This window comes from Planotetraspora thailandica (genome assembly GCF_016863335.1).
In the GTDB taxonomy this organism is placed as follows: Bacteria; Actinomycetota; Actinomycetes; order Streptosporangiales; family Streptosporangiaceae; genus Planotetraspora; species Planotetraspora thailandica.
In genome coordinates this window covers 1-55,604 of the sequence record NZ_BOOR01000054.1, presented here as the reverse complement: position 1 = coordinate 55,604, position 55,604 = coordinate 1, and the positions used below count along the sequence as shown (strand labels likewise).

At 69.3% G+C, this 55,604-nt stretch carries 55 protein-coding genes and 2 riboswitches (1 of these 57 running past the window's edge); of the genes, 32 read left to right on the top strand and 23 right to left on the bottom strand.

All coding sequences use genetic code 11. The features are described from left to right. The 3 genes in view from Pth03_RS29890 to Pth03_RS29880 are tightly spaced (at most 46 nt apart) and all read left to right on the top strand, a layout consistent with a single transcriptional unit that may run on beyond the window. Positions 1–846: the 3' portion of a phosphoglycerate dehydrogenase gene (locus Pth03_RS29890; protein ID WP_203947761.1), read on the top strand. Its footprint begins 102 nt before the window's first position; only the last 846 of its 948 coding nucleotides appear in the window; its start codon lies beyond the left edge, outside the window; the stop codon is at positions 844–846. A 43-nt stretch (positions 847–889) separates the two neighbouring features. After that, positions 890–1,054 carry a hypothetical protein gene (locus Pth03_RS29885; protein WP_203947760.1) on the top strand — a complete coding sequence of 55 codons (165 nt, stop codon included), beginning with the start codon at positions 890–892 and terminating at the stop codon, positions 1,052–1,054. A 46-nt stretch (positions 1,055–1,100) separates the two neighbouring features. Beyond that, on the top strand, positions 1,101–1,739 hold the full coding sequence (locus Pth03_RS29880; protein ID WP_203947759.1) for a DsbA family oxidoreductase: 639 nt from the start codon (positions 1,101–1,103) through the stop codon (positions 1,737–1,739). A gap of 409 nt (positions 1,740–2,148) precedes the next feature. Here Pth03_RS29880 and Pth03_RS29875 read toward each other — a convergent pair whose 3' ends face one another. The 4 genes from Pth03_RS29875 to Pth03_RS29860 form a co-directional block, all read right to left on the bottom strand. Continuing rightward, a complete protein-coding gene (locus Pth03_RS29875; protein ID WP_444544179.1) occupies positions 2,149–3,498 on the bottom strand; it encodes an RNA polymerase sigma factor in 1,350 nt (449 codons plus the stop codon). Further along, a complete protein-coding gene (locus Pth03_RS29870; RefSeq protein WP_239119471.1) occupies positions 3,414–3,821 on the bottom strand; it encodes a YciI family protein in 408 nt (135 codons plus the stop codon). Before Pth03_RS29870 ends, Pth03_RS29875 begins: the two co-directional genes overlap by 85 nt. A gap of 121 nt (positions 3,822–3,942) precedes the next feature. Next, positions 3,943–4,368: a nucleoside deaminase gene (locus tag Pth03_RS29865; protein WP_203947757.1), complete on the bottom strand. Its 426-nt coding sequence runs from the start codon at positions 4,366–4,368 to the stop codon at positions 3,943–3,945. Continuing rightward, the gene (locus tag Pth03_RS29860) at positions 4,365–5,249 is read right to left on the bottom strand and encodes an LLM class flavin-dependent oxidoreductase (RefSeq protein ID WP_203947756.1); all 885 of its coding nucleotides are present in this window, start codon (positions 5,247–5,249) and stop codon (positions 4,365–4,367) included. The genes Pth03_RS29865 and Pth03_RS29860 overlap by 4 nt, the downstream gene beginning before the upstream one ends. Positions 5,250–5,342: 93 nt before the next feature. On the opposite strand from Pth03_RS29860, the gene Pth03_RS29855 reads away from it, so the two are divergent. From Pth03_RS29855 to frdD, 7 genes are all read left to right on the top strand, one after another. Continuing rightward, positions 5,343–5,798, top strand: coding sequence for an Lrp/AsnC family transcriptional regulator (locus tag Pth03_RS29855; protein ID WP_203947755.1), 456 nt, complete (start codon positions 5,343–5,345; stop codon positions 5,796–5,798). A gap of 41 nt (positions 5,799–5,839) precedes the next feature. Then, the gene (locus tag Pth03_RS29850; RefSeq protein WP_203947754.1) at positions 5,840–6,391 is read left to right on the top strand and encodes a DUF4240 domain-containing protein; all 552 of its coding nucleotides are present in this window, start codon (positions 5,840–5,842) and stop codon (positions 6,389–6,391) included. Positions 6,392–6,746: 355 nt separating this feature from the next. Beyond that, the gene (locus tag Pth03_RS29845) at positions 6,747–6,926 is read left to right on the top strand and encodes a hypothetical protein (protein WP_203947753.1); all 180 of its coding nucleotides are present in this window, start codon (positions 6,747–6,749) and stop codon (positions 6,924–6,926) included. A gap of 64 nt (positions 6,927–6,990) precedes the next feature. Beyond that, positions 6,991–8,742 (top strand): fumarate reductase (quinol) flavoprotein subunit, encoded by a 1,752-nt coding sequence (frdA, locus tag Pth03_RS29840; RefSeq protein ID WP_203947752.1) that lies wholly within the window; start codon positions 6,991–6,993, stop codon positions 8,740–8,742. Between the two features lie 5 nt (positions 8,743–8,747). Further along, entirely contained in the window at positions 8,748–9,491 is a 744-nt protein-coding gene (locus Pth03_RS29835) for a succinate dehydrogenase/fumarate reductase iron-sulfur subunit (RefSeq protein ID WP_203947751.1), read from the top strand. Next, on the top strand, positions 9,488–9,898 hold the full coding sequence (locus tag Pth03_RS29830; protein ID WP_203947750.1) for a succinate dehydrogenase/fumarate reductase transmembrane subunit: 411 nt from the start codon (positions 9,488–9,490) through the stop codon (positions 9,896–9,898). Before Pth03_RS29835 ends, Pth03_RS29830 begins: the two co-directional genes overlap by 4 nt. 3 nt (positions 9,899–9,901) lie before the next feature. Next, positions 9,902–10,246: a fumarate reductase subunit FrdD gene (gene frdD / locus Pth03_RS29825; RefSeq protein ID WP_203947749.1), complete on the top strand. Its 345-nt coding sequence runs from the start codon at positions 9,902–9,904 to the stop codon at positions 10,244–10,246. A gap of 17 nt (positions 10,247–10,263) precedes the next feature. On the opposite strand, the gene Pth03_RS42225 is transcribed toward frdD, so the two are convergent. Next, complete coding sequence (locus Pth03_RS42225) at positions 10,264–10,398, bottom strand: hypothetical protein (protein WP_275413249.1); 135 nt, start codon at positions 10,396–10,398, stop codon at positions 10,264–10,266. 6 nt (positions 10,399–10,404) lie between these two features. Here Pth03_RS42225 and Pth03_RS29820 point away from each other — a divergent pair, with 6 nt between their 5' ends. After that, positions 10,405–10,767 carry a type 1 glutamine amidotransferase family protein gene (locus tag Pth03_RS29820; RefSeq protein ID WP_203947748.1) on the top strand — a complete coding sequence of 121 codons (363 nt, stop codon included), beginning with the start codon at positions 10,405–10,407 and terminating at the stop codon, positions 10,765–10,767. Positions 10,768–10,783: 16 nt separating this feature from the next. On the opposite strand, the gene Pth03_RS29815 is transcribed toward Pth03_RS29820, so the two are convergent. Genes Pth03_RS29815 through Pth03_RS29800 form a run of 4 tightly spaced genes read right to left on the bottom strand, consistent with a single transcriptional unit; the run spans position 10,784 to position 14,580 of the window. Continuing rightward, on the bottom strand, positions 10,784–11,851 hold the full coding sequence (locus Pth03_RS29815; RefSeq protein WP_203947747.1) for an ABC transporter ATP-binding protein: 1,068 nt from the start codon (positions 11,849–11,851) through the stop codon (positions 10,784–10,786). Further along, positions 11,848–12,639: an ABC transporter permease gene (locus tag Pth03_RS29810; RefSeq protein ID WP_203947746.1), complete on the bottom strand. Its 792-nt coding sequence runs from the start codon at positions 12,637–12,639 to the stop codon at positions 11,848–11,850. Before Pth03_RS29810 ends, Pth03_RS29815 begins: the two co-directional genes overlap by 4 nt. Then, positions 12,632–13,489, bottom strand: a complete 858-nt coding sequence (locus tag Pth03_RS29805) for an ABC transporter permease (RefSeq protein WP_203947745.1) — start codon at positions 13,487–13,489, stop codon at positions 12,632–12,634. The genes Pth03_RS29810 and Pth03_RS29805 overlap by 8 nt, the downstream gene beginning before the upstream one ends. Then, on the bottom strand, positions 13,486–14,580 hold the full coding sequence (locus tag Pth03_RS29800) for a polyamine ABC transporter substrate-binding protein (RefSeq protein WP_203947744.1): 1,095 nt from the start codon (positions 14,578–14,580) through the stop codon (positions 13,486–13,488). Before Pth03_RS29800 ends, Pth03_RS29805 begins: the two co-directional genes overlap by 4 nt. Positions 14,581–14,704: 124 nt before the next feature. Here Pth03_RS29800 and Pth03_RS29795 point away from each other — a divergent pair, with 124 nt between their 5' ends. The 5 genes from Pth03_RS29795 to Pth03_RS29775 all read left to right on the top strand — a co-directional run bounded on the left by Pth03_RS29795 (position 14,705) and on the right by Pth03_RS29775 (position 18,776). Beyond that, a complete protein-coding gene (locus Pth03_RS29795) occupies positions 14,705–15,607 on the top strand; it encodes a LysR family transcriptional regulator (protein WP_203947743.1) in 903 nt (300 codons plus the stop codon). Between the two features lie 153 nt (positions 15,608–15,760). Further along, positions 15,761–16,507: an SDR family NAD(P)-dependent oxidoreductase gene (locus Pth03_RS29790; protein ID WP_203947742.1), complete on the top strand. Its 747-nt coding sequence runs from the start codon at positions 15,761–15,763 to the stop codon at positions 16,505–16,507. A gap of 128 nt (positions 16,508–16,635) precedes the next feature. Continuing rightward, positions 16,636–17,430 (top strand): class I SAM-dependent methyltransferase, encoded by a 795-nt coding sequence (locus Pth03_RS29785; protein WP_203947741.1) that lies wholly within the window; start codon positions 16,636–16,638, stop codon positions 17,428–17,430. Positions 17,431–17,459: 29 nt separating this feature from the next. Continuing rightward, positions 17,460–17,571: riboswitch (TPP riboswitch) on the top strand. Beyond that, positions 17,569–18,264, top strand: coding sequence for a thiaminase II (gene tenA / locus Pth03_RS29780; RefSeq protein WP_203947740.1), 696 nt, complete (start codon positions 17,569–17,571; stop codon positions 18,262–18,264). (Overlaps the previous riboswitch by 3 nt.) Positions 18,265–18,539: 275 nt before the next feature. Then, a complete protein-coding gene (locus tag Pth03_RS29775) occupies positions 18,540–18,776 on the top strand; it encodes a DUF6289 family protein (protein ID WP_203947739.1) in 237 nt (78 codons plus the stop codon). A 451-nt stretch (positions 18,777–19,227) separates the two neighbouring features. Here the strand turns inward: Pth03_RS29775 and Pth03_RS29770 are convergent, their stop codons facing one another. From Pth03_RS29770 to Pth03_RS29750, 5 genes are all read right to left on the bottom strand, one after another. Next, entirely contained in the window at positions 19,228–22,218 is a 2,991-nt protein-coding gene (locus Pth03_RS29770; RefSeq protein WP_203947738.1) for an FtsX-like permease family protein, read from the bottom strand. After that, positions 22,215–23,021, bottom strand: coding sequence for an ABC transporter ATP-binding protein (locus tag Pth03_RS29765; protein ID WP_203947737.1), 807 nt, complete (start codon positions 23,019–23,021; stop codon positions 22,215–22,217). Before Pth03_RS29765 ends, Pth03_RS29770 begins: the two co-directional genes overlap by 4 nt. Beyond that, complete coding sequence (locus Pth03_RS29760; RefSeq protein ID WP_203947736.1) at positions 23,018–23,656, bottom strand: ATP-binding cassette domain-containing protein; 639 nt, start codon at positions 23,654–23,656, stop codon at positions 23,018–23,020. Before Pth03_RS29760 ends, Pth03_RS29765 begins: the two co-directional genes overlap by 4 nt. Before the next feature lie 279 nt (positions 23,657–23,935). Continuing rightward, entirely contained in the window at positions 23,936–26,389 is a 2,454-nt protein-coding gene (aceE, locus tag Pth03_RS29755; RefSeq protein WP_239119466.1) for a pyruvate dehydrogenase (acetyl-transferring), homodimeric type, read from the bottom strand. Positions 26,390–26,497: 108 nt separating this feature from the next. After that, positions 26,498–27,859 (bottom strand): NAD(P)/FAD-dependent oxidoreductase, encoded by a 1,362-nt coding sequence (locus tag Pth03_RS29750; protein ID WP_203947734.1) that lies wholly within the window; start codon positions 27,857–27,859, stop codon positions 26,498–26,500. A 420-nt stretch (positions 27,860–28,279) separates the two neighbouring features. Between Pth03_RS29750 and Pth03_RS29745 the strand changes: the two genes are divergently transcribed. The 3 genes from Pth03_RS29745 to Pth03_RS29735 are packed head-to-tail and all read left to right on the top strand — an operon-like array spanning position 28,280 to position 31,088. Then, positions 28,280–28,489 carry a ferredoxin gene (locus Pth03_RS29745; RefSeq protein WP_203947733.1) on the top strand — a complete coding sequence of 70 codons (210 nt, stop codon included), beginning with the start codon at positions 28,280–28,282 and terminating at the stop codon, positions 28,487–28,489. Beyond that, the gene (locus Pth03_RS29740; RefSeq protein WP_203947732.1) at positions 28,479–29,849 is read left to right on the top strand and encodes an NAD(P)/FAD-dependent oxidoreductase; all 1,371 of its coding nucleotides are present in this window, start codon (positions 28,479–28,481) and stop codon (positions 29,847–29,849) included. Before Pth03_RS29745 ends, Pth03_RS29740 begins: the two co-directional genes overlap by 11 nt. A gap of 36 nt (positions 29,850–29,885) precedes the next feature. Then, positions 29,886–31,088, top strand: coding sequence for a cytochrome P450 (locus tag Pth03_RS29735; protein ID WP_203947731.1), 1,203 nt, complete (start codon positions 29,886–29,888; stop codon positions 31,086–31,088). 155 nt (positions 31,089–31,243) lie between these two features. Here Pth03_RS29735 and Pth03_RS29730 read toward each other — a convergent pair whose 3' ends face one another. The 4 genes from Pth03_RS29730 to Pth03_RS29715 all read right to left on the bottom strand — a co-directional run bounded on the left by Pth03_RS29730 (position 31,244) and on the right by Pth03_RS29715 (position 35,860). Further along, the gene (locus tag Pth03_RS29730; protein WP_203947730.1) at positions 31,244–32,854 is read right to left on the bottom strand and encodes a GMC family oxidoreductase; all 1,611 of its coding nucleotides are present in this window, start codon (positions 32,852–32,854) and stop codon (positions 31,244–31,246) included. A 428-nt stretch (positions 32,855–33,282) separates the two neighbouring features. Next, complete coding sequence (locus tag Pth03_RS29725; protein WP_203947729.1) at positions 33,283–33,744, bottom strand: hypothetical protein; 462 nt, start codon at positions 33,742–33,744, stop codon at positions 33,283–33,285. Between the two features lie 11 nt (positions 33,745–33,755). Continuing rightward, complete coding sequence (locus Pth03_RS29720; RefSeq protein WP_203947728.1) at positions 33,756–34,577, bottom strand: phosphoenolpyruvate hydrolase family protein; 822 nt, start codon at positions 34,575–34,577, stop codon at positions 33,756–33,758. A 53-nt stretch (positions 34,578–34,630) separates the two neighbouring features. After that, entirely contained in the window at positions 34,631–35,860 is a 1,230-nt protein-coding gene (locus tag Pth03_RS29715) for a Tm-1-like ATP-binding domain-containing protein (RefSeq protein WP_203947727.1), read from the bottom strand. Positions 35,861–35,992: 132 nt separating this feature from the next. On the opposite strand from Pth03_RS29715, the gene Pth03_RS29710 reads away from it, so the two are divergent. The 5 genes from Pth03_RS29710 (at position 35,993) to Pth03_RS29690 (ending at position 41,901) form a co-directional block, all read left to right on the top strand. Further along, entirely contained in the window at positions 35,993–36,550 is a 558-nt protein-coding gene (locus tag Pth03_RS29710; protein ID WP_203947726.1) for a (2Fe-2S)-binding protein, read from the top strand. Further along, on the top strand, positions 36,547–38,868 hold the full coding sequence (locus Pth03_RS29705) for a xanthine dehydrogenase family protein molybdopterin-binding subunit (RefSeq protein WP_203947725.1): 2,322 nt from the start codon (positions 36,547–36,549) through the stop codon (positions 38,866–38,868). The genes Pth03_RS29710 and Pth03_RS29705 overlap by 4 nt, the downstream gene beginning before the upstream one ends. Before the next feature lie 147 nt (positions 38,869–39,015). Next, on the top strand, positions 39,016–39,846 hold the full coding sequence (locus tag Pth03_RS29700; RefSeq protein WP_203947724.1) for a DUF4253 domain-containing protein: 831 nt from the start codon (positions 39,016–39,018) through the stop codon (positions 39,844–39,846). 87 nt (positions 39,847–39,933) lie between these two features. Further along, positions 39,934–40,572 (top strand): maleylpyruvate isomerase N-terminal domain-containing protein, encoded by a 639-nt coding sequence (locus tag Pth03_RS29695; RefSeq protein ID WP_203947723.1) that lies wholly within the window; start codon positions 39,934–39,936, stop codon positions 40,570–40,572. A gap of 111 nt (positions 40,573–40,683) precedes the next feature. Then, positions 40,684–41,901, top strand: coding sequence for a threonine synthase (locus Pth03_RS29690; RefSeq protein WP_203947722.1), 1,218 nt, complete (start codon positions 40,684–40,686; stop codon positions 41,899–41,901). 100 nt (positions 41,902–42,001) lie between these two features. Here Pth03_RS29690 and Pth03_RS29685 read toward each other — a convergent pair whose 3' ends face one another. Beyond that, complete coding sequence (locus tag Pth03_RS29685; RefSeq protein WP_203947721.1) at positions 42,002–42,874, bottom strand: LysR family transcriptional regulator; 873 nt, start codon at positions 42,872–42,874, stop codon at positions 42,002–42,004. A gap of 260 nt (positions 42,875–43,134) precedes the next feature. On the opposite strand from Pth03_RS29685, the gene Pth03_RS29680 reads away from it, so the two are divergent. The 3 genes from Pth03_RS29680 to Pth03_RS29670 are packed head-to-tail and all read left to right on the top strand — an operon-like array spanning position 43,135 to position 45,693. After that, the gene (locus Pth03_RS29680) at positions 43,135–44,001 is read left to right on the top strand and encodes an NAD-dependent epimerase/dehydratase family protein (protein ID WP_203947720.1); all 867 of its coding nucleotides are present in this window, start codon (positions 43,135–43,137) and stop codon (positions 43,999–44,001) included. 31 nt (positions 44,002–44,032) lie between these two features. Continuing rightward, positions 44,033–44,806, top strand: a complete 774-nt coding sequence (locus tag Pth03_RS29675; RefSeq protein ID WP_203947719.1) for a hypothetical protein — start codon at positions 44,033–44,035, stop codon at positions 44,804–44,806. Between the two features lie 59 nt (positions 44,807–44,865). Further along, the gene (locus tag Pth03_RS29670) at positions 44,866–45,693 is read left to right on the top strand and encodes a methionyl-tRNA formyltransferase (protein ID WP_203947718.1); all 828 of its coding nucleotides are present in this window, start codon (positions 44,866–44,868) and stop codon (positions 45,691–45,693) included. 23 nt (positions 45,694–45,716) lie between these two features. Here the strand turns inward: Pth03_RS29670 and Pth03_RS29665 are convergent, their stop codons facing one another. Continuing rightward, positions 45,717–46,199: a hypothetical protein gene (locus Pth03_RS29665; RefSeq protein ID WP_203947717.1), complete on the bottom strand. Its 483-nt coding sequence runs from the start codon at positions 46,197–46,199 to the stop codon at positions 45,717–45,719. Positions 46,200–46,309: 110 nt separating this feature from the next. Further along, a riboswitch (TPP riboswitch) is annotated at positions 46,310–46,425 on the top strand. On the opposite strand from Pth03_RS29665, the gene thiC reads away from it, so the two are divergent. The 3 genes from thiC (at position 46,417) to Pth03_RS29650 (ending at position 50,538) form a co-directional block, all read left to right on the top strand. Beyond that, entirely contained in the window at positions 46,417–48,114 is a 1,698-nt protein-coding gene (thiC, locus tag Pth03_RS29660) for a phosphomethylpyrimidine synthase ThiC (RefSeq protein WP_203947716.1), read from the top strand. It overlaps the preceding riboswitch by 9 nt. Before the next feature lie 194 nt (positions 48,115–48,308). After that, positions 48,309–49,037 carry an FHA domain-containing protein gene (locus Pth03_RS29655; protein ID WP_203947715.1) on the top strand — a complete coding sequence of 243 codons (729 nt, stop codon included), beginning with the start codon at positions 48,309–48,311 and terminating at the stop codon, positions 49,035–49,037. A gap of 61 nt (positions 49,038–49,098) precedes the next feature. After that, positions 49,099–50,538, top strand: coding sequence for a serine/threonine-protein kinase (locus Pth03_RS29650; protein WP_203947714.1), 1,440 nt, complete (start codon positions 49,099–49,101; stop codon positions 50,536–50,538). 327 nt (positions 50,539–50,865) lie between these two features. Here Pth03_RS29650 and Pth03_RS29645 read toward each other — a convergent pair whose 3' ends face one another. Further along, on the bottom strand, positions 50,866–51,282 hold the full coding sequence (locus Pth03_RS29645; protein WP_203947713.1) for a hypothetical protein: 417 nt from the start codon (positions 51,280–51,282) through the stop codon (positions 50,866–50,868). Between the two features lie 41 nt (positions 51,283–51,323). On the opposite strand from Pth03_RS29645, the gene Pth03_RS29640 reads away from it, so the two are divergent. Both Pth03_RS29640 and ykgO read left to right on the top strand, forming a co-directional pair. Next, on the top strand, positions 51,324–51,962 hold the full coding sequence (locus Pth03_RS29640) for a CGNR zinc finger domain-containing protein (protein WP_203947712.1): 639 nt from the start codon (positions 51,324–51,326) through the stop codon (positions 51,960–51,962). 87 nt (positions 51,963–52,049) lie between these two features. After that, positions 52,050–52,172: a type B 50S ribosomal protein L36 gene (gene ykgO, locus Pth03_RS29635; RefSeq protein ID WP_203947711.1), complete on the top strand. Its 123-nt coding sequence runs from the start codon at positions 52,050–52,052 to the stop codon at positions 52,170–52,172. 117 nt (positions 52,173–52,289) lie between these two features. On the opposite strand, the gene Pth03_RS29630 is transcribed toward ykgO, so the two are convergent. Further along, a complete protein-coding gene (locus Pth03_RS29630) occupies positions 52,290–54,608 on the bottom strand; it encodes a hypothetical protein (protein ID WP_203947710.1) in 2,319 nt (772 codons plus the stop codon). A gap of 18 nt (positions 54,609–54,626) precedes the next feature. Further along, positions 54,627–55,211 carry a ricin-type beta-trefoil lectin domain protein gene (locus tag Pth03_RS29625; RefSeq protein WP_203947709.1) on the bottom strand — a complete coding sequence of 195 codons (585 nt, stop codon included), beginning with the start codon at positions 55,209–55,211 and terminating at the stop codon, positions 54,627–54,629. Between the last annotated feature and the right edge of the window lie 393 nt (positions 55,212–55,604).

Sequence of the window (55,604 nt, the reverse complement as noted above, 5' to 3'; positions counted from 1 at the left end):
CACGCCACGGACGCCGACATCCTCGTGACCTGGGGGAACCCGACGGACCAGCTGGCGGACGCGGCGAAGAGGCTCACCGCGGTGCGCTGGGTGCAGTCGCTGGCCGCAGGCCCCGACCAAGTGGTGGCGGCCGGGTTCGCGCCCGATGTCGTCATCACCTCGGGACGCTCGCTCCACGACCGCCCGGTCGCCGAGCACACGCTCGCGCTCGTGCTGGCCGCCGCACGCCGGCTGCACCGCCTGACCCGGGCCCAGATCGGCCGTCGCTGGGCGGGCGAGTTCGGCGGCGTGCAGCCGATCACCACGGCTGGGGAGTTCCGCACGCTCCGGGACGCCGAGGTGCTGATCTGGGGATTCGGCTCGATCGCCGGTGAACTCGCGCCGCTGCTGACCGCGCTCGGCGCCCGGGTCACCGGGGTGGCCCGCACCGCGGGGACGCGTGAGGGCTACCCGGTGATCACCGAGGAAGAGCTACCCGCCGCGCTGCCTGCGGCCGATCTGCTGATCATGATCCTGCCTGCGACGAGCGACACCCGCCACGCGCTCGACGCCCGGCTGCTCGCGCTGCTGCCGCCCCACGCCTGGCTGGTCAACGTGGGACGTGGTGCCACCGTCGACGCCGACGCCCTGGTGTCCGCCATCAGGAGCGGCCGGTTGGCCGGGGCCGCGCTCGATGTCTTCGAGACCGAGCCGCTGCCCGCCGACTCCCCTTTGTGGGACGAACCCGACGTCATCATCAGCCCGCACGCGGCGGGAGGACGACCGCTCGGGGCCGACGAGCTCATCGCGGAGAACGTCCGGGCGTTCCTCGCGGGCACCCCCATGCGGAATGTCGTCAGCCGCTGACCCCAATCGGGATTTATTGCGATACGGCGGGTGTTACGCGCACATGAGCAACCAGGAGGAGCCGATGGAAACCCTGCAGGAGCCGTCCGCGCAGCAGGATGCCACTCATAGCGTCGCTGCCGCGGAACCGGTGCGGGCGGTCCCCCGTCTGGTGGTGCTGAACACGGAGAACGCCGATACGTGCTCGGTCGACGGGACGTGCATGTAGGCGCGAGACCCGTTTCTTTGAGCAATCTCTGAGCAAGGGGAAGTCAGTGCAGGTCGAAGTGTGGTCCGACGTCGTGTGCCCGTGGTGCTACATCGGCAAGCGGCGGCTGGAGAAGGCCCTCGCCGGGTTCGAGCACGCCGACGAGGTCGAGTTGGTGTGGCGCAGCTTCCAGCTGGACCCGAGCTATCCCAAGGGCGTCAGCCAGCCCGTTTTCGAGGCTTTGTCAGAGAAGTTCGGAGGGTCGACCTCGCAGGTGCGCGCGATGACCGACCGCGTGAAGGCGCTGGCCGCCGAGGAGGGCCTCGAGTACGACTTCGAGAAGTCCGTCATGGTCAACACGTTCGACGCGCACCGGCTGACCCATCTCGCCAAGGCGCACGGCCTCGGCCCGCAGATGCACGAGCGGCTCATGCGCGCCCAGCTCATCGAAGGCGAGACGCTCAACGACACCGAAACCCTCGTACGGCTGAGCGGTGAGGTCGGCGTCCCCGCCGACGAGGCGCGGCGGGTGCTGGCAGGCGACGACTACACCAAGGACGTCGAGGCCGACATCCGCGAGGCGGCGACGCTCGGGGCGACGGGCGTGCCGTTCTTCGTGCTCGACCGCGCCTACGGCGTCTCGGGCGCCCAGCCCGTCGAACTCTTCCTGTCCGCCCTCCAAACCGCCCACGCCAACACCCCCTGACCCCTTGTTGATGTCTTTGGGCGCGCGTGTGTCTTTGGGCGTGATCATGCAGAAGTTCGAGAGAGGCCCGGTTGACCTGCGCACACCCGCCCCGTGATCATGCAGAAGTTCGCCGAAACGCCCTCTGACATGCGCGTTCCCCATCCGTGATCATGCAGATCTTCGCTGAAACGCCCTCTGACGTGCGCAGACAAGTTTCGTGATCATGCAGTGACGACCCCGTCACACAATCGGCGAAGGGCGTTGCATGATCACGAAATGCGTTTCCGCAGGCAGACAAGGCTTCGCGCGAACTTCTGCATGATCACGATGAACGAAAGCCCAGGTCACACGGCATACCACCGAACTTCTGCATGATCACGGCCAGAGGGGGCCCGGTCAGCCCGGGTCCTGCCGAACTTCTGCATGATCACGGGTAAAGGGTGGGGGTGACGGTCAGGCGGGTGGCTTTGGCGTGGAGATAGCGCTGCTGGGGGAGGTTGGTCGTCCTCCTGGCCGCCTCCTGATAAGCCGCGTACGCCCCCGCGAGGTCACCCGCCATCTCCAGCAGATGCGCCCGGACGGCGTGGAGCCGATGGTCCTCGGCCAACCTGGTGTCCGACTCGAGCTCGCCGATCAGGTCGAGACCCGCGCGCGGGCCGTCCGCCATGGCGACCGCGACGGCGTGGTTCAACGCCACCATGGGATTGCCCGCGATGCCCATGAGCAGTTCGTACAACGCCTTGATCTGCGGCCAGTCGGTCTGCTCCGCGCTCGGCGCCTCGTCGTGGACGGCGGCGATCGCCGCCTGCAACTGGTACGGCCCGGGCCTGCCCCGGGGAAGCGCGTCGGTGACGAGTGCGACTCCCTCGGCGATCTGCTCGGCGTTCCAGAGACTGCGGTCCTGTTCGGCCATCGGGATGAGCCCGCCGTCCGGACCGGTGCGCGCGGGCCGGCGGGCGTCGGTGAGCAACATGAGCGCGAGCAGTCCGGCCACCTCGCCGGCACCGGGCATGAGCCGGTGAACGATCCGGGTCAGCCGGATCGCCTCGGCCGACAGTTCGGGGCGATGCAGGTTCGACCCCGACGTGCTGGCATAACCCTCATTGAAGATCAGATAGAGCACGTGCAGCACCGCGCGGAGCCGTTCGTCCCGTTGCCGCCCCTGCGGCATTCCGAACGGGATGCCGCTGTCCTTGACGGTCTTCTTGGCCCGGGTGATGCGCCGGGTCATGGTCGCCTCGGGCACGAGGAACGCCCTGGCGATCTCCGCCGTGGTCAGGCCGCCGACCACGCGCAGGGTGAGCGCGATCTGGGACGCGGGCGACAGGGCCGGATGGCAGCACATGAACAGCAGGATGAGCGTGTCGTCGGCATCGGAGACCGGGCTGTCGGCGGCGGGCGCGAGCCACTGCTCGGCCGGCGTCCACCGGGCGACGACGTCCTCCCTGCGTTCCCGGGCCTGCCTGCTGCGCAGCAGGTCGGTCAGCCTGCGGGACGCGACGGTGATCAGCCAGCCCAGAGGGTTGCCCGGCACTCCGTCCTGCGGCCATTGAACGGCCGCCGCGAGCAGGGCCTCCTGCACCGCGTCCTCCGCCGTGTCGAAGTGCCCGTATCGCCGCACCACCGCACCGAGGACCTGCGGCGCCGTCTCGCGCAGCAGGTCCTCGATCGTGGTCTCGGGCTCGGGCTCGATCAGAACTCCAGGTCGGACCGCGACTCGGCGAGAGGCCGCACGTCCGCGTAGGCCCGCGCGGCGACCTGCGGCGGAGCGGGGCACTCCCCCAGCCGGGCGGCGATCTGGGTCGCCCGGTCGAAGCTGTCGCACTCCACGATCCAGTAGCCGGCGAGCACCTCCTGGGTCTCCGCGTACGGACCGTCCGTCACGACGATGACGCCGTCCTGCGACCCGACCCTCCGGGTGTGGACGGGCGCGACGAGGCCCCGCGTCTCGACGAGCTCGCCGGACTCCTCCAGGCTCTTGTTGAACTCCTCCATGAACGCGCCCATCGCCGCGAAATCCTCCGGCGACCAGGCGGGCGTGCCGGACGGCTGCCCGGCCATGTTGTCGTAGTCCTGCTGCGAGGCGTAGCTCAGGATCATGTATTTCACGGTCTTCTCCTGTCCGCCGGCACCGCCGTGGCGCCGTGCACCGGAGACGTCGGGGCCGCTCTGCCGTACCGGACATGGGCCGGCCACGACCGAGCCTACGGACGTGCCCGCGTCACCGGTAGTAGCCCTCGACGGGAACCCGCGCCTCTTCCAGCAGGGCGGGGCCGTCCTGCCGTACGCCGGCCGAAGAGGCGTGCGGTTTGAGGTCGGCGAGTTGTTCGGCGGACAGCGCGAAGACGACGCGGCCCAGGCCGGACCTTTCGATGGCGCCGGCGCACATTCCGCAGGGCTGGCAACTGGTGTACATCGTGGTCGCGGCGGCGGTGGCGGGATCCAGCTCCCTGGCCGCCCATCGGGCCAGTTTCAGCTCCGGGTGTGCCGAGATGTCCCCGTCGCTGAGGACCGTGTTGTGGTCCTCAGCCAAAACGGTGCCGTCCGGGCCCACCAGGAGGGAACCGAACGGCGCGTCTCCTGCCGCCCGTGAATCGGCCGCGAGCCGGATCGCCCGGCGGAGAAACTTCTCGTCGTCATGCGTCATGGTCGTTCCGCTCCTGTGGGGTCTGTGCCGAGGTTCCCGTGCTTGGAGTTCCAGTGCCCGGCCACGGTCGTGAGCGCGCTCCACGCCTCTTCCGGACGGCGCGTCTCGTCGGGATCGCCGTTGAACGGGTCGAGGAGCACCGTCTCGGCGCCGAGCACGCGCACGTCTTCCAGGTCGCCGAGAATCTGGTCGATCGTGCCCTCTCCCATCAGCCGGCCGGGGGCGGTGACCGGGGAGCCGGCCAGCCGCAGCGCGATGCGCGGGGCCAAGGCGGGCGGCGGGCGTCGTTCCTCGTCCGCGATGGTCGCCAGCCTGTCCAGCGCGCCGCGCAACCAGCCGGGCGTGAACCGGAGCGGATGCCAGGCGTCGCCGAGGCGGACCGCCCGGCGCAGCGCGGCGTCGCTGTTGCCGCCCACCCAGATCGGAATCGGCCCGGTTTGGTAGTCGTCGGTGTTCCGCCAGGCGGCGAGTACGGCACGCAGGTGCTCGTCGGTCAACTGCCCGCGCCGTTCGAACGGGACGCCGAGCGCCTCGAACTCCTGCCGCGCCCAGCCGACGCCCACGCCGAGGACAAGCCGCCCTCCGGAGATCCGGTCGATGCCGGCGGCCATGCGCGCGACGAGCAGCGGATGCCGGTACGGCATGATCAGCACCGTCGTACCGAGACGCACCCGGCTCGTGATGCCGGCCAGCCACGCGAGTGTGGTGAAGGGCTCGTAGAAGGGCGCCGGATACTGCTCTGCGACGTCGGGCGTCACGGCGACGTGGTCGGAGACCATGAGCAGGTCGTAGCCCAGGTCCTCCACGGTCTGCGCCCAGGCGCGCAGGACGCCGGGGTCGGTGCCAGGCCCGAAGTTCGGGACGTTCACTCCTATTCGCACCAGCACAAGATTAGTTTTCGGAGTATTTCTAATGAAGGGATAGTCCACGGCCTATGCGCCGATCAGCCGGGAATATCACGGTATTCTGACCAAATGGCCGAGAGTCTTGACGCGACCGACTGGGCGATCCTCGTGGAGCTCCAGCGTGACGGGCGGCTGCCGCTCACCGAGCTCGCGCGGCGGGTGAACCTCGGCGCCTCGGCGACGACCGAGCGGGTCAGGCGCCTGGAGACGGCGGGCGTCATCACCGGTTACCACGCCGAGGTCGATCTGGACAAGGCCGGCTTCGCCGTACTGGCCGTCGTACGGCTCAAATATCCCGGCAGCCGGCACCAGCCGCTGCACCAACTGCTCGGGGAACGCCAGGAGATCCTGGAATGCCTGCGGACCACGGGAGACGACTGCTACACGCTGAAGGTGGCCGCGGCGTCCATGGCCCATCTCGAAAAGCTCGTCGACGAGCTGGCGCAGTTCGGCAGCACGACCACCAACCTCGTCTACAGCCGCACGCTGCCCTATCGCGGCCCCCAGGGACCCGCCGAATTCTGACGGCCGAATTCTGACGGGGGCGCCGCGTACAGTCTGCGGTCATGAACACCGACGACGTGTGGCGCCTGGTGGAACAGGCCCGCGCCGCCCTCGACGACGTGACCCGCGACGACGCCGACGAGGTCGCCGAACAGATGACCGCCCTGCTCTCGCGGCGCGACCCCGCGGAGATCATCGCCTTCGACCAGCCACTGTGGGACCTGCTCACGGCCTCCTATCGGGCGGACCTGTGGGCGGCGGCCTATCTGATCAACGGCGGAGCGTCCGACGACGGGTTCGACTACTTCCGCGGCTGGCTCATCGCCCAGGGTGAGACCGTGTACGGCCAGGCGCTCGCCGACCCCGACAGCCTCGCGGACCTGCCCGTGGTCGCCGACGCGTGCGCCCGAGGCGACGACCTCGAGGGCGACGCCGTCTTAAGCGCCGTCTGGAACGCCTATCAGGCGGTGACCGGTGAGGAGCCGCCGGAGGGCACCTTCACGATCAGGCATCCGCCGCTCGACCCGGCGTGGGATTTCGACTTCGACGACCGTGAGGAGATGCGCCGCCGGCTGCCCCGCTTGACCGCCCTCTGCCACCCGACGGTGAGCTGACCCAGTCTCCCGCACGAATCAGACAGATCATCCACGGAGCCATCGCCGCCCAGCCCGCACCGACGGGCCGGCAGGCCTAGAACGGGCACCAGTGCCACCATCGGCATCAGATGTCACTCCGGAGCCTGCGCCGTCCGCCTCGGGGATCTTGATCGCGGGTCTTTCCCCAGCGTCTCCTGGGTGAGAGGCTGGAAAAAGGACACCGAACGCGTTCGTGGTGTGGCCCCGGGCTCACCGCGGCGCGTGGAGCCGGGATTTGCCGGCTGTCCGGGGCGTCCAGCCGTCTACAGGGGGGCGGACGATGATTGGCACGAGAACCCGTTTCACCGGTGAGAAGGCGCCGTGCGGAAAGACCGTGGACGGCGAGCACTACCTGGACGATGACGGAGATGGCCTGGTCATCCGGGAAGAGTACTTTTCCTGCGGCTGCCGCAGGAGCCGTCACGAATATCACGATGGCAGCATCGAGATGACAGCCGTCCGGCACGACGGGAAGGTCGTCCGGGACGAGGTCGGCGCGAACCATGGATTGTGACGGCTCTGACCCCAGCCGGCACACCTAGCTGAAGGCAACATCGCTCCGAGTTGATGGCGTGGCCATGACGCTTTCGCATGATGTTCTGATCGTGGGCGGCGGTGGCGCGGGGTTGCGCGCGGCGATCGCCGTCACGGATGACGATCCGCGTCTGAGCGTGGCGATCGTCTCCAAGGTGTATCCGATGCGCAGCCACACGGTCTCGGCCGAGGGCGGCGCCGCAGCCGTCATCCGACCTGATGACAGCCTCGACGAGCACGCCTACGACACGATCTCAGGCGGAGATTGGTTGTGCGCTCAGGACGCCGTCGAGATATTCGTCAAGGAAGCGCCCGAGGAACTGCTCAGGCTGGAGCATTGGGGCTGCCCCTGGAGCCGCGATCCCGACGGACGCGTGGCCGTACGGCCGTTCGGCGGAATGAGGAAGATGCGCACGTGGTTCGCCGCCGACAAGACAGGCTTCCACCTGCTTCACACGCTGTTCCAGACCTCCCTCCAGTGCGATCGCATCGCTCGTTACGACGAGTGGTACGTGACGAAGTTGCTCGTCGACGACGGCCGCGTGGCCGGTGTGGTCGCTGTGGAGCTGATTTCCGGCAGGATCGAGGCCATCACCGCCAAGGCGGTCATCCTGTGCACGGGCGGGTGCGGGCAGATCTATCCGTTCACCACCAATGCCGCCATAAAGACCGGCGACGGCATGGGCCTGGCCTACCGGGCGGGTGCCCCGCTCAAGGACATGGAGTTCGTTCAGTATCACCCGACCGGCCTGCCGTTCACGGGCATCCTCATCACGGAGGCGGCTCGGGCCGAGGGCGGCTGGCTGATCAACAAGGACGGCTACCGCTATCTGCAGGACTATGACCTCGGCACGCCCTCACCCACGCCCGTGCTGCGCAGCATGGAACTCGGTCCGCGTGATCGTCTGTCGCAGGCGTTCGTCAAGGAGGTCGAGAAGGGCCGGACCGTCGACACGCCCTACGGGCCCGTCGTGCACCTGGACCTGCGCCACCTCGGAGAGACGGTCATCGACGCCAGGCTTCCCTTCGTACGGGAGCTATGCCGCAGTTACGAGGACATCGACCCCGTCCGCGAGCTGATCCGCGTGCGGCCGGTCGTGCACTACATGATGGGCGGGGTTCACACCGACGTCCACGGCGCCACTCCCCTGGAGGGATTGTTCGCCGCCGGCGAGACCGCCTGCGTCACGATCAACGGCGCCAACCGCCTCGGTTCCAACTCGCTGTCCGAACTGCTCGTGTTCGGCGCCCGTGCCGGGCGGGCCGCCGCTTCGTATGCCTCGGGCGTGCGCGGCACAGGCGGCGCCGTACGGCCGGGCGTGTGGGCGCAGGCGGAGGAGGAGCGACGGCGGCTGGAACGCGACCTGCTCGGTCGCGACGACGGGAAGGAACCGATCTCCGTCATCCGGCAGGAGATGCGGGCGACCATGGAGGAAGGCGCGGGAATCTACCGTTCGCGGGATTCACTCGCCAAGGCCGCGGACAAGCTGAGCGCTTTGCAGGCGCGGTTCCGCTGCGCGCGCCTCGATGATCGCAGCCGGACCTTCAACACCCAACTGCTCGCCGCTCTCGAGCTTTCGTTCATGCTCGACGTGGCGGAAAGCATCGTTCACTGTGCGCTGCTGCGCGAGGAGTCGCGCGGAGCGCACCAGCGCGTCGATTTCCCGCTCCGTGACGATCGCAGATTCCTCGCCAACTCGCTTGTCTGTCGCGACGCCGACGGATCACGGCGCGTGGAGTATCTGCCGGTCACGATCACCCGGTGGCCCCCGGGCGAGCGGGTGTACGGGAGGTGACTCTCATGGCGGATCGCATCACCCTGCGGGTGACCCGCTACCGGCCGGAAAGCGATACCGAGCCGACGGCGCAGGAGTACGACATACCGCTGCGCAAGGAGTGGGTGGTCCTCGACGGCCTGAACCACATCAAGGACCACCTGGACGGCACGCTCTCCTACCGCTGGTCCTGCCGGATGGGCGTCTGCGGGAGCTGCGGCATGATCGTCAACGGCGAGCCGAAGCTGACGTGCGCCACCTTCCTGAAGGAATACGCTCCAGGTCCGATTCGCATCGAGCCGCTGTCGAACTTCCCCATCGTGCGCGATCTCGTTGTGGACATCGGCGACTTCATGCGCAAATTGCCGCGGGTCAAGCCCTGGCTCATCCGCTCCGAGCAGGAACGACCGGCAAAAGAAGAGCATCTCCAGCTGCCGGCGGAGCGCGAAGAGTACGAGCAGTTCAGCATGTGCATCAACTGCATGCTCTGCTATTCGGCCTGCCCCGTTTACGCGCTCGACCAGGACTTCCTCGGCCCCGCCGCCATCGCTCTCGCCCAGCGCTACAACCTCGACTCGCGTGACCAGGGCTCCGCGGAGCGGATGGACGTCCTCTCGTCGGCCGACGGCATCTGGGCCTGCACGTTCGTGGGCGAGTGCAGCGCGGTGTGCCCGAAGGACGTCGACCCGGCCGGCGCCATCCAGCGCTACAAGTTCACGGCGGCCATGGACGCCCTCAAGACCCTTCTGCTCCCACGGGGGGCACGATGAAGGTCGAGTACACGCCCTTCCACCCCCGGTGGCACCGGCCTCGCGTCCCGGTCTTCTGGTGGCTGCGCCGCCGCTCCTACCTGCTGTTCGTGCTCCGCGAGCTGAGCAGCGTCTTCGTGGCGTGGTTCGTGGTGTTCCTCTTGCTGCTGGTGAACGCGGTCGCTCAGGGGCCGGAGGACTACCGGAGGTTCGTGGACTGGAGCGCCACGCCGGGGCTGCTCCTGCTGAACGTGGTCGCGCTGTGCTTCATCCTGCTCCACGCCGTCACCTGGCTGTTCACGCTCTCGCCGCACGCGATGGTCGTACGGCTGCGCGGCAGGCGCCTGCCGCCTGCCGTGATCGGCGTGGGCGACCTCGTGGCCTGGATGCTCGCATCGGCGCTCGTGATCTTTCTGATACTGGGGTGAACGATGGCCAGGCGTCCGATGGAACCGTTCCTGTGGCTGCTGTTCAGTGCCGGCGGTGTGGTGTCGGCCCTGTTGGTCCCGGCCCTGCTGTTCCTCTTCGGGCTCGCGCTCCCGCTGGGCTGGGTGACGCCCGACTACACGCACCTGTCCGCCGTGCTGGGCCACCCGGCGACCCGCGTCGTTCTTCTCGGCCTCTGCGTCCTGGCGCTCTTCCACTGGGCTCACCGGTTCCGCTACGCGCTGTATGACGGGCTGCAGCTCAAGCACCTCGACAGGGTGATCAACCTGCTCTGCTACGGCGGAGCCTTGGCCGGGTCGGCGGCAGCGGGCCTTCTGCTTCTGACTTGACCGAGATGAAAAGGTGGTCACATCTGGATGAGAACCTTGATCGCCTGGCGGTCGGCCATGGCGCGGTAGCCACCGGGGACCTCCTCGAGGCGAATGGTGTGGGTGAAGACCTTGCCTGGCTCGATCTTGCCCTCAAGGACATCCGCGGACACGGCCCCATGGAGGACCTCGCGTCCGACGACGACTCGGGCAGGCTGCTGGTCGAGGCTCTCGGCTCGGGAAAGCCGCTTGCTGTGGTCTGCCACGCGACGGCGGCGCTGCTGGCCGCCAAGCAGGACGACGGCAGCTCGCCGTTCGCCGGCTACCGCGTCACCGGCTTCACCAACGAAGAGGAGGAAGCGGTCGACCTGGCCTCGAAGGCTCCCTGGCTGGTGGAGACCGAGGTGGTGAAGCTGGGCCTGAAGTTCGACAAGGGCCAGCCCTTCCAGCCCCACACCGTGACCGACCGTAACCTCTACAGCGGCCAGAACCCCGCCTCCGCCGGACCGCTGGCCGCAGAGATCCTCAAGGTCATCAAGTGAGCTGACGGGAAGCCGGTCAAACGGGTGCGCCGTTCTCGACGGCCGCGTCATCGGCGGCGATGACAACGCCGTCGGCGGCATCCCAGCCCAGCTCGATCTCCGTACCGGTCTCGACCCTCGCAGGCCCCTGGGTGGCCACGAGGACGTGACCGCCGTGGCCGGGCACGCTCAGCGCCACATGCGAGACGCCACCGTAGAAGCTGACGTCCACCACCGTGCCTGTCAGCGTTCCCTGGCCGAGCCGTACGCGCTCGGGACGGACGGCGAGCAGCGCCTGGGCGCCCTCCGGGAGGCCGGCCGTCGGAGCCGGCAGGACGCCGAGGCCGCTCACCTCCAGACCCCCGCCGGACACGGTGCCCGCGAACAGGTTGTTGGCCCCGATGAAGTCGGCGACGAACGGCGTGCGCGGCCGGTCGTAAAGGGCGACCGGAGCATCGATCTGCTCGACCCGGCCGCCCTGCATGACGGCGATGCGGTCGGCGAGCGACATGGCCTCCTCCTGGTCGTGGGTGACCACGACGAAGGTGATGCCGACGTCGTGCTGGAGCCGTTTGAGCTCCAGCTGCATCTCCGCCCGCACCTTCTTGTCCAGCGCGGACAGCGGCTCGTCCAGCAGCAACAGCCGGGGCCGCTTGACGATCGCCCGGGCGAGGGCGACCCGCTGGCGCTGCCCGCCTGAGAGCTGGTGCGGCCTGCGCCGCGCGTGAGCGGCCAGGCCCACCGTCTCCAGCACCTCGGAGACCCGCCTGCGGATCTCCTGCCGGGGCAGCTTCTCCCGCTCCAGGCCGTAAGCCACGTTCTTCTCCACGCTCATGTGGGGGAACAGCGCATACGACTGGAACATGAGGTTGACCGGACGGCGATGGGCCGGGACGGCGAGCAGATCGGCGCCGTCGAGCCGCACCGAGCCGGCATCGGGCTCCTCGAACCCGGCGAGGATGCGCAGCAGGGTCGTCTTGCCGCAGCCGGACGGCCCGAGCAGCGCGAAGAACTCGCCCTGCCGGATGTCCAGGCTGACCGAGTCGAGCGCCGTCACGTCGCCGAATCGGCGGCTGACGCCCTCGATCGAGATGAGTGTGTTCACAGTGCCTCGGTCAGCTTCGTCAGGCGCTGGGCGACGATCACGACGGTGAAGCTCACCGCCAGCAGCAGCGTCGCCAGCGCGTTGATCTCTGGAGTGACGCCGAACCGCACCATCGAGTAGATGACGATCGGCAGGGTCGGCTGGGACGGGGCGTGGGTGAAGAAGGCGATCACGAACTCGTCGAGCGACAGCGTGAAGGCGAGCAGCGCGCCCGCCACAATGCCGGGCGCGAGCGTCGGCAGCGTCACCTTGATGAAGGTCGTGTACGGCGTGGCCCCGAGGTCCTGGGAGGCCTCCTCCAAGGATGTGTCGGCGTGGCCGAGCCGCGCCCGGACGACCGCCGTGACGAAGGCCATGCCGAACACGGTGTGCGCGACCAGCACCGAGTGCAGCCCCAGCGTCATCTTGATCGCTGAGTAGAACACCAGCAGCCCGATGGCGAGGACGAGGTCGGGCAGGATCGCGGGCAGCGTCGACAGCGCGTCCAGGACCCTCGACCGGGTGTGGCGGGCCAGCCCGACCGCGAGCAGCGTGCCCAGCACCGTGGACAGCGCGGTCGAGCCGAGGGCGACGATCAGCGTGTTGACCAGGCCGGTGCGGAGCGAGGAGTTCTCCGCGAGCCTGCCGTACCAGTCGAGGGAGAAGCCGCCCCATGAGTAGGGCGTCTTGTTCCGGTTGAACGACATGACGACGAGCACGGCGATCGGCGCGTAGAGGAACAGGTAGGTGAGCCAGAAGGGCAGCCGCAGCCAGCCGTTCCCCCGCAAGGCCGGTTCTCTTCTAGCCATTGCGCCCCGCCCTCCGGCCGGCCCAGGCCTGGGCGAACAGCAGCAGCACGAGCACGGCGATCACGGCCAGGGCGAGGACCGACCCGAAGGGCCAGTCCCTGGCCTTGAGGAACTGGTCGCGGATGAGGTTGCCGACCATGATCCGGCGGCCTCCGCCCAGCAACTCGGGGATGACGAAGTTGCCCAGGCTGGGCACGAACACGAACACGCAGCCCGTCAGCACGCCGGGCAGCGAGAGCGGCAGCGTTACCGACCAGAAGGTACGGGCGGGCCGCGCGCCGAGGTTGGCCGACGCCTCCCTGAGCTGAGGATCCAGCCGCTCGATGGCCGAGTAGAGCGGGAGGATCATCAGCGGCAGGTACGCGTAGAGCAGCCCTGCCACGATGGCCCCGTCGGTGTAGAGCAACTCGACCGGCCCGAGCCCGAGCGCCTCCAGCCCGGAGTTGACCGGCCCCTGGGAGTTGAGCAGGACGATCCAGGCGTACGTCCGGATCAGGAAGTTCGTCCAGAACGGCAACACCACCGCCACCAGGGCGATCGCCTTCCACCGGCCGGGCAGCCTGGCGATCATGTACGCCGTGGGGTAACCGAGCAACAGCGCCAGCAGCGTCGTGACCGCCGCCAGCCTGACCGACCCGAGCACCACGTCGAGGTAGAGCGGGTCGGCCAGGCGGGCGAAGTTCTCCCCCGTCGGCTCGTAGACGATCCCACCGAACCGGCCTCGGCGGAAAACCGTGTAGCTCAGCACGAGGGCGAGCGGGACCAGCAGGAAGACGGTCAGGAAGGCGAACCCGGGTCCCAGTGTGGCGACCCGGGCGGCCGCCCTTCTGCCTGCGGGAGAAGGCGTCATTGGGCCGCCGCGACCTCGGTGGCCAGGCGCGTGTAGGCGACGGAGGCCTCACCGAGGTCGATCAGACCCTCACCCTTGAGCAGATCGGCGGGGGTCTGCGCCAGCTCCGGGTGGTCCTTGAGCAGGGCCGGGTCGACGCTCTCCATCGCGGTCTTGTTGGGGACCTTGTAGAGGATGTTCGGGGGCACCCAGCCGTGCACCGACGGGTCGAGGACGTGGTTGACGAAGGCGTGCGCCGCCTCCTTGTTCTTCGAGCTCTTGAGGATCACCATCGTGTCCACCCAGAGGTCGCTGCCCTCCTTCGGCACCACGAACTTGATGTTCTCCTGGTCGGTCGGGCACCACCCGTCCCACGCCTCGACCATCGCCGCCTCGCCCGACTTGAGCCGGTCACCGAACGTCGTGTCGTCGTAGGCCAGCAGGTCGGGCTTCACCTTCAGCAGCATCGCCTTGGCCTTGTCGAGCGTGGCCTGGTCGGTGGTGTTGACCGAGGCGCCGAGCATCTTGAGCGCCGGCAGCGCCAGCCACCGCTCGGTCGTCATCATGGTGATCTTCTTCTTCAGCTCGGCAGGCGGGCTGAGCAGGTCGTTCCAGCTCGTCGGCGGCGTCTTGACCAGATCGCTGCGGTAGCACAGCCCCGTGGTCCCCCAGGTGTAGGGAACCGAGAACGTGTTGCCCTTGTCGTAGGGCAGCTGAGCCGCCTCGGGATACAGGTTCGTCAGGTTCGGGACCAGGTCGGCGTGGATCGGTTCCAGCAGGCCCTGCGCGTTGAGCGCCTGCGCGTACTGCCCCGACACGAAAGCCACGTCGATGCCGCTGTCGCCGCCGGCCGTCAGCTTCGCCATCACGGTCTCGTTGGTGTCGTGGATGGCCACCGTGGTGTTGAAGCCGAGCTTCGCCTTGACCGTCTGCGGCAGGTCCTTGGGGCTGTAGCCGTCCCAGATCGAGATCGTGAGGCTCTGCTTGGAGAGATCGGCCTTGGCGTCGAGCGTGGCGGGCGCGGCCTCGCCCGTTGAGGAGGCTCCGCCGCAGGCGGCGAGGGCGAACGCCAGCCCGGCAGAGGCCAGAACGACGGGCACGTGACGCGTCATGGGGGGGCTCCCTTGAAATGAGGACGGCCGTCAGTGTCGCAGGGCGACTCAGCGGAGACAAGATCTTTCCGGCATGCCGCTGACCATGCGCGAAGGCATTTCGGGCATGTGGTGCCATAGATGGATGGAATTGCGGGAACTACGCGCATTCGTCGCAGTGGCCGAAGAGGGCGGCCTGTCGGCCGCGGCCCGTCGGCTGCATATCACCCAGCCCGCTCTGTCGCAGACCATGAGCACGCTGGAGCGCCAGCTCGGAGTCGAACTGCTGGTCCGCAGCAGCACCGGCGTACGGCTCACCGACGCGGGGATGACGCTGCTGACCGAGGCGCGCGCCGTCCTGGCGCGGCACGACAGGGCGCTTCACACGATGGCCGCGTATACGACCGACGGCTGCAGGGTCCTCCGGCTGGGAATCCCCCTGGAGCTGCCGTCCGATCTGCTTGCGGCCTCCCTGGAGCAACTCACCTCGGCATGCCCCGAGACCCGCGTGCAAGCCCGTCACCTCTCCACGGCCGCGCAACTGGCCGCTCTCCAGGCCGGCGAACTCGACGTGGGCCTGCTCCGCGAGCGCCCCGCCGGACAGGAGTTCGACGCGCATCTGGTGGCCAGAGAGAACCTCGGCGTGCTTCTCGCCGCCGAGCAGGCCGCCGAACTGTCCGGCCCGGACGGCGTCCGTCTCGACGCACTCGGCGGGCTGGAGTGGGTCGGCTTCCCCCGCTCCGGAAGCCCCGCCTGGTACGACGAGATCACCGCGATCCTGCGCAGCCACGGGCTCAGCCTCGGCCCCGCCGCACCAGACGACCAAGTCCTCATCGCGGAGGTCAAGCTCGCCGCGGTGAACACCGGCAAGGCGTTCGCGCTGGCACCGCCGAACTGGTCACAGCCGCTCCCCGACACCATCACCTGGTCGGCCTTGGCGGGCCATCCGATCGTGCGGCGCACCTGGGCGGTCTGGTCCGCCGAGTCACACCGCCGCGACCTGGCCAACTTCATCGTCGGCTTCGACGAACATCTCCTAAGGCTCTGATCTGGGAAAACCGCTCAAGGCCGGCCTGATGGCGATCATAAGCCGCCGCTATGAACATTCTGGAAGGTCCCTGAGAGCCCTCGCCTTGAACCCCTTGGAGCCGGTCTCGACCGGCTGGTACACGAATCAAACGATCGATCAGGGGTGAAAGCAATGACCGGAGAGCTGTCGGGAACCGGAGCACTGGTGACCGGGGCCACCAAGGGCATCGGACGGGTAACGGCTCAGGCACTGGCCCGGCTCGGTGCCGCCGTGGTCCTCTCAGGCCGCGACGAGCAGCAGGGCAAGCAGGCGGTCGAGGAGATCCGCACGCTGGGTGGCGAGGCCCACTTCGTGGCGGCGGACCTGCATGACGAGGCGTCCGCGCGTTCGCTCGCCAGAAGCGCGACCGCCCTTGTCGGCAAGGTGGACGTGCTGGTGAACAACGCCGGGATCTACCCGTTCGCGCCCACGACTGAAATGACCGAGAAGGACTTCGACGCGGTCTACGGGGTGAACGTCAAGGCTCCTTACTTCCTGGTGGCCGAGCTCGCTCCGGCCATGGCCGAGCGCGGCCACGGCTCGATCATCAACGTCAGCACGATGGTCGCGGAGTACGGCCACGCCGGCTACAGCCTGTACGGATCGAGCAAGGCCGCGGTCGTGCTGCTGACGAAGTCGTGGGCGGCGGAGTTCGGCCCGCGTGGAGTGCGGGTGAACGCGGTGAGCCCCGGGCCGACGCGCACCGAGGGCACCGCTCCCATGGGCGAGAACCTGGATGCCCTCGCGAAGACCTTCCCCGCCGGGCGTCCCGCGCGGCCGGAGGAGATCGTGGAAGCCATCACGTTCCTCGCCTCGCCGAAGTCGAGCTACATCCATGGAACGACCGTCCACGTCGACGGCGGCCGCTGGGCCATCTGACCCGCGCCGTCCTTCAGCGGCCGGCCGTCTTCAACGACCGGCCGCTGTTCCATATGGTGAGACCATCTCTCTCTTATGGTGAGATATAGGTATGGTTGCCAAGTCGGAGGAGAGACGAAGGAGTTTCGATGGATGCCGTCTACACCCACGGCCACGACGAGCCGGTGCTGCGATCACACAGGTGGCGGACGGCCGAGAACTCGGCCGCGTACCTGCTGCCGCACCTCAAGCCGGACATGAAGGTTCTGGACGTGGGCAGTGGACCCGGCACCATCACCGCCGACCTGGCGGCCAGGGTGGGGCACGTGACGGCGTCCGAAGTGACCACTGAGGCGCTGGAACTGGCTCGGGCCGGGGTGACGGGCAGGGGCGCGCGCAACGTCGATTTCGCCGTCGCGGACGTACACGCGCTCGAGTTCGCCGATGCCACCTTCGGTGTGGCCCACGCCCACCAGGTGCTGCAGCACGTCGGCGACCCGGTGCGGGCGCTGCGCGAGATGCGCCGGGTGACCAAGCCCGGCGGCATCGTGGCGGCACGTGACAGCGACTACTCGGCCTTCGCCTGGTATCCGCGGTTGCCCGCGCTGGACGCGTGGATGGCTCTGTACCAGCGGGTCGCGCGAAGCAACGGCGGCGAGCCGGACGCGGGGCGGCGGCTGCTGTCGTGGGCCCACGCCGCGGGCTTCGCCGCCGCGACCCCCAGCTCCTCGACCTGGTGCTTCGCCACTCCCGAAGATCGGGCATGGTGGGGCGGGATGTGGGCGGACCGCATCCTGCACTCGGCCATGGCCCGGCAGGCGCTCGCCATGGGCGCGGCCACGGACGACGACCTCAGGCGCATTTCCGAAGGGTGGCTCGAGTGGGCCGCGGCGGACGACGGCTGGCTGTCCCTCCTGCACGGCGAGATCCTCTGCCGGGTCTGACCGACCTGGGTTCCGTACGTTAGCCTCGACCACGACACCGCGGGAGTCCGGCGCACCGGGCTGAGAGTGTGGCTGGCGCGGCCGCAGACCGCTCGAACCTGACCGGGTCATACCGGCGTAGGGAGTTGGTCTGAAACGATGTCCGAGCCGACCTTTCCGCACGCGAACCGGCAGCCGTTCAGCGAAGAGCTGTGGGACGCCATCGGCCCGATCTACCAGGCGATCCTCGCCCATCCGTTCATCACCGGCCTGGTCGACGGCGCCTTGCCGCGCGACGCCTTCCGGCACTTCGTGGTGCAGGACTCGCACTACCTGCGCGACTACGCGCGAGCCCTGGCGATATGCGCGGCCAAAGCGCCGGCCGAGGGCGACGTACGAGCCTTCGCCGGCGACGCCGTGGGAGCGATCGCCGCAGAGCAGCAGATGCACGGCGCATTCATGGCCGATCTCGGCGGCTCCGCCGAGCAGGCCGCGACGCTGCCCGTGGGGCCGACCACCCGGGCGTACAGCAGTTACCTGCTGGCGACGGTGTACGGCGGCTCGTTCCTGGACGGCCTCGCGGCCGTGCTTCCCTGCTACTGGATTTACGCCCGTGTCGGCGAGGCCCTGCTCGAACGCTCCTCGCCCGACCCGCTCTACCGCCGCTGGATCGCCACCTACGGGGACGAGGCGTTCCAGAGCGTGGTCCGCCGGGTGGTGGCCCTGGCCGACCGCGCCGGGGACGAAGCAACCGACGCTCAACGCTCCCGAGCCCGGGAGCACTTCATCACCACGTCCCGCTACGAATGGATGTTCTGGAACGCCGCCTGGCAACAGGAGTCGTGGCCGATCTGACACCCGAAAGGAGCGGGCCGGAATCGTCCACGCGATAAAGGCGGAAGGCCATAGTGCCGAGCGTGACGACAGGCAAGCGCTTTGGTGTGGACGATGGGCGCTTGGCGGGTGCATATTTCGGCGAGCAGGCGAATGCACTTGGCGTTCTACAGATCGCATGAATATGAGTAAGTATTGCGTTTCATGTGAACGTGACGGATCATTTCGATCATGGGTTGGGCCGCCGCCCGACGGGTGGCGGAACCACGCCGTTCCGTGCTCAGGAAGGACCTTGCATGATCCGTCGAGCCCTCGTCGCCACGGCCCTGGCCGCAACCGCCCTCGTCGCCCTCCCTGTCGGTCCCGCCCAAGCCAGGGCCTGCCCCCTCGGCTACGCCTGCAAGAGCACGTACTACTCCGACAGCTCCTACACCCAAGTGGTCGGGGTATTCGGGGCGACGTGCGACGGCAGCGCGTACAGCTGGGGCGTGAAAACCGTCCACCAGGACTACGTTGAAACCCCCTGCGAGTGATCGAACGCCTGTAGGGGGCGTTTCCGCTGACCCTGCCGGGTTCCAGCCCATTTTCCCGTGACCAGGAAGGGCGGCTCATGATCCGTCGCGTGCTCGTCGCCACGACCCTCACCTTCAACGCGAGCCGCTGCGGCTGAGCGAAGGCGTTCGTCCGGCGGGGTCGCGCACCAGCGGCCCCGCCGGTTTTGGTCGAGTAAATAGGGCCGCTCCCGCTATATCGCGGCCGCCTGCTGGGTTCTGATGGTGTTGATTCCAGTCCCCGTAGTTGGCTTTCAATGAAAGCCCTTAGGCGGGCACCCATTTCGCCGGCGAACGCTTCTAGCGTCTCAGTTCGCAGCGCTGGATCATCGGAACCGGGCCGCTGCACAAAGCGATTCAGAGTAGCCGAACGAGATATATACGCGAAATGATCAACAATGCCGGGGCGGTAGCCGACGGGCGGCGGGTCGCGTCAGGCGGGCGCCTCGCGAAGCTGGTCGACGCGGACGCCGCGCAGCAGCAGTTCCGACGTGACCGCGGCGGCGATCATGCTCAGGGCGAGCACGGCGCACGCCACGGCGATGACGGGCACGGGCACGAGCGAGTAGTCCAGCGGAGGCGTCACAGGGATATCGGCGAACTCGGGCACGCGCGGCAGTGCGGCCCATGCCGCGACCAGGCCCGCGAGTATCCCGGTCAGCGCTCCCCACGACAACGTGATCGTCTGCTCCAGCAGCAGCGCCGTCCGCAACGGCCGCACGCGGGCGCCCGCCGCCTCAAGGGCCGCCATCTCGTAGGTACGCCGCCGCGCCGCCGCGTGGAGTGCCAGTACGGCCCGGCCGAGCGCGAGCAGGGCGGCGACGCCCGCCGAGATGATGAGCAGAAGCAGCGCGAGGCCGGGTCCCTGACTCGTGTAGGCGGCGACGAGGTCGTCCAGCGTGCGCGTGGCGAGGACGGGGACGCCGTCCCTGCGCAGCGCCTCGCGCACCTCGGCCCCACGGCCGGGAGCCGCCCAGATCTGGAACTCGGTCCGCGAGGAGTAGCCGTAGGCGACCCGGTCGGCCGTCTCCAGGTCCACGACCACCCCGGGGGCGTTCAGGCCGGGAAGGGCCCGTGTCGTGGCGACGGACTTGTAAGCGGAGAAATAGACGTCATCCAGGCCGGGCAGCCTCTGGCCCGCCGCCGTTCCCGACGACAGCCCGGGCATGGGGTCGGGGAAGGTGTCAGGCCTGCTCACGCTGAAGTTCGGGTCGAAGGAAAGGGGAAGCCCGCCGTCCGAGGTCGCGGAGGTCGAGGTCCATCTGTTCGGGTCGTCGAGCCCGGCGTCGACGGTGGTCCACCGGCCGTCGCTCCGCGTCTCGAGTTTCGTGAGGAGCGCACTGCCACTCGGCCGGTCCTCGAAGTTCGTGCCGGTGTCCCCCATCACCTCCAGGCGCAGGCCGCGCAGCTCGCACGGTGCGGTGAGGCAGCCGCGCGGCAGGCCCCACTCGTACAGCGTGGTCCGCGCGTCCGGCCTGGCGAGCGGGATCGCGGCAGGTCTGGTCTCGCCGGCTACCCGGAAATCGGCGTAGAGGTTGGCGCTCCAGCCTTCGGGCAACGGCGACGTGGTGATGTGGGCGCGGATCCGGTCGCCGGACAGCATCACCCTGGGTGCCGCCACACGGGGGGTGAGTTTCGCCACCAGCCGGCTCAGTGGCTGGTCGTTCCCGTACGACGGCCGCCAGAGCGCGACCGAGGCGAAGCGGGCGGGGTCGGTGGCGAGCGTCGTGGGAGGACCGGGTGTCACGATGACCGGGGCCGTGCCCGGAATGGCCGCGGAGATCTTCCCGAGCGTCGCCGTGTCGGTCCTGGGAACGACGAAGACGGTCTCGGCGCCGTTGTGGACGCGCGCGACCTCCTGGTAGTTGCGCGAGGTCACCGACCACGCTGCGACCGCGAAGACCGCGAGCCCTAGACCCGCGGCGAGCACGACCACCGAGCTCGCCGTGGCCGAGCCGCGCGAGATCTGGCGCATGGCGAGGAAGGCGCCGATGTTCCCGCGGGTCCGGGTGAGCCGGAACAGGGCGCGGCAGGCGAGCGGCAGGATCCGTCTGGCGATCATGGCGAGCGCCACCGCGAGCAGGCCCGGCGCGACGAGGGCGCTCGCGCGCTGGCCCGTCGTATCGGTGATGGCTCCTCCCGCGACCAGCTCCGCAAGCCCCACGGCGGTGATCGCGAGCACCACCCCGTCGACGACCCAGCCCCGGCGGTGCGAACGGGGCGTGCGCCGCCACTGCTCGACGACGGGCTGCGTCACCGTCTGCCTGGCCGCCAGCGCCGTGGCCAGCAGGCCGCCGAAGACGGCGGCCACGCCGCACAGGACGGTGAAGCCGTCGACGGTGACCTCCAGATCCTTACTGAGGAGCGTCTCGCTCATCCGCTGGACCACCGCGAAGCTCGCGGCGAGCCCGAGAGGCAGCGCCGCGAGGAGGAGGAAGGCGGGCTCGGACAGGCCGAACGCCCAGATCCGCAGGGTGGGCAGGCCGCGCAGCCTGGCCAGTGCGATCTCCTGCGCACGGGCGGCGACGAGGTCGCGGACGGTGAGGAACATCAGGAGCCAGCCCAGGGCCACGAGCTGGAGCGTCACCAGGGTCGTCGGCACCGACAGAGAGTCGAGGTGCCGGTGGACGGCTGCCAGCATGTCGTCCATGTAGCTGAAAACGGTGGTGGTCTGTCCGCTCCGCCCGAGGCCGCGCAGTTCGGCCTGGATGGACTCCAGCAGCGCGAGGTCGTCGCCGGTGATCTTCTGCGGGTCGATGTAGACGATGGCGCTGCTGACCCACGACTCACCGGGAACGCCGATGACGCCGCCCGTCGCGGTTGCGCGCTTCAGCTGGGTGTCCGGCACGGTGAGGAGGGGGTCGCCGTTGCCCTCGGTGACCCCGGCCGTCTGCGGGAACAGACTCCGCCCGTACCAGAGGGGGTCGGCCGCGTCGGTCTCGTAGACGCCGACCACGTGTAGAGGGGTGAGACGCGGCTCGTCGGAGTCGGGCTCGCGCACCAGGGCCAGCTTGACCGTGCCGCCGACCTTGAAGCCCGAGGCCCCGGTGACCATGATCTCGTCGGCCGCCTCCGGGCACCGGCCCTCGACCAGCGTCACGTGGTCGCACTGGCCGTCGACCCACATCAGAGGGTAGGTCCTGGTGGCCCTGTCGTTGGGGCTGAGCAGTTCCGCCCCCTCGATGGGCGGAAGCAGGAAGGGCGCCTTGACGTGCTCCACCAGCCTGCCCGCGGAGTCCGTCACGGAGGTGACGCGCCAGCCGCGGTGATCGAGGAGCGCGTGGTCGAGCGTCTCACGCATGAGCGTGGTGCGGGCCGCATCGGTGTACATCGGGCCGAGCGACCCGGCGACCACGGGGAGGATCGCGACGACGAGCACGATCAGCGACAACCAGCGGCGGCGCCACAGTCCGCGGAAGATCACGGCTCGGCCCGCCTGAGGACGACGCCGTCCGGCAGCGGCTCCACGCGCACCATCGAGCCGGGAGGCAGCAGTTCGTGATATTCGGGGGGCAACTGGACGGCGCCCTCTCTTCCGACCACCACGAAGTCCTCTCCGCCTCTGCCTTCGGCGCCGATCCGCCCGTCCCTGATCGTGACGGTGCGGCCGGTGGCCTCGCTGACCCTGACGTCGTGCGTCACGACCACGGACGTCGTCCCGAGGTCCCTGATGAGCTCGATCACGGCCTGGCCGGTGACGGCGTCGAGCTGACTCGTCGGCTCGTCGGCCAGCAGCAGTCGCGGCCGGTTGGCCAGTGCGATCGCGACGGCCAGCCTCTGCTGCTCTCCCCCGGACAACCGCCCGGCCGGCTTGTCGCGGACGGCGGTCAGCCCGACCCGGTCGAGCAGGTCGCCCGCCGGCCTCCTGCCACGCCGTCTGACGGCACGCTGCGCGAAGGTCACGTTCTGGACGGCGGTGGCGTACGGGATGAGGTTGCGCGCCGGGTTCTGCAGGACCACTCCGATGTCCGCGGCCCTCAGCCGATCCAGGGCGCGCGGGCCCAGCTTGCCGATCTCGGTGTCGCCCAGCCAGAGCCGTCCGGCGCTCGGCCGCAGCAGCCCCGCGAGCAGCCACAGCAGCGTCGACTTGCCCGCGCCCGAAGGCCCGAGGAAGGCGACGCTCTCCCCCTCCTCGATGACCAGGTCGATGTCGCGCAGGGCCACAACCTCGATCTCCTTGGTCTTGTAGATCTGCACGACGCCGTCGCAGCGCACCGCCGGTGTCATCGGACACCTGCCGTCGACCGCAGTTCCACGACCCGGTCGCAGCGATCGGCCACCTCGGGGTCGTGCGTGGCGATCACGAGTGCGGCGGGCGCCGCCATCAGCGCATCGAGGACCAGCATGCGGTTGACCTTGTCCTGCTCGGCCGTCGGCTCGTCGGCGAGGATGACAGCCGGCGCCAGGGCGAGGGCCCGGGCCACCGCGACACGCTGCTGCTGGCCGCCGGACAACTCCTCGATGAGGTGGTCCGCGTAGGCGGTGAGCCGCATGCGTCCCAGGACGTCCGCCGCCTCGGCTATCGCCTCCCGGGGCGGGCGGCTGGCCGCCCTGAGGGCCACCTCGATGTTCTCGGCGGCGGTCAGCAGCGAGACGAGCCCGTACGACTGGAAGACCAGGGCAAGGTTCCTGCGCAGCGACGGCTGCTCATCGAGGGCCACAGAACCCACGAGGACCCGTCCGGCGGAGGGCGGGATGAGCCCGCCGAGTGTCGTGAGCAGGGTCGTCTTCCCTGAGCCGGAAGGGCCCATGATCGCTACCCGTTCGCCGGGCATGATCTCCAGCGACAGGTCCGACACCACTTCTCTGCCGCCGGCCCGGCAGGCGAGCGACTGGCAGGACAGGGCTGGCTGGGGCAACATCGGCCTCCCCCTGATGCGACACCATCGCGTGGCCCGTTACGCGAAACAATCGGATAGATCACCTTGTGCGCTTCGCCGACCCTAAGCCGGAGAAGATCACAGAGGTGTCACGATCGCCAGACAGATCGAAGGGCCCCATGCTCAGGCGTGACGGCACCAGGCGAGCCGAGAAGTCCGCGCTGAACAGCATGCTCGGTTCCTGCTGACGCACTCACGACGAGCGGTGAAGCGGCCCTCTCCATTGATTGATGGAGAGGGCCGCCGCCGTGCGGGCCGTGGTCAGCCACCGACCGCCTTGAGTACCGCCTCCGCGATCGACTGCGGGTCGACGCCGAAGTGCCTGCGCACGGCCTCCCTAGTGTCCGAGAGCCCGAACCCGTCGGTGCCGAGAGACGTCCACGGGCGGTCGATCCACGGCCGGATCTGGTCGGGCACGGCCCGCATCCAGTCGCTGACCGCGATCACCGGCCCCTCCGTTCCTGCCAGGGCCTGCTGCAGGTACGGTACGCCGGTCGTAGCCATGGCCTCCCTGCGCAGCTCACTCCATGAGGTGACCGACCAGACGTCCACGCCCACGCCGTACTCCTCCTGGAGCAGCCGCTGGGCCTCCAGCGCCCAGTGGATCGCCGTGCCGCTGGCCAGGAGGTGCGCCTGGCCGCCCCCGGCGGAGAACCGGTACATGCCCTTGATGATGCCCTCCGCCACGCCCTCGGGCATCGCGGGCTGGGGCAGCGGCTCGTTGTAGACGGTCATGTAGTAGAACACGTCCTCGGCCGCCGGGCCGTACATCCGCTCGAGCCCGTTGCGCACGATCGTGGCGACCTCGTACGCGAAGGCCGGGTCGTACGCCAGGCAGGCGGGGTTGGCGGAGGCGAGCAACTGCGAATGCCCGTCCGCGTGCTGGAGGCCCTCTCCCGTCATGGTCGTGCGGCCCGCGGTCGCGCCGACGAGGAACCCGCGGCCGAGTTGGTCGGCGAGCGCCCACATCTGGTCGCCGGTCCGCTGCCAGCCGAACATCGCGTAGAAGATGTAGAACGGGATCATCGGCTCGCCGTGCGTGGCATAACTGGACGCCGCCGCGGTGAACGACGCCATCGAGCCCGCCTCGGTGATGCCCTCGATGAGCATCTGGCCGTCGGTCGCCTCCTTGTACGCCAGCATGAGCTCGCGGTCGACGGACTCGTACCGCTGGCCGAGGGGAGAGTAGATCTTAGCCGTGGGGAACAGCGACTCCATGCCGAACGTCCTGGCCTCGTCGGGCACGATCGGCACCCACCGGCGCCCCGTCTCCGGCTCCCGCATCAGGTCCTTGACCAGCCGGACGAACGCCATCGTGGTGGCGATCGGCTGTGCCGAGCCGGCCTCGAGCCGGCTGAAGGGCCGATCGCCGGGCAGCGCGAGCGGGTGGTGGGAGACGGTCCGGCGGGGGATCGGGCCGCCCAGCGCGCGGCGCCGCTCGGCCACGTACCGGGCCTCGGGCGAGTCGGGGCCGGGGTGCAGGAACGGCGGCAGCTCCTCGCTGAGCGCCGCGTCGGAGACCGGCAGGCCGAGGCGGTCGCGCATGGCGCGGAACTCGTCCTGGGTGAGCTTCTTCATCTGGTGGTTGGCGTTGCGCGCCTCGACGCCCGAGCCGAGCGTCCAGCCCTTGACCGTCTGGACCAGGATCACCGTGGGGCCGCCCCGATGGTCACGGGCCTGACGGTAGGCGGCGTACACCTTGCGCGGCTCGTGGCCCGCCCGCGAGCCGGCGACGATGCGCCGCAGGTCCTCGTCGGAGTACGCCCGGGCGATGTCCAGCCCCTCGAACAGATGGCTCCTGATGTAGTCGCCGGTCGAGGCGGCGAAAGTCTGGAACTGGCCGTCCGGCACCTCGCCGAGCCTGGCCACCAGCTCGTCGGAACGGAGAAGATCGTCCCACTCCCAGCCCCACAGCGCCTTGACCACGTTCCAGCCGGAGCCCCTGAAGACCCCTTCCAGTTCCTGGACGATCCGGGTGTTGCCGCGTACGGGGCCGTCCAGCCGCTGCAGGTTGCAGTTGATGACGAAGGTGAGGTTGTCCAGCCCTTCGCGGGCGGCCAGCGTGAGCGCGGCCGTGGACTCGGGTTCGTCCATCTCGCCGTCGCCGAGGAACACCCAGACGTGGCTGTCTGAGGTGTCCTTGATCCCGCGGTTGTGCAGGTAGCGGTTGAACCTCGCCTGGTAGACGGCGTTCAACGGGCCGATCCCCATTGAGACGGTCGGGAACTGCCAGAAGTCCGGCATGGCCCTCGGGTGCGGGTACGACGGCAGGCCGCCCGCGGTCTCACGCCTGAACAGGTCGAGCTGCGCTTCGCTCAGCCGCCCCTCCAGGAACGCGCGGGCGTAGATGCCGGGGGACGCGTGGCCCTGGAAGTAGACCTGGTCGTGGCCCGCGTGGAAGAAGTGGTTGAAGCCGACTTCGTACAGCCACGCGGCCGAGGCGTAGGTGGCCAGGTGGCCGCCGAGCCCCAGCTTGCTGCCCCGGCTGACCATGACGGCCGCGTTCCAGCGGTCGTAGGCCGCGATGCGCTCCTCTAGCCCGAGGTCTCCCGGGTAGGGAGGCTCCTCCGCTGTCGGGACGGTGTTGAGATAGCGCGTGCTCGTGGCAAGCTTTCTCAGCAGGAAATCGGCCCGGTCGGGGCCTGCCGCCCGCCGAACCGCCTCAAGCGATTCGAGCCATTCGGCGGTCTCCTGGGGATCCAGATCTGTCTCCATAAATCCATTAGACACCATACAACCCGTTATCCAATGATGGGATCTTTATATTTTGGCGTCCGGCCCCTCTTGGCGCGGGGATCGACAGCTGCGCTCAAGACGGCGCCGTCACGTTCCCGGATTCGATCGGGAGCCGGCCTGTTCGATGGCCGAGCGAGAGTCATGGCCGTCCTGCTGGACGGCCATGGCCTGGCGGAAGTCCTCGTCCGCGTGCTCGATGGCCTCCAGTCGCACGGTCTCGCGCCGGAAGAGCGCCGCCAGGGCCCAGTCGGCCAGCACGGCGGCCTTGTGCCGGGCCGTCGGCACCCAGCCCAGGTGGTACGTCCGGTGCGCGAGCCACCCGAGGAACCCGGTGAGCTTGATCCGGTACACCTGGGCGACCCCCTGGTGATGGCCGAGGCCGGCGACCGAGCCGAGGTAGGCGTGCCGGTACGGCTTGAGCCGCTTGCCCCTCACGTACGCGATGAGGTTGCGCCCCAGCAGCTTGCCCTGCCGTACCGCGTGTTGGGCGTTGGGCGCGGTGAACTGTCCCGGGCGGGTGAGGTCTGGTACGGCGGCGCCGTCGCCGGCCGCGAACGCGTCAGCGACGCCCGCAATCGTCAGGTACTCAGTGGTGATGATCCGCCCGATGCGGTCCACCGGCAGCCCGCTGGTCGCCGCGAGCGGGCTCGGCCGTCCACCCGCGGCCCACACGAGGGTGCCGGCGTCGATCTCGGTCCCGTCCGAGAGCACTGCCACCCCGCCGGACGCAGACGTCAGCCGGGCGCCGAGCCGCACGTCCACGGCGCGCTTGCGCAGCGCGTCCACGGTCCAGCGGCCGAGATCCTCGTGCAGTTCGGGCAGGATGCGATCGGTGGCCTCCACCAGGGTCCAGCTCAAGTGGGAAGGCTGGATCCCGTCGTGGTAGCGCAACGCCGCGTCGGCCAGCCCCTGCATTTCGGCCAGCGCCTCGACGCCGGAGAACCCGCCCCCGACCACCACGAACGTCAGCGCCCTGCGCCGTACCTGCTCGTCGTCGGTGGACGCCGCCGCCGCGAGTTGGGCCAGCACGTGATTGCGCAGGTGCACGGCCTCACCGATGGTCTTGAAACCGACGGCGTGCTCGACCAGCCCCGGGATGGGCATCGCGCGAACGATCGACCCGGCCGCCATGACGAGAATGTCGTACGGGATCGTCCTGGCCGGGCCCTGCACCGGCTGGAACTCCGCACTGCGCGTCTCATGGTCCACCCGCGTGATACGCCCGGTCAGCACCCGCACGTCCTTGAGCACCTGCACGAGCGGAGCGGCCACGTGGCGCGGTTCGATCGCGCCGCCCACCGCCTCGGCGAGGAATGGCTGATAGGTCATGTAGCCGCGCGAGTCCACCACAGTGACAACCACCTCGCCGCGGCGGACGAGCTTGCGCAGCCTCATGGCGCTGTACATGCCGACGTATCCGCCACCGACGATCAGGATGTGCTTCCTCATTGTCCCGTCTCCTTGCGTTCCTCACTGATAAAGACGGGACAGCAGGGCATTTTGTGACATATTTCGGGAAATCGATTCGCGCGCCACTGCGCTCCTGTCGGGCATGGCTGCGGAGCTCGACCCGGTCCAGCTGCGGACCAGAGCTGGGATCCTCGCCTCGACCTCCGGCGCTGGCGGTGGCTTCTCCCGGGCCAGACCGCCCAATCAGATAAACCTCGTAGTCACAGGCCAGGCGGCCCGTCACTCAAGGCGTGCCCGCATCCACTCGTTCAGCCCAACGAACCGTCTGGGCTGCGCCAATCGGCGTACCCGCAAGGTGAGGACATGGACAAACCCCTGGCGGAGTAGCGGTGCGAGCGCCTGATCCTTCCCGAACCTGGAAAGAAACCGGGAGCTGAGGCGAGGGAGGGGTGGCTTGGGATGCAGATCGTCGTAGATCTCACTCGCTGCCAAGGCTATGCGCAGTGCGTGTTCCTCGCGCCGGAGGTGTTCGAGCTGCACGGGGAGGAGGCGTTGCTGTACAACCCAGCCGTCCCCGATGACCAGCTCGACCGCGTACGCCAGGCCGCGGCGGCGTGCCCGGTCCAAGCCATCCTCCTGGGTGAGGAGGTGAGCGCCGGTGCCCGATGACCTTCGGGAGGGCCGCATCGTCATCGTCGGCGCGTCGCTGGCCGGGCTGCGGGCCGCCGAGACGCTGCGGGAGGAAGGCTTCACCGGTTCCCTGACCGTGATCGGAGATGAGCCCCATCCGCCCTACGACCGCCCGCCGCTGTCCAAACAGGTGCTACTCGGGAGGATGGCGGCGGACGCGGCCGCACTGCCGATGCGCCGTGACCCCGACGCGGAGTGGCGGCTCGGGGTGCGCGCCACCGGGCTGGACCCGGTTGGGAAGCAGGTGCTGCTGGCCGACGGCGAGTCGGTGACCTACGACCGGCTGCTGATCGCCACCGGGACCCGGGCGCGACCCTGGCGCAACGCCGACGAGGCCGCCCTCGACGGAGTGTTCACCCTGCGCACCCGCGACGACGCCGGGCGCCTGACCGAGCGGCTGGCTGCCGGACCGCGCCGGGTTCTGGTGATCGGCGGGGGCTTCACCGGCTCGGAGATCGCCTCGGCCTGCCGGGAGCGGGGCATCGAGGTCACACTCGCCGAACGCGGCCCCGGACCGCTGGTGGGCGCGCTCGGCGGCACGCTCTCGATGCTGGCGGCCGGTCTGCAGCGGGCACACGGCGTGGACCTACGCTGCGGAGTGACGGTCACCGCGCTGCGTGGGAATGGCCGGTTCACCGGTGCGGACCTGTCCGACGGCAGCCGCATCGACGCGGACGTGTGCGTCGTCGCCATGGGGGCGGTCCGCAATACCGAGTGGCTGGCGGAAGCAGGGCTGGCCGCGGGCCCGCGCGGGGTCGCCTGCGACGCAGGGTGCCGCGCCTTCAACATGTACGGGATCGTCACCGACGACGTCTTCGTGGCCGGCGATGCCGCCCGCTTCCCGCACCCGCTGTTCGAGTACCAGATGCTCTCCTTGGAGCACTGGGGCAACGCGGTCACGCAGGCCGAGGTCGCGGCACACAACATGGTCAGTCCGGAGCCGGCGCGGCGCCCGCACCTCGCGGTCCCGGTCTTCTGGTCGAGCCAGTTCGGGCTCAACATCAAGTCCGTGGGCGTCCCCACATTCTCCGACCAGGTAGTCATCGCCCAAGGCTCGCTCGACGAACGCCGGCTGGTGGCGGTCTACGGCTACCGGGGCCGCATCACCGCCGCGGTCACCGTGAACATGGCCAAGTGGCTCGAGTACTACCAGGGCCTGATCGAGACCGCCGCTCCTTTCCCGCCTGGGCCTGGCGCGGCCGACGGTCGCCCGCTGGTCGCCGCGTTCCCGATCCCCTCCAACGTGCCGGACCCCAAGGGGCTCTTCCACGGTCCCACCGTCGCGCTCACCGGTTACCTGCCCGACCGCCGGCTGACCGTGGTACGGCCCGCCGACTGACCCCTTGTGTCTCTTCCCAGCTACGAGGAGCCCCGCATGGCCATTGACACTCTGCTGGAACGGATCAATGACTACGCCAACCGGCCCGACCCCTACCCGCTGTACGCGGAACTCCGCGAGGCGGGGGTGGCGCGGCAGACGGACGGAAGCTACCTGATCGGCGCGTACCACGACATCATGGCCCTGCTGCACGACCCCCGCATCAGCGCGGACCGCCGCAACCTCGCTGCCCCGTACCGCGGCCTGCCCCAGGAAGAGGAGCAAATCTCCCTCATCGTTCTCGACGACCCCGAGCACCACCGGCTGCGCAGCCTGGCCATGCGGCCGTTCGGGCCGCCGCACAGCCCAGGCCGTCTGGACGCGATGCGTGACGAGATCGCCCAGATCGCCGAGGAACTGATCGAGGCGTTCGACGGCCGTGCCCGGATCGACATCGTCGATGACTTCGCCTATCCGCTGCCCGTCTCCGTCATCTGTCGACTGCTCGGCGTACCGCGCGAGGACGAGCCCGTCTTCCGCGAGTGGTCCGCCACGATCATCGATTCCGCCGACATCAAGCCTGGCGCGGATCCCACCGAACGCCGGCGAGTCGGCGGCCGGGCACGGGTGGAGATGGGCCGGTACCTCGTGGACCTCGCCGAGCAACGCCGCGGCCACCCTCGTGACGACATGCTCTCCGCGTTCGTCAACGAGCCGGACCCGGCCGGACTGCTCACCCGGGAGGAGCTGGCGGCCACCGCCGTACTACTGCTCATCGCCGGACACGAGACCACGGTCAACCTGATCACCAACGGGGTGCTCACCCTGCTGCGCCATCCCGGCCAACTGGAACGGCTGCGCCGTGAACCCGAACTGCTACCCAACGCGGTTGAGGAACTGCTGCGCTACGAGCCCCCGGTCCACATGCGACAGCGCACTCCTCTCGCCAACATCGACGTCGCGGGCACCACAGTCCCCAAGGGCGTACCCCTGGTGCTCATGCTGGCTTCAGGCAACCGTGACCCCAACCGGTTCCGCGACCCCGAGCGCTTCGACCCCACCCGGCCAGACAACCAGCACCTCGGCTTCGGCAGCGGAATCCACCTCTGCTACGGCGGACCGCTCGCCCGTATCGAAGCCCAGATCGCGCTCGCCGCGCTGATCCCCCGCCTCGGCACCACGACCCTGGTGCAGGATCCGCCCCCCTACCGGCGCAGCGCAATGCTGCGCGGACCCCGCCACCTCCCCATCGAGCTCTGACCGCTCGTACGTGCACCGGACCCTCCGGGGGCGTGCCGCCGCGAGCGTGGCGCGTGAGAGGTGTAACTCGGCGTCGAAAGCGGTCCAGACTCACGAGCCCGTTCGACGAACGCACGGATCACTTTAAGGTCCTGGGATGCAGCGGCCTGCGAAACTCAGGGCTGGAGCATGAGAGATGCGCAGTGTTCGGCGATCATCATCGCGGGGGCGTTGGTGTTGCCTCCCGTGATGGACGGCATGATCGAGGCGTCGGCGACGCGCAGGCCCTCGATGCCGCGCACCCGAAGTTCCGGATCGACCACCGCCCGCTCGCCGACGCCCATCCGGCACGTGCCGACCGGGTGGTACACCGTCGTGGCGCGGTTCGGCACTTCGGCGGCCAGGGCGGCCCGGTCCGGGTAGGCGGGGCCGGGGGCGAGCTCGCCGGTCACGTCGGCAGAGATGATCTTATTGGCCATCACGTCGCGGACGAGGTCCATCCCGTCCAGAAGCAGCCTGCGGTCGTCCGGCTCGGCGAGGTAGGCGGGGTCGATGACCGGCGGAGCCGTGGGGTCGGCGGAGGAGAGCCGGAGAGTGCCCCGGCTCTTGGGGTAGATCAGCGTGGCCATGAGGGTGAGGGACGGGCGCGGGTCGACCTTGTGCCTGATGGGGGCGTCCTGGTTGGGGCCGGGGTATCCCCATGGAAGCGCGTGGATCTGGATGTCCGGGACATCGCCGGAGGCCATGGAGCTGCGGACGAAGCCGACGGCCTCGAAGACGCTGCGGCTCACCCAGGTGGTGCCGCCGCGCAGCGTCTCCCTGATCAGCCCTGCGGCGAAGTACCGCGCGGTGCCGCTGTTGCGGGCCGACTTCATGAGATACGTCATCGGGACGAACATGTGGTCGTGCAGGTTGTCGCCGACCGGCAGGTCTGCGACGACCTCGATGCCGTGCTCGCGCAGGTGCGCGGCGGGGCCGACGCCTGAGAGCATGAGGAGCTGCGCCGAGCCGAACGTGCCGGCCGCGAGTATCACCTCCCGGGTGGCCCGGATCGTCCGGTGTCCCTCCTTGGTGATCACGTCCACCCCGGTGGCCCGGCCGTTCGCGAGCACGACGCGAGTCACCAGGCAGCCTGTCTCGATCTTGAGGTTCGGCAGGCCATGGCCGTCCAGGTACCCGACCGACGAGCTGTAGCGCAGCCCGCGGTGGGCGCTTTGCTGGAAGAGTGAGGCGCCTTCCTGGTGCTCGCCGTTGTAGTCGTCGTTCTTCACGACGCCCGCGGTGTCGGCGAGGGCCTCGATGAAGGTCTGCGCTGCCGGGGTGATGTCCTTGGCGCGGGTCACCTGGATCGGGCCGCCGGATCCGCGCAGGTCGGTGCCGCCGTCCTCCCAGTTCTCCATCCGCTTGAAGCTCGGCAGGACGTCGGCGTAACTCCAGCCCTGGCAGCCCTCGGCCGCCCAGTCGTCGTAGTTCCGGCGGTGGCCGCGCACGAACACCATCCCGTTGATCGACCCCGAGCCGCCGAGCACCCGCCCACGGGTCTGCGGGATTCTGCGGTCCAGCGCGGCGGCCTGCGGGCTGCTGTAGTAGCCCCAGTCCAGCCGCTTCTTCAGCTCGGGGATGTTGTGGAACACGGCGATCAGCCCGGGTTTGCGCACCAGTCTCGACCGGTCGGATCCGCCTGCTTCCAGCAGAATGACGCGGGCCCCGGTGTCGGCGAGCCGTCTGGCCAGCACACATCCGGCACTCCCGGCCCCAACGATGACATAGTCGGCGGACTCATCCATGTGGCCCTCGCAAGCGACGATGAACGACCACGACACCGCAGCCAGAGCGAATGTACTCCACAAGCTAAACGCTTGGTCAAGATGCTGATCGTTATTGGAACGGATGGGGCCCCAGAAAGACCACGTCTGCCACGACCAGTTCGACCCGCACCGCTCAAGGATTAGCTGATAACCCCGTGTTACGGGCCACCGGAACCAAGCGATGCGCGTGCCACTTCGACGATTCCCCCGACGACGGCCTGCATCGCTGCGACGTCGCTTGCCCCGCCAAGCGAACCGCTACAGCCGATTGCAAGTTATGAGCTCGGCCATTGCCTGCTGGTGATTCTTGATGACTTGCTGAATCAGATGCTCGCGTCGCTTCTCTCGTTCGCGTTCATTGGTGGCCAGCACGTAACGCACGCCCTGATGGACCGCGACCCCGAGAATCACCACCGTGCCGATCCCGTGCCATCGCGCTCAGGCCCAGCAGGCCGCCGAACCCCAGGGCCGCCAGACCCGAGGTGATTCCCGCCCCGCCGAGGCCGGAGACGCTGATCACGCGCGGCGTCCGCAGCATGCCTGTCAGCACGCGAAATTCGCACCAGATCGCGCACCAGCACCGTGAACACCGGCTCGCGCTGATCTTCCTCGAGGAGGTCGTGCAATTCCCTGGACAGCTCCACCGTGGCGTCGGGGACCCCTGCGTCGCGTTGCGCCCCAGTGATTTCACTGCGCAACTCCGATCGCGCTTCGCCGTCGAGACCGATCGTCGATGCGAACAAATACAGATTCGCGATCTCGCGAGGATCGAGAAGGGCGTCGGCCAGCGCCAAGCTCACCAACACTCGGCAATAGAGCAACTTCGCGTCGACGCTGAACGCGGATAAGTCAGCGGAAGTAACTTGCATCGGGCGCAGGATCAGAAGGTGATGGACTTGAACTCCCTGGTCTGGTCCGTGATCGCACGCTCCGTCGGAAGCCGCTCAATGGAGGAGGCGCCGAAGAAGCCCACCACACCCTCCGTGTGCTCAAGGATGTACTGAGCGTCCGCCGGCTCGGCGATGGGCCCGCCGTGGCAGAGCACGAGGATGTCCGGGTTCACCTTCTTCGCGGCGTCGTGCATCTCCTGGACCCGCCTGGCCGCCTCCTCCAGAGTGATGGCCGTCGTCGCGCCGATGGTGCCCTTGGTGGTCAGGCCCATGTGCGGCACGAGAAGGTCCGCGCCGGCTCTGGCCATGGCGGCGGCCTGGTGGGGGTCGAAAACGTATGGCGTCGTGAGCAGGTCGCGCTCGTGCGCCGCGGCGATCATGTCGATCTCCAGGCCGTACCCCATCCCCGTCTCCTCCAGGTTCTGCCGGAAGACGCCGTCGATGAGGCCGACCGTGGGGAAGTTCTGCACGCCGGTGAACCCGATCCGTTTGAGCTCGTCGAGGAACGGCCCCATGAGCCGGAACGGATCCGTGCCGTTGACGCCCGCAAGGACGGGGGTGTTCTTGACGACGGGGATGACCTCGTTCGCCATCTCCAGCACGATCGCGTTGGCATCGCCGTACGCGAGCAGCCCGGCCAGCGAGCCTCGCCCGGCCATGCGGTAGCGCCCGGAGTTGTAGACGATGAGCAGGTCGATGCCCCCGGCCTCGGCCGACTTGGCGGAAAGGCCGGTACCCGCGCCTCCGCCGATGATCGGCTTGCCGGCGTCGACGGTGGCGCGGAGCCGGGCGAGTGCTTCCTTGCGGTCCACGATGCGTCGTCCCTCCCGATCTGTGCGTGGTCGTGCGCTACCCGGGACGCGGGTCACGTGCCCGTGATGAGGTGGTGCAGGCGGTCGGCGGCCGCCCTGCCGAAACCTGGGTCGTTGATCGCGGCATCGACGTCATGGACGGACACCGCGGAGCCGGCGAGTCCCTCGTGGATCGCGGCGAAGCAGGCCGCGTCAGCCTCGGGGTCGTAAAACGGCCCGCTTGCGACGTCGATTCCGGAGACCCCCTTGGTCGGCAGGCAGACCTCCGCCGGCCCGGTGGCGCCGCGAAGCTTGGCGGCGATCCGCCGGCCCAGCTCCGCCATCTCGTCCGGCGTCGTCCGCATGAGCGTCACGGTGGGGTTGTGAATGACGAAGGTGCGGCCTTCGTACCTGTCCGGGATGGTCTCGCGCGGCCCGAAGTTGCACATGTCCAGCGCGCCGACGCTGACCACCTGGGGAATCCCCGCCCTGCCCGCGGCCTCCAGCCGCAGCGGTCCAGCTGAGAGCACGCCGCCGAGCAGGTCGTCGGCCAGCTCGGTGGTGGTGAGGTCCAGCACCCCGGCGAGGAAGCCGTCGGTCACCAGGGATTCCATGGCCCGTCCACCAGCACCGGTGGCGTGGAACACGAGGACCTCGTAGCCGAGCTCGGTCAGCCTGGCCCTGGCCTCGTCGACGGCGGGAGTGGTCAGGCCGAACATGGTGGCGCCGACCAACGGCCTGTCGTGGTGCCCCTCTTGCGCCGTGATTCGGCTCTCGTAGGCGGCCGCCATGGCGGCGATGCCGGCCACGGCGTTTCCCAAAGTAGCGCGGGAGATCTGGTTGATGCCGGCCACATCGACCACCGAGGGCATGAGGGTGACGTCCTTGGCGCCCACGTAGGGCCGTACGTCGCCGGCGGCCATGGTGGTCACCAGGAGTTTGGGCACGCCGACGGGCAGCGCCTGCATCGCCGCGCCGGCCACGGAGGAACCGGAGGAACCTCCCACGCCCAGCAGGCCGTGGAGCCTTCTTTCGGCGAAGAGCCGTGACACGACGGCCGTGGCGCCCGCGCTCATGGCCGCCATGGCGGCGCCGCGGTCGTTGCCGGCCCGCAGGACCTCCAGATCCTTCCCTGCGGCGGCGGCGACCTGCGCCGGGCCGACGTCGGCGATCCCCCCACCGTCGGAGAAGGTGCCGACGTCGATGCAGGTGGTGGTCACGCCGTACTCCCGCAGCCGGTCGCGCAGCCAGATGTACTCGGCGCATTTGGTGTCCAGGGTGCCGACAAGGACGACAGCGGCCATACCGATCCCACCCTTCTGAGCAGAGCCAACAGCACCTTTTGGAAACAATCCGTTCGTCCCCTGTTGGGCGAAATGGATGCCCTAGTCCATCTCGCACGAGTCAGGCAGAGAGGTTGATCTCCGACCCGACTAGTGGAACAGGGATTTTGCATGCCATTCAGGACAATTCTCCTAAACGGCAAGGAAGTAACCGCCGAGTATCAGGCGATCGGCTCGGGCGCCTCTGAGAGCTCCGAAATCCTGCTGTACTGGCTGCGCGAGCAGTTCGGACAGCACGGACCCAGATTCGGCTGTGGCCTGGCCCAGTGCGGTGCGTGCACGGTGCTCGTCGACGACGTGCCCACGCGCTCGTGCGTCGTCCAGCTGCACACGGTTGAGGACTTGGCGGAGGTGCGCACGCTCGACGGCCTGTCGCACGATGAAAAGGACCCCCATCCTCTTCAGCGTGAGTTCGTCGAACTGCAGGCCGGCCAATGCGGCTTCTGCATCAACGGCATGATCATGGGGTCGCTGGGCTGGATCGAGGGGCGTATAGCGGGTGGCGACCGTTCGGTTCCCTCCGAGGACGAGGTCAAAGCCTTCCTGTCGGGTGCGGCACCCGGCAACACGCGGAACTACATCTGCCGTTGCGGCACCCACACGCGCATCGTCGCCGCCATCCGCTCGGCCGCCGAGGAGATGGCCCGATGAACACGCAGACGACCCGGCGGCAGTTCCTCCTCGGCAGCGGCGCCATCGCCATCGGCTTCACACTGGCAGGACCCGCGAAGGCGGCCTCGGCCGCGTCCCATGACCGGGACGGGCTCGTGCGGGTGACAGCGGCGGGGGCGCCGGCGGACACGACACAGTCGTGGCTGGTCCTCACCGACAAGGAGATCACGGTCTACAGCGGCAAGGTGGAGCTGGGCACCGGCGTCCAGACCGCGTTGACCCAGATGGTCGTGGAGGAACTCCGGCTCGGTGTGGCCGATGTCGGATGGGTGCAGGGCGACACCCTGCTGAGCGTCAGTCAGGGCGTCACCGCCGGCTCGAAGACCGTCCAGAACGGTGGCATCCAACTCCAGCAGGCGGCGGCGACCGCCTACCAGGAGCTGTTGCACCGGGCCGCCGCATATTTCAAGGTCGCTCCGGAGCAGCTGGCGGCCGAGAACGGCAGGTTCTACCTGAATGGCCGGCCGTCCGGGCGCAGCGTGACGTACAAGAAGCTCCTCAAGAGCGGGGTCACCGTCCGGCCGGTCGATCAGACCGTGCCGCTCGTGGCGGCCGAGGACTACGTCGTCGTCGGGACGAGCGTGCCGCGGGTCGACCTCCCGGCCAAGGCGAACGCGACCTTCCGGTTCCTGCACGACGTGAAGGTGCCGGGCATGCTGCACGGGCGGGTGGTGCGGCCCTCCGGGCGCAACGCCACGCAGCCCGTCATCGGCGGTCTCGACCGGGCCAAGGCGATCGCGGGCTTCGTCGACGTCGTGCAACGCGACCGGTTCATCGGCGTGGTGGCCACGTCGGAGTGGGCCGCGTCCGCCGCGGCCTCGTCCAGGACCGGTATAACGGTCAGCTGGACCAGCGGGGCCAAGTTGATCCCTCAGGCCGACCTTCCGACCGCGGTCCGCGACCCGGCCAACCACTACACATCGGTGGTCGAGATCGATGACGACGTCGCCCCGATCCTCGCCGGCGCCGACAAGGTCCTGAGCTCGCAGTACTTCTCCCCCTTCCACATGCACGCCGGGATGGGCGCCTCCAGCGCCGTCGCCGACGTCCGTCGGACACCGGACCCGGAAACGGGTGTCCAAGCGACCATCTGGTCGGGCACCCAGGATGTCAACGCCCTCGCCGGCGCGATCGCTCCGCTGCTCGGACTCCCGCGTTCCGCCGTCCGGGTGATCTACGTGGAAGCCACCGGGTGCTACGGCCACAACGGCGCCGACGACTGCGCCGCCGATGCCGCCGTGCTCTCTCAGGCGGTCGGCAAGCCGGTGCGCGTGCAGTGGACCCGGCAGGACGAGCACGGCTGGGAGCCGCTCGGCGGAGCTCAGGCGCACGACATGCAGGGTGCCGTCGGCCCCGACGGCATCATCGCCTGGTCGCATCTGAACTACGCGGCGACCGCGAACAGCAGGCCGGTCGCCGGTGTCCCGGGCACGCTGCTGGCGGGCGCGCTCATGGGCCTGTTGCCGGCGCCGCTGCCGAGCACCTCGGTGGACACGTCGGGACGCAACGCGCCCGTGACGTACGGCTTCCCGCAGCGGGTCGAGGCCCGCCTCCTCAAGAGTTTCGAGACGACCGGTCCGGCGTCCGCCGTGGCGGCGAGTCCGCTGACGTACCGGATCCCCCGCACGACCGCCCTCCGATCTCTCGGCGGCTTTTCCAACAGCTTCGCCAACGAGTCGTTCTTCGACGAGCTGGCCCACGCCGGCGGCCACGACCCGCTGGAACTGCGGATCGCCTCGCTGACCGACCCTCGCGCGGTCGCGGTCTGCGAGGCACTGCGTCCGATGTGGCGCGGACGGCCGGCCGGTGGAGACGGCACGGGCGCCGGTGTCGCGTTCCAGCAGTACGAAGTCGTCAACGCGTACGCGGCCGCCTATGTCGAGGTGCGGGTCGACCCCGCGACCGGCAAGGTGACCGTCACCCGCGTGGTCGTCGCGCACGACTGCGGCCTCATCATCAATCCCGACGGGCTCCGCAACCAGATCGAGGGCAACGTCGTCCAAGGCATCGGACGCGCCCTCAAGGAGCAGGTGTCCTACACCGACGACCGCATCACATCGGTGACCTGGCAGACGAACGCCTCCAACCCGGGATACGAGGTGATGCGCTTCAGCGACGTTCCGGCCATCGAAACCATCCTGATCAACCACACGGACAAGCCGCCGCTGGGTGCCGGTGAACCGGCGATCGGCACCATCGGCGGAGCGATCGGCAACGCGATCTTCGCGGCTACCGGCAAGCGCATCCGCACTCTGCCGTTCACCCCCGATCGTGTGAAGGCGGCACTCGCCGAATGACCGCATTGCCCACGGCTCCGCGGCCACGGCGGGGCCGTGGGCATCTGCAGGCGACACCCGTGATCGCCGGACTTGTCGGTCTGCCCGAGTACGGTGCCCTCACCACTCCCTTGGGAGAGTCGATCAGCCGACACGTGAGGATCCCCGATGACGGACAGTGACTTCCCGCTGCCTGAAGCGCTTGCCCCGTTGTTTCGCGGCGGCGCCGCCGGCCGCAGGCTGGACGTCCCGCTGCCCGATGGGCGCCTCATGACGGCGGACTCGTCCCCCGCACCGGTTTTCTGGATGAGCAACCAGCCGATCGACGGTGCCACCTGGGCGGCCTTCCGCGCCCGGCACCCTCAGTCGGGACTTTGGCCCTTGCTTCTGCTGCACGATCTCGACGGCGCCACCGACCGGCCATGGGAAAGCGGCGAGCTCACGCCCGAATCCGCCGCCGAGATCGACGCGTACGACGCGGCGGACCACATGGCGGACGAATGGGCCGAGTGGGTGGAGGAGGAAGACGACGAAGGGACCGACGACTTCGAGGATCTCGAGCCGTTCGGCCCCGAATGTCCCGGCCTGGCCCCGCCGGGCGAGCCCTCTGCCGACCCGGGCGAAGCCGCCGACTGGTACGCCAAGCAGCTCGACGGGCAACACGGGCATCTCGGCCTCGTGGCGGCCGACCGCGGCGCGGACGCCCTCACGGTGATGGGCTGGACGGGCCCGTGCAACCATCAGGAGACCCCGCCCCTGTCCGCGATGTTGCGCAGTTGGGAGAGCCGCTTCGGCGCCCGTGTGGTCGCGGTCGGGTTCGACACCCTCTACGTCAGCGTCGCCGCTCCTCCCACGACCATGGAGCACGCGCTGCACGTCGCGGCCGAGCACTTCACCTTCTGCCCGGACAACATCCAGCAGGGGCACAGCCCGTACACCCTCCGGGCTTACGCCGAGCGGTTGGTCGGCGTCAACAGCTGGGCCTTCTGGTGGGACTGAGGCTCGGACCATGCTCCTGCGGAATGCTTCGCCACGACGCGGCGTTGGCCGTCGGAGACACGACCACGGACCGTCGGAGGCTTCAGCATGCCCCACACCAGAGAGCTCTACCTCACGGCGGCCGCGTCGGCGGCGAGACTCCTCGCCTCCCCCGAGGTGGCCGCCGCCTGGCACGGGCCGAGCGCGTTGCCGAAACTCAGCGTCCAGGGTCTCGCCGGTCATCTCGCCGGGCAGATCTTCTTCATCCCCAAGGTGCTCGCCGAACCGGTGCCCGTCGAGCCGATCATTCCGATCCACGAGTACTACACCCGGGTGAGCTGGATCGGGTCCGATCTCGACGATCCGTTCAACGTGCTCATCAGGACGAGCGGGGAACAGGACGCGGCGGACGGCCCCGCCGCGTTGGCCGGCCGGGTCGACGCCGTGGTCCGGGAACTGCGTGAGGTGCTGCCGGGGGCGCCCTCCCGGCCGGTGCGGCGTCCCACGTGGGGGCCGTGGGCGATCAGCCTCGACGACTTCGTGACGAGCCGGCTGCTGGAGATCGTCATCCACTGCGACGACCTGGCCTACAGCGCCGGGATCCCGACGCCCGAGCTGCCTGCCGAGGCCGTCGAGACCGTCGTCGATCTGCTGTCGCGCATCGCGCTGCGCCGCCACGGCGCGGTCAACGTCGTCCGCGCGTTCAGCCGGGCCGAACGCGCGCCCGCATCGGTCTCGGCGCTCTGACGCACCCCCCGTGCGGCCCCGCCCCGGACCGCCGGACCCTTGACGGCGTATGTCACAGTATCGGCGTAGCTCTCGTCGAGTGTCCATCAGAGCAGCAGCCGAGGAGCAGGTGTGAGTTTCAGCCAGCTGACCCATTTGGAGTGTGGCCGGTGCGGGGCCGAGCACGACAGCGAGCAGCCGCAGAACCTCTGCAAAGCATGCGGATCACCGCTGCTGGCCCGCTACGACCTGGCTGCCGTTCGCGACTCGGTGAGCCCCGGTGACTTCGCGCTCCGCTCCCCCGACCTGTGGCGCTACCACGAGCTGCTCCCGGTCAGGAGCCCGCAGGCGGTGACCACCCTCGGCGAGGGCTTGACCCCGTTGCTGCCGATGGCGCGGTACGGCGAGCGGATCGGCCTGCCGCGGTTGCTGATGAAGGACGAGGGCCTGATCCCCACCGGCTCGTTCAAGGCGCGTGGCGCCGCGGTCGGCGTGTCCCGCGCGGCCGAGCTGGGGATCGAGCGGCTGGCGATGCCGACCAACGGCAACGCTGGCGCCGCCTGGGCCCTGTACGGCGCACGCGCCGGGCTTGCCACCACGATCGTCATGCCGGTGGACGCGCCTGAGATCACCCGGCGGGAGTGCGTGGCCTCGGGGGCCGATCTGCATCTGGTCGACGGCCTGATCAGCGACGCCGGGCGGATCGTCGGCGAGCTCATCGCTGCCTCCGGCGGCCGGGTCTTCGACACCTCGACGCTCAAGGAGCCGTACCGCATCGAGGGTAAGAAGACCATGGGCATCGAGATCGTCGAACAGCTCGGCTGGCGCATGCCCGACGTGATCCTCTACCCGACCGGAGGCGGGGTCGGCCTGATCGGCATCCACAAGGCCCTGAACGAGCTGCGCGAGCTGGGCTGGATCTCTGGCCCCCTGCCCCGGCTGGTCGCCGTACAGGCGGAAGGATGTGCGCCGATCGTCCGCGCGTTCGAGGCCGGAGAGCAGGAGAGCCGCTTCTGGGAGGGATCCCGTACCGTCGCGTTCGGCATCAACGTGCCCAAGCCTCTCGGAGACTTCCTCATCCTGAAGGCGCTGGCGGAGACGTCCGGCACGGCGGTCACGGTCACCGACGGCGAACTGCTGGACGAGCTGCGGCAGGTCGCGGCCCTGGAGGGGACGTGGGTCTGCCCCGAGGGCGCGGCGGCCTTCGCCGCGGCGCGCAAGCTGCGCGCGTCGGGATGGATCGGCGCGGACGAACAGGTCGTGGTCCTGAACACCGGAGCCGGCCTGAAATACCCGGCGACGGTGCCGGTGGACGCGCCTGTCCTCCCGGTGGACGGCCACCTCGTCTGACGGCGGGAACCGCGAGCACGTACAACCCGCACGAGGAGGTCGCCCCGCTCCGTACCCGGCTCGACGATGTCGTCCGGCGACTGAGTGATCGCTGACGGGCTCAGGACATCTTGGTGGCCAGGGCGGCGAACTCGGCGATGAGCGGGTCGCGGCGCGCCGACAGCCAGGCGAGGGCCACCTCATTGGGCGGGATGTCGAGGATGGGCACGTAGACGACGTCGGGCCGCTGGTAATACATGGCCGTCGACTCCGGGAGGATGCTGATCCCCCGGCCGGTGGCCACGTGTTCGAGCTTCTCCTCCACGGTGCGCTCCGCCGTACTGGACGCGACCTGGCGCGGTTCGCGCATCTCCGCGGCGACGCGGCTCCACTCCGGCACGGCGTCCGGATGCTGGAGCAGGTGCTCGTCGGCGAGGTCGGCGATGTGCAGGGACTCCTCGCCGGCCAGCCGATGATCGGCGGGAAGCAGCACGCCCCGCCGCTCGCTGAACAGCGGCCGCATCTCCAGGCCGGCTGGATCGACGGGAAGGCGCACGTAGCCGATGTCGGCCCGGCCGTCGTGCAGCACGGCCACCTGGTCGGCCCATCCGGTGCGCAGCACGTCGACGGTGAGACCGGGATGAGCGCGGCCCAGGGCGCGCACCGGGCCCGTGACGGTGAGGCCGGGCATGAAGCCCACGGTGAAGGTGTCCGCCGCGCGGGCCGCCTGGGCCACCCGGCGGCGCAGCGCCTCGGCGCCGGCGAGCAGCAGTTCGGCGTCGACGACCAGCTGCTTCCCTGCCGCCGTCAGCGCGGTCCTGCGCTTGTCCCGGGTGAACAGTTCCGCGTTCAGCTCCTTTTCCAGAGCCTGGATCTGCCGGGACAACACCGGCTGGGCGATGTGCAGCCGCTCCGCGGCCCGGCCGAAGTTGAGCTCGTCCGCCACCGCCATGAAGTAGCGGATTTTCCGCAGGTCGACATCTGCATACGCCATGCCCTGAGGGTATTACCGCCTCCCGCAAAGGTCTTGGACGGCCCCCGCGTCCGCGGATCAGAGTGGACGGCGTGAAAAGAGTCCTCACCGCCGAGGGCCACGACGTGACGCTGCACGCCAGGAACGCGGACCGGGCGCGGTGATCCACAATGCCGCGGTCGAGACCGTGGACGGGCTGGAGCACGTGTTCGCCGTGAACGTGCTGATCGGACTCTTCTCGCACGACTCACGCACAACTCACACAGAAGGAACTCAGCACCATGAAGGTCTTCATCACCGGCGGCTCCGGGTATCTCGGCCAGGCGGTCATCCGTGCCCTCACCGCACATGGGCACACCGTCAGCGGCCTGGCCCGCAGCGACGCCGCCGATCGCACGGTGAGCGCGCTCGGCGCCGAGGTCGTGCGCGGCGGGCTGACCGACCTCGACATCCTCCGCAAGGCCGCGGACGACGCCGACGGCGTCATCAACCTCGCCCAGCACCAGGGACCGGAGGTCGCCGAGATCGGCCTGGCCGCGGCGACGGCGATGCTGGACGGCGCGGGCGACCGCCCGTACGTGCACACCAGCGGAACCTGGGTGTACGGCGACACCACCGGCGTGGCCGACGAGGACTCCCCTGCCGCTCCGCCCGCGCTGGTCTCCTGGCTGCCGGGCAGCGACGCGCAGGTGCTCGCCCGCGCAGGTCAGGGCGGCCGGCCCGTCCTGGTGATGCCGGGCGTCGTGTACGGCGGCGGCCGCGGCCTGATCGAGGAGTTCTACGCCAAGCCCGCCCGGCGCGACGGCGAGGTCCGTTACATCGGGACGGGCTCGAACCGGTGGGCCGTCGTCCACGTCGACGACGTCGCCGAACTGTACGTGCTCGCCCTCGGCGCCGAACCCGGCCGCAAGTACCTCGCCGCCGCCGACCAGGCGCCGACCGTGCTGGAGATCGCCCGCGCCGTCGCCGAGGCGAACGGGATCCCCGGGAAGGTCGCCTCCATCACGCTCGAACAGGCGTATGAGCAGATGGGCCCGCTCGCCGACGCGTTCGCCCTCGACCAGCAGGTCACCAGCGCCCGCGCCCGCGCGGAGCTCGGCTGGCGCCCGGCCGCCCGCGACGTGCTCGCCGAACTGGCCGGCGCCTGACCTGTGGACGAGGACGAGAAGAATGTGCCGTATGGCTACCGGAATCAACCGCCTGAGCGAAACGGCGGTCGTCGGCTCGTCCTCGTCCCCGTTCGACTATTACCTGGTCCTTTCTGAGACCGACTCTGAGACCGACTCTGAGACCGGCCCCGCCCGGGTGGACGGGATCGTCGTCGAGGAGTACGTGTACGGCGACGACCATGCGGCCGTCGGCCTCGACTCGGTCGGGTGGAGCGCCGCGGACGGTGAATGGTGGAACTCGGCGGCGTTCAGCCGCGAGATGCGCAGGGACCCGCTGCTCCGGTCCCGGATCGTCGCGGCCCGCAGGAGCGAAGCCGAGAGCGTCTACCGCGGTCTCGCCGGGGAGGACCTTCCCGGCGAGACCGCGTTGCGGAGCAGGTTCCACGACCGTGAGCCGTTCCCGAGCTCCGCTCCCCTGCTGTTCGGCCCGCCGGAGGTCCCCGAGGGGTACCACGACAGGCGGGTCTACCGGATTCTGTTCGCCGGGCAGTTGGACTCCGGCCACCTCGCCCACCTGCGCGACGTGTGGAGCATGGACCTCGCCGCCGATCCGCACGCCCGGGTCGCCGGTACGGCCCGGCTGCACGCGGGCGCCGACCTGTTCACTTGGGACCTCCGCCGGATCGGTGCGGGCGTCGCCGGGGGGCTGGACGCGACGGGACTCGACGTGACGGCGTTGCTGGCCGGTCCGTACGCCACAGCGATCGGCCCGCTGCTGCGGGAGCTGACCACGGAGATGCGTTTTCAGGGGCTCATCCCCGTGACCATCGAGCGCTTCGCCTGACATTAACCTCTATATGGCACACTGCCCCGGTGAATACCGATTCATTGCGAATTGTGACCTTGAACGCATATTTGCCCGGTTACAACGTGATCGCTGAATGGGCGGAACGGCGCGGCCACGAAATCGTGCTGGTGGTGACGCCGCCGGTCGGCACCAGCGACCGATACGACAAGAACGCGGCGCCGTTCGTGCTGCAACTCCCCCGGGAGACCAGCGTGCTGGTCACCCGCGACCTGCGGTCGGTCGCCGCCCCGGTCATCGCCTCGCTGGTTCCCGACCTGGTCATATCCGCGGCCTTCCCGCGGCTGATCCCCGCCGAGATCCTCGGCCTCCCGAAGTACGGCGCGCTCAACCTGCACCCGTCGCCCTTGCCGGTCGGCCGTGGCCCCAATCCGGGACGGCTCATCTACGAGGGAGCCACCACGGTCGGGGCCACCCTGCACCGGACGGAGGCGGAGTTCGACACCGGAGCCATCCTCAGCCAGCGCGAGCGCCCCCTGCCTGACGACCTCGACGGACCCGCCCTGTTCGCCGCGTGGAACGAGATGCTGGCCGAGGTGCTCGACGAGGGCGTCGCCCGGGCCGTCGCCGGCGAACGCGGCACTCCGCAGGACCCGGCGAAAGCCACGGAAGCGCCGTTCTACACCGAGGCGGAGCGCCGTATCGACCTCACCGAGCCCGCTGCCACGCTCCGGCGCAAGGTCGCCGCCCTGAACGTCACCTCTCCTCAGGCCCGCGTGCTGCTCGACGGCACGGAGGCGATCGTCACCGGCCTGCGGCTCATCTCATCCGACGGGCCGGCCGCTCCCGGTACGGTGCTGGCACACCACGACGACGGCTGGACGGTCCAGGCAGGCGACCAGGCGATCCGCCTCATCACCGGGTAGCCGCAAACCCGCGATCAGCCCGGTCAGGCCACGGGGAGCCAGACGTCTCCCGTCCCGCTCGTGCGGGTCAGGTGCACCCGCCAGCATCCCGCCTTGGGGAAGACGAACCCGGTTCCCCACTCCTGGCCGGGGCGCCGCCAGTTCGACCCCCCGTGCTCCTCCGGGCCCCACACGCGCGTCGCCCGCGTGCCGTCCGGCAGGGTCGCGCCGATCTCCAGCGGCCCGGCGCCGGTCATCCGCCAGACGATCTTTATCTCCTTGCCGCGCGCGAACGGCAGCGGCGCGAACGGCAGGGCCCACAACTCCGCGTTCTGGGCCACGCCCCGCACGTCCGCCAGGCCCGTCGCCTGCGGCTCCTTCGGCGTACGGCAGCCGGCATCTGCTGCGCTCGCGGCGCTGACCGGCGGACGCGCAGAACCGGACGGCGCGGGGCCGGACGTGATTGTGCAGGCGGTCGCGGCGAACACGACGGCGACGACGACCGTCGCGTGAAGGGGTGCGCGCAAGATTCCTCCCGGTGTCGCTGCTTCTACTCCGCCCGGCCTCGTAAGGTTCCCGAGCCTCCGCCCTCTTGATCGCGACCCTTGTGCTCTCCCGGATGCCGGGTTACGGTTGCGCCGTCCGACGCGGGAGCCCGGTGTGACCGGGCTGAGAGGACGGCTACCAGTCAGCCGCCGACCGCCAGAACCTGCTCCGGGTAATGCCGGCGAAGGGAGTTGCGCGATGGGTGACGCGCGTTTTTCCAAGATCCACAAGGGTGACCTGCGGGTCCCGATGCGTGAGGTCCTGCTGTCCAACGGCGAACGGGTGCGGCTCTACGACACGTCCGGGCCGTACACCGATCCGGCGGTGACCACCGACGTCACGCGAGGGCTGCCGCGCTCGCGCGAGGACTGGATCCTCGCGCGCGGCGACGTCGCCCGCTACGGCGGCCGGCAGGTGCGCCCGGTCGACGACGGGTTCAAGGACCAGGCGGCGTGGGCGGGCAGCCGCACCACCGTCTTCCAGGGGGACGGGCGGCGGCCGCTGCGGGCGACGGGCGCGCCGGTGACGCAACTCGCCTACGCCCGGCGCGGACTGATCACCGCCGAGATGGAGTTCGTCGCGGCCAGGGAAGGAGTGTCGCCGGAGTTCGTCCGCGAGGAACTGGCCGCCGGACGCGCCATCCTCCCGGCGAACGTCAACCACCCGGAGAGCGAGCCGATGATCATCGGCCGCAACTTCCTGGTGAAGATCAACGCGAACATCGGCAACTCGGCCGTGACCTCCTCGATCGAGGAGGAGGTCGAGAAGATGACCTGGGCCACCCGTTGGGGCGCCGACACGATCATGGACCTGTCGACCGGCCGCGACATCCACACCACACGTGAGTGGATCATCCGCAACTCCCCCGTGCCCGTGGGAACCGTACCGATCTATCAGGCGCTGGAGAAGGTCAACGGGGTGGCGGCCGACCTGTCGTGGGAGGTCTACCGCGACACGCTGATCGAGCAGTGCGAGCAGGGCGTCGACTACATGACCGTGCACGCCGGCGTGCGCCTGGCGCACGTTCCGCTCACCGCGCGGCGCAAGACCGGCATCGTCTCGCGCGGCGGCTCGATCATGGCCGCCTGGTGCCTGGCCCACCACCGCGAGAGCTTCCTGTACGAGCACTTCGCGGACATGTGCGAGATCTTCGCCGCCTACGACGTGGCGTTCTCACTCGGCGACGGCCTGCGGCCGGGCTCCATCGCCGACGCCAACGACGAGGCGCAGTTCGCCGAGTTGCGCACCCTCGGCGAGCTCACCCGGATCGCACGCGAACACGACGTGCAGGTGATGGTCGAGGGGCCGGGCCACGTGCCGATGCACAAGATCAAGGAGAATGTCGACCTGCAGCGCGAGCTCTGCGGCGACGCCCCCTTCTACACGCTCGGCCCGCTCGTCACCGACATCGCCCCCGGCTACGACCACATCACCTCGGGCATCGGCGCCGCGATGATCGGCTGGTACGGCACGGCCATGCTGTGTTACGTCACACCGAAGGAGCACCTGGGGCTGCCGAACAAGGACGACGTGAAGACCGGCGTCATCACCTACAAGATCGCGGCGCACGCGGCCGACCTGGCAAAGGGTCATCCCCTGGCTCAGGCATGGGACGACGCCCTGTCGGACGCCCGGTTCGAGTTCCGGTGGGAGGACCAGTTCGACCTGTCCCTCGACCCGGACACCGCCCGATCGTTCCACGACGAGACGCTGCCGGCGGCGGGAGCCAAGACCGCGCACTTCTGCTCGATGTGCGGGCCCAAGTTCTGCTCGATGAAGATCAGCAGAAGCATCAACGCGGAGTACGGCGAAGCCGAGATCGAGGCCGGGATGAAGGCCAAGGCCGAGGAGTTCGCGGCCAAGGGAGGCCGGGTCTACCTTCCGCTGACGGACTGAGGCGCGCGGGCGGGAGTCCGGTTCTCGTCACGACGAAATCGCATTCCCGCCCACCGCTCACGGCGTCGCCCGCCCCCGCATGGCCTGCCGCGGCGGTGTCCCCAGGCGGGAATGCGATTTCGACGCGAACGGGGACAATCCTGGCGAGTGAAAGGATGTTCTGTGAACCTGGAAGGTTAGAGGAGGCAATGGGCGTGCGGACGATCCTTCTTCAGGCCGAAGGCGTCGGTCCCGAACCCGCCGTCCTCGAGCTTTCCCCCGGCCAGGAGGCCACCTTCGGGCGAAGCTCCGCATCGGCGCCGGTCGACCTGGTGCTCGACCACCCGGGGGTTTCGCGGAGGGCCGGTGTCATCAGAGCCGTCGAGGACTACTGGCTGCTCACCAATCTCAGCCGCACGTCGACCCTGGTCGTCGAGAACCCCGAAGGCGGCGGCGAGTTCCTCAAGGTGACTCCTCTGCGGGCGGAGGCGCCCGTGCCGTTCGAGTTCGCCCGGGTGGTGATTCCGGTGGCGGGCGGCTCGTGCTCCTTCCTGGTCTTCGCCCCGCAACACAGCTTCCTCGACCTCGACCTGCCCGACACGGCGTTGGCGGGCGAGCCCACCGTTTCGGCGTTCTCCCTGGACCAGTCGGCCAAATACTTCCTCGTGCTGGTCGCGTTGTGCGAGCCGCGCCTGCGCGACGGCTCGTCCGCGGTCATCCCGACGGTGCCCGAGGTCATCGAGCGGCTCAGCGGCGTTCCGGGTTACGCCGATCTGTCCCGGGCCGCGGTCAACTTCCACATCGACTATCTGGCGCGGACGAAGTTGCGCGTCAAGCCGATGCCGAGCACGCGCAAGGCCGACTGGCAGCGGGGAGCGCTCATCTCCATCGCCCTGCGATTCGATCTGGTGACCGACGAGCACCTGAAATTACTCGATCCGTAACGACCACCCCAATATGCTCACCTCTCCAGATATAGCGGGATTGCAGGAGTGGCGAACGACGATGCGTACCGACGGGTGGGCGGTCAGTCTTCCGGTGGGATACCGCATCGGCGGCTGGCGCGTCAGCCGGCCGATCGCCTCAGGCAGCTGGGCGAGCGTCTACGAGGGCCGGGACTGCGACGGGACGGCCGCCGCGCTGAAGATCATGCCGACGGGCACGGTGACCCGGCGGCAGCTGCGTCATCTCCAGGAGATGACCCAGCGGGAGATACGCCTGCACCGCCAGGTCAGGCATGCCCGCCTGATCGGGCTGAGGGAGACGCTCGTCGTCGACGACCCCGGCTGTCCCGATCTCGACGGCGCCTGCGTCCTGGTGATGGATCTCGCGGAGCGATCACTCGCCGACCTGGTCCGCGACGGCGTCCCCGTGCCCGGCGCCGCACGCCTCATCATCGAGATCTGCGAGGGCCTGGCCCACCTGCACGCCGAAGGGTGGATGCACGGCGACCTCAAACCGAGCAACGTGCTGCTGATGGCGGACGGCTCGGTCAAGCTCGCCGACTTCGGCCTCGCCACCGAGATCGACGGCACCCACGGGTACCTCCCCCCGATGGGTTCGCTCGACTACGTGCCCCCCGAGCGCTGGGGCGAGTCGCTCACCGACAGGGGCCATGCCGTACGGGTGTCCGCCGACGTGTGGGCGCTGGGAACGACCGCCTGCCAGCTGCTCACCGGGCGGCTTCCCTTCACCGCGCCGACCGCGCGCGCCCGTCATGTCGCCGCCGCCGAGTACGCGATCGGTGAGCGACCTCTCACGCTGCCGGCGTCGCTGCCGCCGGGCTGGCGTTCCTGGATCGCCGGCTGCCTCGCGCCGAGCCCGAAGTCCCGCCCCACCGCCGCCCGGCAGCTTCGCCAGGCCCGCGTGCTGACGGGCTCGGTCCCGGCGGCCCGCCGGGGGCGGGACAGGCTCCTCGCCGCGGCGTCCGCCGCCATGCTCCTGGCAGGCACGGTGGGCGCGGTCCCGCTCGCCGGTCATTCGCACGAGCGGTGGCTGCGCGCCGACGCCGACGTCCCGGAGCGGTATCGGGCGCTGATCGTCGAGGCGGGCACCATGTGCGACGAGCCCGGCCTCAGCCCAGCTCTGGTGGCGGCGATGCTCAAGGCGGAAAGCGGCTTCGATCCTGATCTGTCCGACCCGGCGAAGGATGAGTACGGCATCGCCCGATGGACGCCTTCCGTGTTGCGCTACTACCTTCCGCCGGACCGGAGAGGCACGATCCCGGTGCCGCCGTTGCCGCCCGAGGACTCCATTCCCGCGGTCGGGCGTTACCTGTGCATGCGCCTGCCGCTGCTCGCCGGGGTGCGGGGAGACCGGGGGCTGCTCGGGGCCGCGGCCTACCGCACGTCGGACGACGTGATCCGGCGGGAGAACGGCATCCCCGCCCGCCTGCAAGCCCACATCGATCGCGTCAAGGAATACCGAGCCGAATACCAGCCCTGACCCCCGCCCCCCTTCCCCGTGACCCACCATTTCCCCGTGATCATGCAGAAGTTCGACGGCGTGCCGTACGACCTGGGCAAACCCACATCGTGATCATGCAGAAGTTCGGCCGCATGCCGTACGACCTGCGAAAACCCCGATCGTGATCATGCACTGCCGCGCCGAGTGCATGATCACGGAGCGAGAACGCGCAGGCCAGGCCTTCAGTAGTCGAACTTCTGCATGATCACGGATCGAGTCGGCGCAGGTAGGAGCCGTGATCACCGAGCTTCTGCATGATCACCCCCAAGGTGTGTGGCCTGATGGCCACACCCAAGGCGGCGGCCGTCAGGCGGTGAGGAGGCCGATGCCGAGGGTGACGACGCCGATCGCCAGGGCGGCGGCGCCGAGCCAGAGGATCGCGATGAACCGATTGGGGCCGGTGAGCCCGCGACCGGCCGAGGCGGCGAAGAACCCGCCGGACATCAGGGCGGCCGCCGCGGGGACGCCGAGCCTCGCGACCCATCCCGCCGCGCCCGTGAGCGTGGTCGCGTCGGCCAGGATCTGGCAGACCAGACCGAGCGTCACCAGGACACCCGCGTGCGCGTGCCCGGCCCGGGCGAACGCCTTCTGGAAGTCGGTCATCGGCACATCACCGCGGACGATCTTCGTCATGAACCAGCCGCCGAACTCGATGGTCACGATGGTCAGCAGCAGGAGGCCGGCGACGATACGGCTGGCGTCACTCAACGGAATCGCGAGCATTTGGGGGGCTCCATCCATCACTGGCTAGATAAGATACGGCAGTGACGATAGATCCGGCCTCCATCACTAGTCAACAGACTTTTGATAGTTACGTCGCCGAGTTCGCCGGCCTCGCTCTGCGCCTGGTCAACGACCTCGTAACCGAGCACGCCCACGGCCAACCCGTCGAGCCGGCACGCTCGGGAGGCGATCAGCTGGCGGTGATCCAACACGCCCTCTCCGCGTTCGACGGCATCCACACCGCGCCCTTCGGCCCCGACGAAGCCACCAGGCTGACGGCGGCGGTCCGGCGTCTCCGGGTCGCGCTCGACGCGTGCGTGGGCGGCGACGTGCAGACCGCGGCCGACGTGCTGAACGACCTGCTGGCCGCCCATCAGGCCATGCCCAACCTGCACGGACGGCCAGGCCGGCCCCTGGTGCTGGCGTTCCACGCGGTGGGCCAGAAACCGGTCGACTCCTACGTCGCCGACATGGCCACGAGCATCGCCATGATCATCGGTGCGGGGCGGGCCGCGCGGCTCGGCCGATGCTCCGCCGCGGCGTGTGACCGGGTGTTCTACGACGCCAGCCGCAACGCGTCCCGCCGGTTCTGCGACCTGTCGTGCCAGAACCGCGCCAAGGCGACCGCCTACCGGGCCCGGCAACACACGCGCGACGGGTCACAGGCGATGACGGAGTAACCCGGGAATGCACGGGGCGGTGTCGTGGTTTGCCTCCACCGCACACCGTCCCCGCCTCGGGGATGTGCTCGAAGGAAGGTGTGAGCGATGAAGGTCCGCAACTCTTTGAGCTCGTTGACGGCCAAGCCTGGCGCGCAGGTCGTGCGCCGCAGGGGCAGGGTCTTCGTCATCAACAAGAAGGATCCGCGCTTCAAGGGCCGTCAGGGCTGACGGCACATTGAGAGGGCACTCCGAAGGGGGTGCCCTCTCACCGAGGAACTACCGCCTCGAATCTCGCGCCGCACGGTCGTCTCTCCCCCTGCACCGTCAACAAGCCAAGATTTCAGATCACGCCGGTCGGGCGAGCCTGGCGAACGAGAGCACGACCACCGTCGACAACAACCAGCCCAGCAGGCCGGCCACGTTCAGCAGCGTCGAGACCAGCGAGCCGTGAGCGCTGCGTGTCTCGGGATACCACGTCGCCCGCTGGCCCAGTGAGATGAGCGGGACGACGGTGTCCACGCTGTAGAACAGCGGGTCGAAGCAGCGCACCTGCCCGTCCCCGCACGGCCCCGGGCGGGCGGCGCGCGGCGCCGCCGCCGCGGTGGCGTCTTCCCCCGCAACGGCGCCGTCGACCGTGACGAGCCGCCCGTCCACCGCGTACACGTTGCCCCGCGGGTCGGTGGCCCGCATCGTCTGCTGGACCGCGGGAGTCGCCATCATGACCCCCACCACGACGAGTAACGCGCCGAGCAGCCACAACGTGCGTCCCGGCCGATAGCCGTAGCCGACGCTCAGGCCGTACAGCAGGTCGAGCGCGCCTCGGATCCACTGGCGGGGCGAGCGGCCGCGGGAGGCCGCCGCCTTGCGCGCCTGCCGGCGCTGCTCGATGAGCAGCCGTTCGGCCTCCGTCGCGCGGCCGTGCTGGCGCAACACCCTGGCCGCCTGCTCGTACGGCCCGGCGTCGAACGAGCTCATCCCGCGCAGCCAGTCCCTGCGAGCCCGCCAGTCCCATGAGCCGTCGAAACGGTCGTAGGCGAATCCGGCGATCACCGTCGCGCGCGGCCACCGGTCAGGGTCGTCGGTGAGCACGGTGGTGGATGCGCCCGTCAGGTCGACCACGGGCGGCACCTGCGCCCATCGCAGGCGCATGCCTCCGCGCGCGATGGCCGCCACCGCCCAGAGCCCTTCGGCGAACGTGCCGCCTTCGCAGTCGAGGCTCCCCTCTACCGTGCACCTGCTCAGCAGCACCCGGCCTTCGGCGGCGAAGCCTCCCGACAGCGACACCGAACCGCGCACCACCGCCCGTTGGAGCGACAACGCCTCACCGCCCGGATTGTGCAGCCGGGCGCCATGGGCGTCCACGATGCCGCCGACGGTCGCGGAGCGGAACCTCAGCCTGCCGCCGTTCGCCTCCAGCCTCCTCAGGTTCACCACGTTGTCGACGACGACCCCTTCCGCGGCGATGAGCGAGCCGCCCTCCGGGTCGCTCCACGTCGTCCCCTCGAGGGTGAGGTCGCCCCTGATGTGGGTCCCGGCCAGCCGTAGCGTGCCCCGGACCGCCACGCCGTCCTCGATGAGAAGGCTGGAGCGCAGCTCGGCGTTGGTCAGGTCGAGCGCGCGCCCGCCGCCCGCGGCCAGCTCGCATCCTCTGCGGATGCGGATGGTGCTGAACGAACCCATCGCGAGGTCGACGCCGCCGCCGATGCGGCATGCGCCTTCGACGCTGAGGTCTCCGCCGACGTACAGGCCGGGCGCGCTCACCGCGGTGCCCCCGCCGCGGCTGCTCGAATAGCCCGCTCCTCTGACCTCTTCCGTGGGTTCAATGGTCACGTTGCGCACCAGCAACTCCCCGGAGATCCGGGCGTTGCCGAGATCGAGGCTGCCTCGGATCAGTGGACGGCGGCCCGTCCGGTCGTCGATGAGGAAGACGCTTCCGCCGATGTGCGCATCGCCCAGGTCGAGGGCCAGCCCCCGGTCCGGCCGGGTCAGCCTGGCTCCGGCCAAGTCCAGCGAGCCTTCCACCTGAGCCCCGAGCAGCCGGATCCCTCCACGCGCCTCGAATCCGTGGAGCAATCGGATCGTTCCGCCGACCCGCATCCGGTCGGCCTGTACGGCCCGCATGCGCGAGTCGATGACCGTGTCCAGGCAGAGGATGCGGCCGCCGATCTCCGACTCGCAGAGCCAGACCGCCGCCGTACACGAGGTGCTCGCGGACGTCCACAGGTCACCTGTGATGCGCGATCGCGACAGATCCAGGTCGCGGCGCACGCGCATGCCGTTGCCCAGAAGTCCCGGCACCGTGCAGGCGTCCAGAGTCAGCACGTGCAGGTCGGCGCCGTCCAGATTGACCGGCCGGTCGAAGGAGCAGCGGATGAAACGCAGAGGAAAGGGAACCTGCATCCCGCTCAGGTCGAGGTCGCCGTCGATCCTGGCGCCCTCGATCGTCAGTCCACGCGGGTCGACCTCCTCACGCCCGCCGCGGCACAGCTCACGCACCAGCCGGGCGGGCACGACGAGGCCCTCACCCTCCCGGGCGCGTACGGCTCGGCCGGCCGTACAGGCCTGGGCGAGAGCCGCCGCGCTGAGAATTCGCACCCTTCGTGGCCGGTCCTGTGCCGGCCCGAAGAGCTTGAACGTGTCCGCCAGCCGATCCGTCAAGCGCATGAAAGCCGAGACTATTCGTCAGATGACGAAGACGGCGTATTCGTCGAAATGCGGGACGCAGGCCCCGACCGAGGAGGGACCGGTGGGATTGACTTTGAGGCAGTCTCCCGGAACGCCCTGCACGAAATTCCGGAAGTAATACACCTTCGCCTCGCCGTAGGTCGACGTGCGCTGGAGCAACCACCGCTGGTACGGCCCGTTGTCACAGCCGTACAGGACCACCGCCGTGCTCGTCGCCGGGCTGGGCACCTTGCCCAGGCACAACGGCGTGCCGATGACGGCCAAGGTGACCACCTGGAATCCCTGATAGGTGGAGACAACGGTCATGTCCCACACCAACGGGTTGCCGGTGAGCGTGTTCACCGGGGCGCCGTAACCGAGCGCCCCTTGCACACCGACGTGTCTGTCCATGGCCGCCGCGCGGCGATCGCGGCCGACGGCGACGGGCGCGCGGTCGGCGTGGTGACGCGCGACCGTCAGCGGCCTGATGTAGACGACGGAAGGGACGGCTGCCGCCGCCGGTGTTACGGGCACCCAAGCCAGCGCCGCCGTCAGCAGAATGCTTGCCGCCGCCATCAGTGCACAGCGCAGGAATCGCTTCATGACAGGGCTGCCTTTCCGTCGGCGAAAACCCACCCAATTGTGAACGGAAGCCAGGACAATCACCATCGGCGCTGATCAGGCATTTCGCTGACCAATGTTCGCGTGGAGGCCCTGTCGCGAGCGACCTCACGGGCTGCTCTCACGCGGCCGGCCCTTATCTTGCCGCGCGGCACTGGACAGAGGCACGCCAGAGCCTCTGCATACGGGCATGGTCCGCCGTCCGTCCGTGGTCGAGGCACGTCACCGGCCGGTTCTCGAACTGGGCGGATTTCCGGCGCTGCCTTCCTTACTGGAACGCCGGATTCTCAGGGTGCGACTGCCATCAGGGCGGGTCTCCGCTCGCTGCTGGGGCCGTGGTCCGGGGTGGCGCCGTCGGTGTTGTTCGGCGGGGTC

Excerpts from the sequence above, each read along its gene's own strand:
- Pth03_RS29885 (WP_203947760.1), top strand. The coding sequence starts at position 890 with ATGAGCAACCAGGAGGAGCCGATGGAAACCCTGCAGGAGCCGTCCGCG.
- Pth03_RS29870 (WP_239119471.1), bottom strand. The coding sequence starts at position 3,821 with ATGATCCTGAGCTACGCCTCGCAGCAGGACTACGACAACATGGCCGGG.
- Pth03_RS29865 (WP_203947757.1), bottom strand. The coding sequence starts at position 4,368 with ATGACGCATGACGACGAGAAGTTTCTCCGCCGGGCGATCCGGCTCGCG.
- Pth03_RS29855 (WP_203947755.1), top strand. The coding sequence starts at position 5,343 with ATGGCCGAGAGTCTTGACGCGACCGACTGGGCGATCCTCGTGGAGCTC.
- Pth03_RS29850 (WP_203947754.1), top strand. The coding sequence starts at position 5,840 with ATGAACACCGACGACGTGTGGCGCCTGGTGGAACAGGCCCGCGCCGCC.
- frdA (WP_203947752.1), top strand. The coding sequence starts at position 6,991 with ATGACGCTTTCGCATGATGTTCTGATCGTGGGCGGCGGTGGCGCGGGG.
- Pth03_RS29835 (WP_203947751.1), top strand. The coding sequence starts at position 8,748 with ATGGCGGATCGCATCACCCTGCGGGTGACCCGCTACCGGCCGGAAAGC.
- Pth03_RS29830 (WP_203947750.1), top strand. The coding sequence starts at position 9,488 with ATGAAGGTCGAGTACACGCCCTTCCACCCCCGGTGGCACCGGCCTCGC.
- frdD (WP_203947749.1), top strand. The coding sequence starts at position 9,902 with ATGGCCAGGCGTCCGATGGAACCGTTCCTGTGGCTGCTGTTCAGTGCC.
- Pth03_RS29820 (WP_203947748.1), top strand. The coding sequence starts at position 10,405 with ATGGAGGACCTCGCGTCCGACGACGACTCGGGCAGGCTGCTGGTCGAG.
- Pth03_RS29810 (WP_203947746.1), bottom strand. The coding sequence starts at position 12,639 with ATGGCTAGAAGAGAACCGGCCTTGCGGGGGAACGGCTGGCTGCGGCTG.
- Pth03_RS29805 (WP_203947745.1), bottom strand. The coding sequence starts at position 13,489 with ATGACGCCTTCTCCCGCAGGCAGAAGGGCGGCCGCCCGGGTCGCCACA.
- Pth03_RS29800 (WP_203947744.1), bottom strand. The coding sequence starts at position 14,580 with ATGACGCGTCACGTGCCCGTCGTTCTGGCCTCTGCCGGGCTGGCGTTC.
- Pth03_RS29795 (WP_203947743.1), top strand. The coding sequence starts at position 14,705 with ATGGAATTGCGGGAACTACGCGCATTCGTCGCAGTGGCCGAAGAGGGC.
- Pth03_RS29790 (WP_203947742.1), top strand. The coding sequence starts at position 15,761 with ATGACCGGAGAGCTGTCGGGAACCGGAGCACTGGTGACCGGGGCCACC.
- Pth03_RS29785 (WP_203947741.1), top strand. The coding sequence starts at position 16,636 with ATGGATGCCGTCTACACCCACGGCCACGACGAGCCGGTGCTGCGATCA.
- tenA (WP_203947740.1), top strand. The coding sequence starts at position 17,569 with ATGTCCGAGCCGACCTTTCCGCACGCGAACCGGCAGCCGTTCAGCGAA.
- Pth03_RS29775 (WP_203947739.1), top strand. The coding sequence starts at position 18,540 with ATGATCCGTCGAGCCCTCGTCGCCACGGCCCTGGCCGCAACCGCCCTC.
- Pth03_RS29765 (WP_203947737.1), bottom strand. The coding sequence starts at position 23,021 with ATGACACCGGCGGTGCGCTGCGACGGCGTCGTGCAGATCTACAAGACC.
- Pth03_RS29760 (WP_203947736.1), bottom strand. The coding sequence starts at position 23,656 with ATGTTGCCCCAGCCAGCCCTGTCCTGCCAGTCGCTCGCCTGCCGGGCC.
- aceE (WP_239119466.1), bottom strand. The coding sequence starts at position 26,389 with ATGGAGACAGATCTGGATCCCCAGGAGACCGCCGAATGGCTCGAATCG.
- Pth03_RS29750 (WP_203947734.1), bottom strand. The coding sequence starts at position 27,859 with ATGAGGAAGCACATCCTGATCGTCGGTGGCGGATACGTCGGCATGTAC.
- Pth03_RS29745 (WP_203947733.1), top strand. The coding sequence starts at position 28,280 with ATGCAGATCGTCGTAGATCTCACTCGCTGCCAAGGCTATGCGCAGTGC.
- Pth03_RS29735 (WP_203947731.1), top strand. The coding sequence starts at position 29,886 with ATGGCCATTGACACTCTGCTGGAACGGATCAATGACTACGCCAACCGG.
- Pth03_RS29730 (WP_203947730.1), bottom strand. The coding sequence starts at position 32,854 with ATGGATGAGTCCGCCGACTATGTCATCGTTGGGGCCGGGAGTGCCGGA.
- Pth03_RS29725 (WP_203947729.1), bottom strand. The coding sequence starts at position 33,744 with ATGCAAGTTACTTCCGCTGACTTATCCGCGTTCAGCGTCGACGCGAAG.
- Pth03_RS29715 (WP_203947727.1), bottom strand. The coding sequence starts at position 35,860 with ATGGCCGCTGTCGTCCTTGTCGGCACCCTGGACACCAAATGCGCCGAG.
- Pth03_RS29705 (WP_203947725.1), top strand. The coding sequence starts at position 36,547 with ATGAACACGCAGACGACCCGGCGGCAGTTCCTCCTCGGCAGCGGCGCC.
- Pth03_RS29700 (WP_203947724.1), top strand. The coding sequence starts at position 39,016 with ATGACGGACAGTGACTTCCCGCTGCCTGAAGCGCTTGCCCCGTTGTTT.
- Pth03_RS29695 (WP_203947723.1), top strand. The coding sequence starts at position 39,934 with ATGCCCCACACCAGAGAGCTCTACCTCACGGCGGCCGCGTCGGCGGCG.
- Pth03_RS29685 (WP_203947721.1), bottom strand. The coding sequence starts at position 42,874 with ATGGCGTATGCAGATGTCGACCTGCGGAAAATCCGCTACTTCATGGCG.
- Pth03_RS29680 (WP_203947720.1), top strand. The coding sequence starts at position 43,135 with ATGAAGGTCTTCATCACCGGCGGCTCCGGGTATCTCGGCCAGGCGGTC.
- Pth03_RS29675 (WP_203947719.1), top strand. The coding sequence starts at position 44,033 with ATGGCTACCGGAATCAACCGCCTGAGCGAAACGGCGGTCGTCGGCTCG.
- thiC (WP_203947716.1), top strand. The coding sequence starts at position 46,417 with ATGGGTGACGCGCGTTTTTCCAAGATCCACAAGGGTGACCTGCGGGTC.
- Pth03_RS29650 (WP_203947714.1), top strand. The coding sequence starts at position 49,099 with ATGCGTACCGACGGGTGGGCGGTCAGTCTTCCGGTGGGATACCGCATC.
- Pth03_RS29645 (WP_203947713.1), bottom strand. The coding sequence starts at position 51,282 with ATGCTCGCGATTCCGTTGAGTGACGCCAGCCGTATCGTCGCCGGCCTC.
- ykgO (WP_203947711.1), top strand. The coding sequence starts at position 52,050 with ATGAAGGTCCGCAACTCTTTGAGCTCGTTGACGGCCAAGCCTGGCGCG.
- Pth03_RS29630 (WP_203947710.1), bottom strand. The coding sequence starts at position 54,608 with ATGCGCTTGACGGATCGGCTGGCGGACACGTTCAAGCTCTTCGGGCCG.
- Pth03_RS29625 (WP_203947709.1), bottom strand. The coding sequence starts at position 55,211 with ATGAAGCGATTCCTGCGCTGTGCACTGATGGCGGCGGCAAGCATTCTG.